Origin of the sequence: Streptomyces sp. NPDC058701, assembly GCF_042715295.1 — a bacterium.
In the GTDB taxonomy this organism is placed as follows: domain Bacteria; phylum Actinomycetota; class Actinomycetes; order Streptomycetales; family Streptomycetaceae; genus Streptomyces.
This window is the reverse complement of the sequence record NZ_JBHXSY010000005.1, coordinates 1-57,671: the sequence shown is the minus strand read 5'-3', so window position 1 is coordinate 57,671 and position 57,671 is coordinate 1. Positions and strand designations below refer to the sequence as shown.

Annotated in this window: 49 protein-coding genes and 1 pseudogene (1 of these 50 running past the window's edge); 17 read left to right on the top strand and 33 right to left on the bottom strand. The window is 71.7% G+C overall.

The genetic code is table 11. From position 1 onward, the window contains the following. Positions 1-437: the beginning of a sensor histidine kinase gene (locus ACFWW8_RS06625; RefSeq protein ID WP_386524517.1), read on the bottom strand. 679 nt of this gene lie to the left of the window's left edge; only the first 437 of its 1,116 coding nucleotides appear in the window; the start codon lies at positions 435-437; its stop codon lies beyond the left edge, outside the window. Positions 438-569: 132 nt separating this feature from the next. Here ACFWW8_RS06625 and ACFWW8_RS06620 point away from each other — a divergent pair, with 132 nt between their 5' ends. Together ACFWW8_RS06620 and ACFWW8_RS06615 are read left to right on the top strand one after the other, a co-directional pair. Then, complete coding sequence (locus ACFWW8_RS06620) at positions 570-1,301, top strand: class I SAM-dependent methyltransferase (RefSeq protein ID WP_386524515.1); 732 nt, start codon at positions 570-572, stop codon at positions 1,299-1,301. Beyond that, complete coding sequence (locus ACFWW8_RS06615; protein WP_386524512.1) at positions 1,298-1,972, top strand: DedA family protein; 675 nt, start codon at positions 1,298-1,300, stop codon at positions 1,970-1,972. Before ACFWW8_RS06620 ends, ACFWW8_RS06615 begins: the two co-directional genes overlap by 4 nt. Before the next feature lie 527 nt (positions 1,973-2,499). Here the strand turns inward: ACFWW8_RS06615 and ACFWW8_RS06610 are convergent. Beyond that, entirely contained in the window at positions 2,500-3,819 is a 1,320-nt protein-coding gene (locus tag ACFWW8_RS06610) for an ROK family protein (protein ID WP_386524510.1), read from the bottom strand. 185 nt (positions 3,820-4,004) lie between these two features. Between ACFWW8_RS06610 and ACFWW8_RS06605 the strand changes: the two genes are divergently transcribed. From ACFWW8_RS06605 to ACFWW8_RS06590, 4 genes are read left to right on the top strand one after another with little or no spacing between them, the layout of a single operon-like run. After that, positions 4,005-5,321 carry an ABC transporter substrate-binding protein gene (locus tag ACFWW8_RS06605; protein WP_386524507.1) on the top strand — a complete coding sequence of 439 codons (1,317 nt, stop codon included), beginning with the start codon at positions 4,005-4,007 and terminating at the stop codon, positions 5,319-5,321. Between the two features lie 13 nt (positions 5,322-5,334). Beyond that, complete coding sequence (locus ACFWW8_RS06600) at positions 5,335-6,330, top strand: carbohydrate ABC transporter permease (RefSeq protein WP_386524504.1); 996 nt, start codon at positions 5,335-5,337, stop codon at positions 6,328-6,330. Positions 6,331-6,361: 31 nt separating this feature from the next. Next, the gene (locus ACFWW8_RS06595) at positions 6,362-7,201 is read left to right on the top strand and encodes a carbohydrate ABC transporter permease (RefSeq protein ID WP_386525090.1); all 840 of its coding nucleotides are present in this window, start codon (positions 6,362-6,364) and stop codon (positions 7,199-7,201) included. Between the two features lie 33 nt (positions 7,202-7,234). Further along, entirely contained in the window at positions 7,235-8,590 is a 1,356-nt protein-coding gene (locus tag ACFWW8_RS06590; RefSeq protein WP_386524501.1) for a GH1 family beta-glucosidase, read from the top strand. A gap of 162 nt (positions 8,591-8,752) precedes the next feature. On the opposite strand, the pseudogene ACFWW8_RS06585 reads toward ACFWW8_RS06590, so the two are convergent. Next, a pseudogene (locus ACFWW8_RS06585) lies at positions 8,753-9,759 on the bottom strand (LacI family DNA-binding transcriptional regulator). Positions 9,760-10,107: 348 nt separating this feature from the next. On the opposite strand from ACFWW8_RS06585, the gene ACFWW8_RS06580 reads away from it, so the two are divergent. From ACFWW8_RS06580 to ACFWW8_RS06565, 4 genes are all read left to right on the top strand, one after another. Continuing rightward, positions 10,108-12,309 carry a discoidin domain-containing protein gene (locus tag ACFWW8_RS06580; RefSeq protein WP_386524498.1) on the top strand — a complete coding sequence of 734 codons (2,202 nt, stop codon included), beginning with the start codon at positions 10,108-10,110 and terminating at the stop codon, positions 12,307-12,309. A gap of 341 nt (positions 12,310-12,650) precedes the next feature. Continuing rightward, positions 12,651-14,831, top strand: coding sequence for a discoidin domain-containing protein (locus ACFWW8_RS06575; protein ID WP_386524495.1), 2,181 nt, complete (start codon positions 12,651-12,653; stop codon positions 14,829-14,831). A gap of 175 nt (positions 14,832-15,006) precedes the next feature. After that, positions 15,007-16,092, top strand: a complete 1,086-nt coding sequence (locus ACFWW8_RS06570; RefSeq protein WP_386524492.1) for a DUF1996 domain-containing protein — start codon at positions 15,007-15,009, stop codon at positions 16,090-16,092. A gap of 178 nt (positions 16,093-16,270) precedes the next feature. Beyond that, complete coding sequence (locus ACFWW8_RS06565) at positions 16,271-18,757, top strand: glycoside hydrolase family 3 C-terminal domain-containing protein (RefSeq protein ID WP_386525087.1); 2,487 nt, start codon at positions 16,271-16,273, stop codon at positions 18,755-18,757. 103 nt (positions 18,758-18,860) lie between these two features. On the opposite strand, the gene ACFWW8_RS06560 is transcribed toward ACFWW8_RS06565, so the two are convergent. From ACFWW8_RS06560 to ACFWW8_RS06530, 7 genes are all read right to left on the bottom strand, one after another. After that, positions 18,861-19,874, bottom strand: a complete 1,014-nt coding sequence (locus ACFWW8_RS06560; protein WP_386524489.1) for a TIGR03842 family LLM class F420-dependent oxidoreductase — start codon at positions 19,872-19,874, stop codon at positions 18,861-18,863. A 39-nt stretch (positions 19,875-19,913) separates the two neighbouring features. After that, a complete protein-coding gene (hydA, locus tag ACFWW8_RS06555; RefSeq protein ID WP_386524487.1) occupies positions 19,914-21,314 on the bottom strand; it encodes a dihydropyrimidinase in 1,401 nt (466 codons plus the stop codon). Positions 21,315-21,324: 10 nt separating this feature from the next. Then, on the bottom strand, positions 21,325-22,578 hold the full coding sequence (locus ACFWW8_RS06550; RefSeq protein WP_386525084.1) for an aspartate aminotransferase family protein: 1,254 nt from the start codon (positions 22,576-22,578) through the stop codon (positions 21,325-21,327). 38 nt (positions 22,579-22,616) lie between these two features. Then, positions 22,617-23,459 (bottom strand): nitrilase-related carbon-nitrogen hydrolase, encoded by an 843-nt coding sequence (locus ACFWW8_RS06545; RefSeq protein ID WP_386524484.1) that lies wholly within the window; start codon positions 23,457-23,459, stop codon positions 22,617-22,619. Between the two features lie 207 nt (positions 23,460-23,666). Further along, a complete protein-coding gene (locus tag ACFWW8_RS06540; RefSeq protein ID WP_386524482.1) occupies positions 23,667-25,244 on the bottom strand; it encodes a hypothetical protein in 1,578 nt (525 codons plus the stop codon). Positions 25,245-25,289: 45 nt separating this feature from the next. Continuing rightward, the gene (locus ACFWW8_RS06535; RefSeq protein WP_386524479.1) at positions 25,290-25,670 is read right to left on the bottom strand and encodes a PPOX class F420-dependent oxidoreductase; all 381 of its coding nucleotides are present in this window, start codon (positions 25,668-25,670) and stop codon (positions 25,290-25,292) included. Between the two features lie 130 nt (positions 25,671-25,800). Beyond that, complete coding sequence (locus ACFWW8_RS06530) at positions 25,801-26,058, bottom strand: helix-turn-helix domain-containing protein (protein ID WP_386524476.1); 258 nt, start codon at positions 26,056-26,058, stop codon at positions 25,801-25,803. 64 nt (positions 26,059-26,122) lie between these two features. On the opposite strand from ACFWW8_RS06530, the gene map reads away from it, so the two are divergent. Further along, on the top strand, positions 26,123-26,890 hold the full coding sequence (map, locus tag ACFWW8_RS06525) for a type I methionyl aminopeptidase (RefSeq protein WP_386524474.1): 768 nt from the start codon (positions 26,123-26,125) through the stop codon (positions 26,888-26,890). A gap of 60 nt (positions 26,891-26,950) precedes the next feature. On the opposite strand, the gene ggt is transcribed toward map, so the two are convergent. Next, complete coding sequence (gene ggt / locus ACFWW8_RS06520) at positions 26,951-28,756, bottom strand: gamma-glutamyltransferase (protein ID WP_386524472.1); 1,806 nt, start codon at positions 28,754-28,756, stop codon at positions 26,951-26,953. Positions 28,757-28,867: 111 nt separating this feature from the next. Between ggt and ACFWW8_RS06515 the strand changes: the two genes are divergently transcribed. Beyond that, a complete protein-coding gene (locus ACFWW8_RS06515) occupies positions 28,868-29,593 on the top strand; it encodes a hypothetical protein (RefSeq protein WP_386524469.1) in 726 nt (241 codons plus the stop codon). Here the strand turns inward: ACFWW8_RS06515 and ACFWW8_RS06510 are convergent. From ACFWW8_RS06510 to ACFWW8_RS06485, 6 genes are all read right to left on the bottom strand, one after another. Next, positions 29,553-30,857, bottom strand: a complete 1,305-nt coding sequence (locus ACFWW8_RS06510) for a cytochrome P450 (protein WP_386524467.1) — start codon at positions 30,855-30,857, stop codon at positions 29,553-29,555. The two genes, ACFWW8_RS06515 and ACFWW8_RS06510, sit on opposite strands and share 41 nt — an antisense overlap. An 83-nt stretch (positions 30,858-30,940) precedes the next feature. Further along, on the bottom strand, positions 30,941-31,459 hold the full coding sequence (locus ACFWW8_RS06505) for a hypothetical protein (RefSeq protein ID WP_386524465.1): 519 nt from the start codon (positions 31,457-31,459) through the stop codon (positions 30,941-30,943). Next, a complete protein-coding gene (locus ACFWW8_RS06500) occupies positions 31,456-32,904 on the bottom strand; it encodes an ATP-binding protein (RefSeq protein WP_386524462.1) in 1,449 nt (482 codons plus the stop codon). Before ACFWW8_RS06500 ends, ACFWW8_RS06505 begins: the two co-directional genes overlap by 4 nt. Further along, positions 32,901-33,599, bottom strand: a complete 699-nt coding sequence (locus ACFWW8_RS06495) for a response regulator (RefSeq protein WP_386524459.1) — start codon at positions 33,597-33,599, stop codon at positions 32,901-32,903. The genes ACFWW8_RS06500 and ACFWW8_RS06495 overlap by 4 nt, the downstream gene beginning before the upstream one ends. A gap of 39 nt (positions 33,600-33,638) precedes the next feature. Further along, positions 33,639-35,285, bottom strand: a complete 1,647-nt coding sequence (gene murJ, locus ACFWW8_RS06490) for a murein biosynthesis integral membrane protein MurJ (RefSeq protein ID WP_386525082.1) — start codon at positions 35,283-35,285, stop codon at positions 33,639-33,641. A 119-nt stretch (positions 35,286-35,404) separates the two neighbouring features. Next, complete coding sequence (locus tag ACFWW8_RS06485; RefSeq protein ID WP_386525080.1) at positions 35,405-36,517, bottom strand: lipid II:glycine glycyltransferase FemX; 1,113 nt, start codon at positions 36,515-36,517, stop codon at positions 35,405-35,407. Positions 36,518-36,835: 318 nt separating this feature from the next. Here ACFWW8_RS06485 and ACFWW8_RS06480 point away from each other — a divergent pair, with 318 nt between their 5' ends. Beyond that, a complete protein-coding gene (locus ACFWW8_RS06480) occupies positions 36,836-38,056 on the top strand; it encodes an Ig-like domain-containing protein (protein WP_386524457.1) in 1,221 nt (406 codons plus the stop codon). A gap of 137 nt (positions 38,057-38,193) precedes the next feature. After that, the gene (locus ACFWW8_RS06475; protein WP_386524455.1) at positions 38,194-39,789 is read left to right on the top strand and encodes a CocE/NonD family hydrolase; all 1,596 of its coding nucleotides are present in this window, start codon (positions 38,194-38,196) and stop codon (positions 39,787-39,789) included. A 38-nt stretch (positions 39,790-39,827) separates the two neighbouring features. Here ACFWW8_RS06475 and ACFWW8_RS06470 read toward each other — a convergent pair whose 3' ends face one another. From ACFWW8_RS06470 to ACFWW8_RS06415, 12 genes are all read right to left on the bottom strand, one after another. Continuing rightward, positions 39,828-40,709, bottom strand: a complete 882-nt coding sequence (locus ACFWW8_RS06470; protein WP_386524452.1) for an amino acid ABC transporter permease — start codon at positions 40,707-40,709, stop codon at positions 39,828-39,830. After that, positions 40,706-41,350: an amino acid ABC transporter permease gene (locus ACFWW8_RS06465; protein ID WP_386524451.1), complete on the bottom strand. Its 645-nt coding sequence runs from the start codon at positions 41,348-41,350 to the stop codon at positions 40,706-40,708. Before ACFWW8_RS06465 ends, ACFWW8_RS06470 begins: the two co-directional genes overlap by 4 nt. A gap of 17 nt (positions 41,351-41,367) precedes the next feature. Continuing rightward, entirely contained in the window at positions 41,368-42,273 is a 906-nt protein-coding gene (locus tag ACFWW8_RS06460) for a glutamate ABC transporter substrate-binding protein (protein WP_386524448.1), read from the bottom strand. Positions 42,274-42,284: 11 nt separating this feature from the next. Beyond that, a complete protein-coding gene (locus ACFWW8_RS06455; RefSeq protein WP_386524445.1) occupies positions 42,285-43,028 on the bottom strand; it encodes an amino acid ABC transporter ATP-binding protein in 744 nt (247 codons plus the stop codon). A 111-nt stretch (positions 43,029-43,139) separates the two neighbouring features. Beyond that, complete coding sequence (locus ACFWW8_RS06450) at positions 43,140-43,580, bottom strand: DUF6278 family protein (protein ID WP_386524442.1); 441 nt, start codon at positions 43,578-43,580, stop codon at positions 43,140-43,142. Positions 43,581-43,646: 66 nt separating this feature from the next. Beyond that, positions 43,647-44,432 (bottom strand): exodeoxyribonuclease III, encoded by a 786-nt coding sequence (locus ACFWW8_RS06445; protein ID WP_386524439.1) that lies wholly within the window; start codon positions 44,430-44,432, stop codon positions 43,647-43,649. Positions 44,433-44,462: 30 nt separating this feature from the next. Next, positions 44,463-45,095 (bottom strand): MBL fold metallo-hydrolase, encoded by a 633-nt coding sequence (locus ACFWW8_RS06440; protein WP_386524436.1) that lies wholly within the window; start codon positions 45,093-45,095, stop codon positions 44,463-44,465. A gap of 39 nt (positions 45,096-45,134) precedes the next feature. Further along, positions 45,135-45,725: a hypothetical protein gene (locus ACFWW8_RS06435; protein WP_386524433.1), complete on the bottom strand. Its 591-nt coding sequence runs from the start codon at positions 45,723-45,725 to the stop codon at positions 45,135-45,137. Further along, positions 45,722-46,885: an ROK family glucokinase gene (locus ACFWW8_RS06430; RefSeq protein ID WP_386524431.1), complete on the bottom strand. Its 1,164-nt coding sequence runs from the start codon at positions 46,883-46,885 to the stop codon at positions 45,722-45,724. Before ACFWW8_RS06430 ends, ACFWW8_RS06435 begins: the two co-directional genes overlap by 4 nt. 16 nt (positions 46,886-46,901) lie before the next feature. Next, positions 46,902-47,813 (bottom strand): ATP-binding cassette domain-containing protein, encoded by a 912-nt coding sequence (locus ACFWW8_RS06425; protein WP_386524428.1) that lies wholly within the window; start codon positions 47,811-47,813, stop codon positions 46,902-46,904. Then, positions 47,783-48,817, bottom strand: coding sequence for an ABC transporter permease (locus ACFWW8_RS06420; RefSeq protein ID WP_386524425.1), 1,035 nt, complete (start codon positions 48,815-48,817; stop codon positions 47,783-47,785). The genes ACFWW8_RS06425 and ACFWW8_RS06420 overlap by 31 nt, the downstream gene beginning before the upstream one ends. Further along, complete coding sequence (locus ACFWW8_RS06415; RefSeq protein ID WP_386525078.1) at positions 48,814-49,794, bottom strand: sugar ABC transporter substrate-binding protein; 981 nt, start codon at positions 49,792-49,794, stop codon at positions 48,814-48,816. The genes ACFWW8_RS06420 and ACFWW8_RS06415 overlap by 4 nt, the downstream gene beginning before the upstream one ends. A gap of 181 nt (positions 49,795-49,975) precedes the next feature. Between ACFWW8_RS06415 and ACFWW8_RS06410 the strand changes: the two genes are divergently transcribed. Continuing rightward, complete coding sequence (locus ACFWW8_RS06410; protein ID WP_386524422.1) at positions 49,976-50,980, top strand: Gfo/Idh/MocA family oxidoreductase; 1,005 nt, start codon at positions 49,976-49,978, stop codon at positions 50,978-50,980. A 79-nt stretch (positions 50,981-51,059) separates the two neighbouring features. Here the strand turns inward: ACFWW8_RS06410 and ACFWW8_RS06405 are convergent, their stop codons facing one another. After that, a complete protein-coding gene (locus ACFWW8_RS06405) occupies positions 51,060-51,992 on the bottom strand; it encodes a DMT family transporter (protein WP_386524420.1) in 933 nt (310 codons plus the stop codon). A 275-nt stretch (positions 51,993-52,267) separates the two neighbouring features. After that, positions 52,268-52,885 carry a dihydrofolate reductase family protein gene (locus ACFWW8_RS06400; RefSeq protein ID WP_386524417.1) on the bottom strand — a complete coding sequence of 206 codons (618 nt, stop codon included), beginning with the start codon at positions 52,883-52,885 and terminating at the stop codon, positions 52,268-52,270. Between the two features lie 223 nt (positions 52,886-53,108). Here ACFWW8_RS06400 and ACFWW8_RS06395 point away from each other — a divergent pair, with 223 nt between their 5' ends. Next, the gene (locus ACFWW8_RS06395) at positions 53,109-53,840 is read left to right on the top strand and encodes an SDR family NAD(P)-dependent oxidoreductase (RefSeq protein ID WP_386524414.1); all 732 of its coding nucleotides are present in this window, start codon (positions 53,109-53,111) and stop codon (positions 53,838-53,840) included. Between the two features lie 115 nt (positions 53,841-53,955). On the opposite strand, the gene alc is transcribed toward ACFWW8_RS06395, so the two are convergent. Then, entirely contained in the window at positions 53,956-55,083 is a 1,128-nt protein-coding gene (alc, locus tag ACFWW8_RS06390) for an allantoicase (RefSeq protein WP_386524412.1), read from the bottom strand. A gap of 2 nt (positions 55,084-55,085) precedes the next feature. Further along, entirely contained in the window at positions 55,086-56,420 is a 1,335-nt protein-coding gene (gene allB / locus ACFWW8_RS06385; protein ID WP_386525075.1) for an allantoinase AllB, read from the bottom strand. 336 nt (positions 56,421-56,756) lie between these two features. On the opposite strand from allB, the gene ACFWW8_RS06380 reads away from it, so the two are divergent. Beyond that, positions 56,757-57,563: an IclR family transcriptional regulator gene (locus ACFWW8_RS06380; protein ID WP_386524409.1), complete on the top strand. Its 807-nt coding sequence runs from the start codon at positions 56,757-56,759 to the stop codon at positions 57,561-57,563. Positions 57,564-57,671 lie beyond the last annotated feature (108 nt).

The following is a 57,671-nucleotide window of genomic DNA, read 5'->3' as shown; positions in this document are numbered from 1 at the left end:
ACGAGACGGCGCCGGTTGCCCATCCACAGTCCTCCTACGACGGCCAGGAGCAGGAACAGGCTGGAGCCGTACTGTTGTGGCCGCCACAGGGAGGCTGTCGGGTGGAGGAGCGCGTTGCCGGTCAGTGCGGCGGTGGCGCAGGTCACGGCGGCCGCCGTGTGCCGGTCCGCGGCGAGGTCGAACAGGGCGAGGAGCAGCAGGGGCAGCATGGGCCACCCCCACACTCCCGCCGCCGCCGCGGTCAGGGCGGGGGCGAGCAGCCAGTGTCCCCGGCGGAGCAGCAGGAGCACTCCGCACGCCACGGCCACTGCGCTGCCGAGGGTGAGGTAGCGGCCGCCGGCGGTCGATGCGCCGTTCTGCACGGCTGCCAGAGTCAGCAACACCACCAGGCCGTACCGGCCGCATACGGACCATTTCTGCCTCTGTTCCTGATTCACCCGCGAATCGTAGACGCGCGGGAGGTTCCCACTCCTCCGACGTTCCGCCACGATGGCCCCCTACTTTCGTAGGGGTATGCGGCCACACAAGGGCGGATTCGCAGGACAGCCGGCCTTCGTAGCGTCGAAGGCATGGACGACTGGACCACCCCCCACGACCGTGTCCTCGCGCAGCGCAACGCCGAGGGCTGGATGTTCCTCATCGAAGCGGCCCGCGACCTGCGCACCACCGGCGCCATCGCCCCCAGCGGCAAGACTCTGGCGCGCCTGCTCACCGACCCCGTGGACGAACGGGGTGCGCGGCCTGTGAACGTTCTGGAGGTCGGCGCGGGCACAGGATCGGTCACCCGCGCTCTCATCCCCCGCCTCTCGTCCGGGAGCCGCCTGGACATCGTCGAGGCCAACCCCCGCTTCGCCGCCCGGCTGCGCCACCTCGTCCATGCCCACCCCCATCTGGCCGGCGTCGGCGAACGCGTCCGCGTCCACCACACCTACTTGGAGCAACTCGGCACCGGCCACCGCTACGACGTGATCGTCTCCGGTCTCCCCTTGACCAACTTCACTCCCGCCCGGGTCGAGGCGATCATGGATCGGTACCTGGATCTACTGGAGCCCGGCGGTACGCTCACCTACTTCGTCTACCGGGGCACCCGCTACGCCCGGTCTCTGACCGCCACCCGCGCTGAAACCGTTCGCCACCGCGGCGTCGAGGAGGTCCTCGCGGACTTCCAGCGCCGCCACGCGACCGGCTGCTGGACGGTGTGGCCCAACCTGCCGCCGGCGAGGGTCTGGCGGCTGCGGCGTCCGGCAGATCCGGCCGCCCCCGCGATCACGCCGACCGCCCTCGCCGGGAGGGGCCGGTGAACACGCTGACCGGTCTGATCGGCCAGGTTCCCGCCCCGGCCGCCTACGCGATCCTGGCCGCCGCGGTGCTGGCCGAGTCCGTGCTCCTGATCGGCGCGTTCATCCCGACCCTGACCCTGCTGATGGCCTCCGGCGCGCTGGCCCGCGCGGGCGACCTGAATGTGGCCCTGGTCATCGCCACCGCCTCGTGCGCGGTCGTGGCCGGGGACGCCCTGGGCCACCGCACCGGGCATCTGCTGGGCAGCCGTTTGCGGACCGGACACCTCGGCCGCCGCATACCGGCCGCCGCATGGCAGCGCGCCGAGTCCCTCATGGACCGGCGCGGCGGTCAGGCCGTCCTCCTCTCCCGGTTCGTACCCGTCGTCCGCACCCTCGCGCCGCATGTGGCGGGCGCCACTCGCCTGCCCTACCGCCGCATCGCGCCCTACAGTCTGCTGGCCGCACCCCTGTGGGCCGGAGCCGAGACCACCGCCGGCTACGCCGCTGCCTCCTCCCTCCAGCACGCCGTCACCCTCGGCGGCCCCGCCCTCGCCGCCGGCGCCGTACTCATCGCCGGAGCCGCCCTGACCATCGCGAGGATCCGCCGCCGCACCCGAGCCCGCGCGGACGACCTCCAGAAGCAGCCGATCACCACGACCCGGGTCGCCCTGCACACCCCGGTACGCCCCTGAGGAACGCCCCGGCAGCCACGTCGAAGGACGGGGCGGACCACGCAGTTCGGGCCGGACCGCACGTGCCTCCTCGCCATGAGGCCATCGGGCGAGCGGGGCCCTGCGAAGTCCTGGACCTCTCGCCGTGGCGCGGGCCGCGCGAGGCGACATCTCTCCAAGATCCCGTCAGGAGCTCATCGCGTCACACCGCCGGACAGTCACGGGTGCGGAGGGAAAGCCGCCGGTCGGCCCTCAGCGTGTCGGAGTGGCGGCGCGGCCTGTGCCGGCACCATGCTGCAGCCCTTCCGCGAAGAGCTGCCGTGTCTGCGTGTAGCCCTGGGCGAGTTCGGCCATCGCGCCGGCCCGGCCTGCCGGGCGATCTGGCGCAGCGATGCTTCAGGGTTCTCGGGTCGATCTGGGGCAGCTGTACGTCTTCGACCACGCGGGGCGTCGGGTGTCTCCGGCCGGGGACGGGTTCGCACCGCTGGACAGGTAGTTCCCCCGCGCCCGTCGGCCCACCACGCAGGCTGCGGGGTGGGCCGGGGGGGTCAGTGTGCCGCACGCTCCTGCAGCGTGGTGCGCCAGGCCGGAAGGGGCTCCTCGCGTTCGGGTTGCGTGCGGTGGCCGCCGTGGGCGAAGAAGTCGGCGAGGGGCAGGATTCCCGCGCCGACGGTGACGGCGTCGGGGCCGAAGGTGCCGAGGTCGATGCGGACGTTGGCGGCCGGGTACGACAGGGCGTAGGAGGTGGCGTGGGACCGTACGGAGTCCAGGAAGCGGGTGCCGAGCTGCAAACCGGCCCAGCCGCCGACGAGGATGCGTTCGGGCTGGAAGAGGTTGATCAGGTCGGAGAATCCCGCGCCGAGGTACTCGGCGGTCTCCTCCAGGACGGCCAGGGCCGTCGTGTCGGCCCCGGGGGTGGTGCCGTCGGGGCCCGGTGCCGGGTAGGCGGCGGCGAGCATCGCGGTCAGAGCGGTCTCCTCGTCCGTGTCGGCCGGCGGGCGTCCGCCGGCCTCGGCCCAGCGTTCCAGGAGGGCCTCGGCCCCCGCGTACGCCTCCAGGCAGCCCTGGGCACCGCAGCGGCAGCGGCGGCCCCGGACGCGCACGGTCAGGTGGCCCCACTCGATGGCGCGGCCGGTGCGGGTGTCGTCGCTGACGACGCAGGCGCCGACGCCTGAGCCGAAGAGCACGAGGACGGCGTTACGCGCTCCGCGGCCGGCGCCGAACCACATTTCGGCTTGGCCGAGGGTCTTGGCCCCGTTGTCGATGTAGTACGGGATGGTTTCGGGCAGCAGGTGCGAGTCGCGCAGCATCCGCTCAAGGGGGACCGCGTCCCAGCCGATGGTCTGACCGTGGACGACGGCGCCGTCCGCGGTTCTGGCGACGATGCCGGGAACACCGATGCCGACGCCGAGGAGCCGCTCGGGGGCGATGCCGGCCCGGTGCAGGACCTCGGCGATGCCCTCGCGGAGGTGCCGCACGACGACGGCGACGTCGTAGCGGTCGATGCGGCGGGGCCCGGCCGCCTCCAGGGGCCGCTCGACGCGTGCGAGCTCGGTCAGGGTCAGGTCGAAGAGCTCGATGCGGATCCGGGTCTCGCCGACATCGACACCGATCATGTAGCCGCTGGTCGGGCTGACCCGGAGCAGGGTCCTGGGTCGCCCGCCGGCCGACTCCACGATCCCGGCTTCCTCCACCAGGCCGTCGCTGACCAGCTCCGCGACCACGTTGCTGATCGATCCGGAGCTCAGCCCCGTGGCGGGGCCCAGCGAGAAGCGACTCAGGGGGCCGTCGAAGTACAACCGCTGCAGAACAGCGGTTCGGTTCTCCCGCCGCAGGTCACGCACTGTCCGGCCACTACGCACGCGCACTCTGTCCCCTGTCTTCGATACCCATGGTTGCAAGATACCTGCGTGAACGCTCTTGACGAGTCCTTCGCTTGAGGTTTAACTCACATCCTAAATTAAGCCATGTGGTTTTTGGGGGCGAACCGCGGGACGTCCGCTCCCACCCCACAGCCGGCATCCCCGTTCCTTCCTGAAAGGCCCATGGAGCCATGCGCAGAATCAGAGTCGCAGCGGTCGGCGCCGTCACCCTCTCCCTCGCCCTCGGGGCGGTCGCCTGCGGCGGCGGCTCCGGCAACGGGGCCGGGTCCAACGAGCAGCCGAAGACGCTGACCTACTGGGCCTCCAACCAGGGATCGAGCCTGGAGGTCGACAAGCAGGTCCTCCAGCCGGAGCTCGACAAGTTCGAGAAGCAGACGGGCATCAAGGTCAAGCTCGAAGTCGTGCCGTGGGGCGACCTGCTCAACCGCATCCTGACCGCGACCACCTCCGGCCAGGGCCCCGACGTCCTGAACATCGGCAACACCTGGAGCGCCTCGCTGCAGGCCAGCGGCGCGCTGCTGCCGTGGGACGCCAAGAACTTCGAGAAGATCGGCGGCAAGGACAAGTTCGTGGAGTCGGCGCTGGGCTCCACCGGCGTCAAGGGCCAGGACCCGGCGGCCGTCCCGCTGTACTCCATGTCCTACGCGCTCTACTACAACAAGAAGGCGTTCGCCGACGCGGGGGTCACCAAGCCGCCGACGACCTGGGACGAGGTCATCGCCACCGGCAAGCAGCTGACCAAGGACGGCAAGGCCGGGCTGGGTGTCGAGGGCTCCAACCTTTCGAACAACATCCACCAGGTCTTCGTCCTGGGCAAGCAGCACGGCGCGGACTTCTTCACCGCCGACGGCAAGGCCGACTTCACCTCGGACGGCGCCGTCAAGGCCGTCAAGCAGTACGTCGACCTGATGGCCGACGCGCAGATCGTCGCCAAGGGCAACGCCGAGTACTCCCAGAACCAGTCGCTGAGCGACTTCGCCAAGGGCAAGACCGCCATGGTGCTGTGGCAGACCGCGTCGGCCACCTTCGCCGCGCAGGGCATGAAGGAGGACGAGTGGGGCGTGGTCCCCGCGCCCGTGCAGTCCGGTGCCCCGGGACAGGGCACCTCCATCAACTCGATGGTCGCCGGCATCAACATGGCCGTCTTCAAGAACACCAAGAACATCGACGGCGCCACGAAGTTCGTGAACTTCATGACCGGTGACGAGGAGCAGAAGATCCTCAACAAGGCCTACGGCTCCATCCCGCCGGTGAAGTCCGCGCAGGCGGACCCCGCGTTCAACACCCCCGGCCTGGCCGTCCTGCGCGACACCCTCGCCAAGAGCGCCGCCGCCCTTCCGCAGGTCCCCGAGGAGTCGCAGTTCGAGACGGTGGTGGGCACCGCGGTCAAGGAGCTCTTCGCCGACGCGGCGGCCGGCCGGCCGGTCACGCCGGAGTCGGTGAAGGCCAAGCTCGACAAGGCCCAGCAGCAGATGCCCAAGAAGTAGGCACGGATACCTCATGACCACCACCGCACCCCCTCCTACGGGCAAGCGGACGGTACGGAAGAACCACCCCGGAGCGGCGCCCCGCACCCGCCGCTCCGGGCGGCTCCGCCGCATCTCCCTGCCGTACCTGCTCCTGCTCCCCGCGCTCGTCCTCGAGCTCCTGGTCCACCTGATCCCGATGCTCATCGGCATCGTCGTCAGCTTCAAGGAGCTCACCCAGTTCTACCTCCGCGACTGGGGCACCGCGCCTTGGGCCGGCCTGGACAACTACTCCCTGACCGTCGACTTCGACGCACCGGTCGGCGAGGCACTGCTGAGCTCCTTCTTCACCACGTGCCTGTTCACCTTCTTCTCCGTGGGCCTGTGCTGGCTGATCGGCACGGCAGCCGCGATCTTCATGCAGGAGACGTTCAAGGGCCGGGGCATCCTGCGCACCATCTTCCTGGTGCCGTACGCGCTGCCCGTCTACGCCGCCGTCATCACCTGGGCCTTCATGTTCCAGCGCGACAACGGCCTGGTGAACCACGTCATCCACGACCAGCTCGGGCTCACCGACAGCCCGCCGTTCTGGCTCATCGGCGACAACGCCTTCATCACCCTGCTGATCGTCTCGGTCTGGAAGGGCTGGCCCTTCGCCTTCCTCATCATGATGGCCGGCCTGCAGAACATCCCCCGCGAGATCTACGAGGCCGCGGCCCTCGACGGGGCAGGCGTGTGGCAGCAGATCCGCCGCATCACACTGCCCTCGCTGCGCCCGGTCAACCAGGTCCTGATCCTGGTGCTGTTCCTGTGGACGTTCAACGACTTCAACACGCCGTTCGTCCTGTTCGGCAAATCGGCGCCGGCCTCGGCCGACCTCATCTCCATCCACATCTACCAGTCCTCGTTCCAGACCTGGAACTTCGGAACCGGTTCCGCGATGTCCGTCCTGCTGCTGCTGTTCCTGCTCGTGGTGACGGGCGTCTACCTCCTGTTCACCTCCCGAGGAAGGAGCGCCACCGATGCCTGAGCACAGTCACACGGTGCAGTCCCGGTCGCCCATGGCACCCCCCAAGTCGTTCCTCGTGAGCCGGCTGGTGTTCCTGACCCTCCTGACCGGGTTCGTCCTGCTGCCGGTGTACGTGATGATCTCCAGTTCGCTGAAGCCGCTGCAGGACGTGTCGGGGAAGTTCCAGTGGATCCCCTCGGGCCTGACCATCCAGCCGTACTTCGACATCTGGAAGACCGTCCCCCTCGGCCACTACTTCATGAACTCGCTGATCGTGGCCGGAGCGGCGACCGTCTTCTCCGTCGTCATCGCGATCTTCGCGGCCTACGCCGTCAGCCGCTACTCCTTCCGCGGCAAGCGCGTCTTCACCGTCACGGTGCTGTCGACGCAGATGTTCCCGGGCATCCTGTTCCTGCTGCCGCTGTTCCTCATCTACGTCAACATCGGCAATGTCACCGGGATCGCGCTCTTCGGCTCGCGCATCGGGCTGATCCTCACCTACCTGACGTTCTCGCTGCCGTTCTCGATCTGGATGCTGATCGGCTACTTCGACTCGGTCCCCAGGGATCTCGACGAGGCCGCCAAGGTCGACGGCTGCGGTCCGCTCGGCGCCCTCTTCCGCGTCATCGTGCCCGCCGCGATCCCCGGCATCGTCGCCGTCGCCGTCTACGCCTTCATGACGGCCTGGGGCGAGGTGCTGTTCGCCTCGGTCATGACCAACGACGCCACCCGCACCCTCGCCGTGGGCCTGCAGGGCTACTCGACCCAGAACGACGTGTACTGGAACCAGGTCATGGCCGCCTCGCTCGTCGTGAGCCTGCCCGTCGTCGGCGGCTTCCTCCTCCTCCAGCGCTACCTCGTCACCGGGCTGACCGCCGGCGCCGTCAAGTAGCCCCTCCTCCCATTGATCTTCGAAAGGTTCGCTGTGTCGGATCCCATTGACCTCGGCGCCTTCCCTCAGGACTTCGCCTGGGGCACGGCCACTTCCGCGTACCAGATAGAGGGAGCCGTCAAGGAGGACGGCCGCGGCCCCTCCATCTGGGACACCTTCTCCCACACCCCCGGCAAGGTCGACAACGGCGACACGGGCGACGAGGCCTGCGACCACTACCACCGCTGGCCGCAGGACATCTCCCTCATGAAGCAGTTGGGCACCAACGCCTACCGCATGTCGATCGCCTGGCCGCGTGTCGTCCCGGACGGTTCCGGGCCGGTCAACGCCCGTGGCCTCGATTTCTACGACCAGGTGATCGACGGGCTCCTGGAAGCCGGCATCACCCCCTCGGTGACGCTCTACCACTGGGACCTTCCCCAGGCCCTGCAGGACCGTGGCGGCTGGACCGTCCGCGAGACCGCCGAACACCTCGCCACCTACACCACCGCCGTCGCGGAGCGCCTGGGCGACCGCGTCACCCAGTGGGCCACCCTCAACGAACCGCTCTGTTCCGGCTGGATCGGCCACCTCGAAGGCCGCATGGCCCCCGGCCTGACCGACCTGACCGCCGCCGTCCGCGCCTCCTACCACCTCCTGCTGGGCCACGGCCTGGCCACCCAGGCCCTCCGTGCCGCAGCACCCGGCGCACGGATCGGCCTGGTCACCAACCACTCCACGGTGGTTCCCGCCACGGACCACCCCGAGGATGTCGCCGCCGCCGTCCGGATGGACGGACACACCAACCGCTGGTGGCTCGACCCCGTCTACGGACGCGGCTTCCCCACCGACATGCAGGCCCTGTACGGCGTGGAGCTGCCCGAGCGCCCGGGCGACCTGGACACCATCGCCGCGCCCCTCGACTGGCACGGTCTCAACTACTACTTCCCCGCCACCGTCGCGAACGACGCCACGGGCCCGGTCCCCTTCGCCCGCGAGGTCCGCCTCCCGGACGTACCGCGCACCGGCCTGGACTGGCAGATCGACGCCAACGGCATCGAGTCCCTGCTGCTGCGCCTCACCCACGACTACGGCGTGCAGAAGCTCTACGTCACCGAGAACGGCTCCGCGTTCCCCGACACCGTGGGCCCCGACGGCTCGGTCGACGACCCCGGGCGCACCGCCTACCTCGAACAGCACCTGGCGGCCTGTGCTCGCGCCGTCCGCCGGGGCGCACCGCTGGCCGGCTACTACGCCTGGTCGCTGCTGGACAACTTCGAGTGGGCCTACGGCTACGACAAGCGCTTCGGCCTCGTCCACGTCGACTACGCGACCCAGAAGCGCATCGTGAAGACCAGCGGCCGCCGCTACGCGGACATCCTCCGTAGCCACCGCGAGCTCCACGCGTAACCGGCGGCTCAGGGGCGCCGCTCCAGTGCCGGGGCCGGCGTGGTCGAGGGCGCCCCGGCGAGCGAGCCAGTTCCGAGCCGGTTCCACATCATCGGGGCCTGCCCGTTGCGCACGCCGGGCGTGCCGCCCGGGCAGGCTCCTTGCTCCGCCGGGCGAAACGGTTCAGGCCGAGTCGCGTACCACCAGTTCGGCGTCGAAGACGATCGAGGCGGGTTCCGTGCGTGTGCCCTGGATGTGTTCGGCCCAGAGGCGTGCCATCTCCGCGGCCATCCTCTCGACGGGCCGGCGAACCGTGGTCAAGGCGGGGCGGCACGTCGCAGCGACACTCGAGGCGTCGAAGCCGATGACGGCAACGTCCCCGGGTACCCGCTTGCCCTGTTCGCGCAGGACCTGGCAAGCGCCCTGAGCCGTCAGGTCGTTCGCGGCGAACACTGCGCCCACGTCCGGATGCTCGATCAGCAACCGGGTCATGGCCGTCGCACCGCCGTCCACCGTGAAGTTCCCCTCGGCCACCGGAATGTCACAGATCCCCACCGAGGCCAGAGCCGCACGGAACCCGTCGAGCCGGTGCTCGGCCGCCGGAATCGACCGGGGAGCGGCGATCCGCCGACGGCCGCGGGCCAGGAGGTGTTCGGCTGCCCGCCGACTTCCGTCGGCGCGGGCGAGATCGACGTAGCCGACTGCCTGCTCGGGGTCCGGACGGGCGAAGAGCACCACGGGGATCCGTGCGGCGACAAGCATCGCGGGCAGAGGATCGCCGGCCTGGATCGACACCACCAGTGCGCCGTCGGCGGCGCCCTGGCCCAGGTAGTCGACCGCCTCTTCCCTGGCGGCCTCGGACTCGGCGACCAGGATGACCGGGTGCATCGTGTGCGCCCGCGGATATCCCACGGCCCCCTGACCACCCGTCCGAAGAGGTCGGCGAAGACGCGCGAGGCGAAGGTGTCCCCGGCGCCGGGGGTGATCAGCGCAACCGTCTCCGTCCGCTGGGTCACCAGGGACCGGGCTCCCCGGTTCGGCCGGTACCCCGTCTGCTCGACCGCGCGACGGACGAGTTCTTGAATACCGGGATCCACGTTGCGGGTGCGGTTGACCCCCCGTGACACCGTTGCCCGGGACACGCCCGCCGTGCGCGCCACGTCCTCCAGCGTCGGGCTTCGTCTGCTCATACCCAGTACCCTGACGCGCCGTCTCATGACGGTGACCCGGCCCTGCAGGACGCCACGGCTGCCCCAGCCGGCCTCGCTATCACGTGCCCGGCTGCCCCCCGTACGGGAGCCCGGCCGTCCCTCCGCAGACATTCCGACCACGGAACTCTCCCGCGACGAGCCCGTGGTGACGGGCCGTGAGATGCGCCGTCGGACGAGTCGCCACGCGCGCCCCACATGTCCACCCCCTTCCACCTCGGAACTTAATGAAAGACTAAAGAAAAGACGGCAAGGACCTTGACCGGTCGATTGCGTTACGGGCAAGGTCTGGAGAGCGCTCTCCCGTTTCAGGTTCGTTAAGGAGCACCCATGCCTACTGGCATACCTGTTGACGCATCGCCACGCAGACGACGTCCCGTCGCAACCCGAAGGGGAATGGCCGGGGCGGTCGCGGCCGCCCTCTTCGGCAGCCTCCTCGCGCTGACGCCGGCGGCTCCCGCCGCCTCGGCCGAGCCGCCGCTGCTCTCCCAGGGCAAGGCGGTCACCGCCTCCAGCCAGGAGCACTACGGCACCCCGGCCACCGACGCCGTCGACGGCGACAACGGCTCCCGGTGGTCCAGCGCCGCCTCCGACGCCCAGTGGCTGCAGGTCGACCTCGGCGCCGCGACCGACCTCGGCAAGGTGGTCATGCGCTGGGAGGCCGCCTACGCCAAGGCCTACCGGATCGAGCTGTCGACCGACGGCACCAACTGGACCACGGCCTATTCCACGACCACCGGCGCCGGCGGCACCGAGACCGTGAACGTGACGGGCAGCGCCCGTTACGTCCGGATGCAGGGTGTGACCCGTGCCACCGGATACGGCTACTCCCTGTGGGAGTTCCAGGTGTTCGGTACCGGCGGCGGCACCGGCCCCGACCTGCCGGGTGGCGGCGACCTCGGCCCGAACGTACACGTCATGGACCCCTCCACCCCCGGCATCCAGGCCAAGCTCGACCGGGTCTTCCAGGAACAGGAGTCGGCGCAGTTCGGCTCCGGCCGGCACGCCTTCCTCTTCAAGCCCGGTACGTACAACAACCTCAATGCGCAGATCGGCTTCTACACCCAGATCGCCGGCCTCGGGCTGCGCCCGGGCGACACCACCATCAACGGTGACGTGACGGTCGACGCGGGCTGGTTCAACGGCAACGCCACTCAGAACTTCTGGCGCGGTGCGGAGGGTCTGACCGTCAATCCGGTCAGCGGCACCAACCGGTGGGCGGTCTCGCAGGCGTCCTCCTTCCGCCGCATGCACGTCAAGGGCGCGCTCAACCTGGCACCGAACGGCTACGGCTGGGCCAGCGGTGGCTACATCGCCGACTCCAAGATCGATGGTCAGGTCGGCAACTACTCTCAGCAGCAGTGGTACACCCGGGACAGCGCCATCGGCGGCTGGTCCAACAGCGTGTGGAACCAGACCTTCTCCGGCGTCGAGGGCGCTCCGGCCAACGGATTCCCCGAGCCCCGTTACACCACGCTCGACACCACCCCCGTCTCCCGTGAGAAGCCCTACCTCTACGTCGACGGCAGCGAGTACAAGGTGTTCGCGCCGGCCAAGCGCACCAACGTGCGCGGAACCAGCTGGGCCAACGGCGCCCCGCAGGGCGAGTCCGTCCCGCTCAGCCAGTTCTACGTGGTCAAGCCCGGCACCACCGCCGCCACGATCAACCAGGCGCTGACTCAGGGCCTGAACCTGTTGTTCACGCCCGGCGTCTACCACGTCGACCAGACCATCAACGTGAACCGCGCGAACACCATCGTGCTCGGCCTCGGCCTCGCCACGATCATCCCGGACAACGGGGTGACCGCGATGAAGGTCGCCGACGTCGACGGCGTCCGTCTCGCCGGCTTCCTGATCGATGCCGGACCGGTCAACTCGCCGACCCTGCTGGAGCTCGGACCGCAGAGCTCCTCCGCCGACCACGCCGCCAACCCCACCACCGTGCAGGACGTCTACATCCGCGTCGGCGGGGCGGGCGCCGGCAAGGCGACCACCAGCATGGTCGTGAACAGCGACGACACCATCGTCGACCACACCTGGGTGTGGCGTGCCGACCACGGCGAGGGCGTGGGCTGGGAGACCAACCGCGCCGACTACGGGGTGCGGGTGAACGGTGACGACGTCCTGGCCACGGGCCTGTTCGTCGAGCACTTCAACAAGTACGACGTGGAGTGGTTCGGCGATCGCGGAAAGACGATCTTCTACCAGAACGAGAAGGCGTACGACGCACCCAACCAGGCCGCCATCCAGAACGGCGGCACCCGCGGATACGCCGCCTACCGGGTCGACGACTCCGTCAACACCCACGAAGCCTGGGGCCTGGGCTCCTACAGCAACTACAACGTCGATCCGACGATCATCCAGGACCACGGGTTCAAGGCCCCCGTCAAGCCGGGGATCAGGTTCCACAGCCTCCTGACGGTCTCGCTCGGCGGCAACGGCCACTACGCGCACGTCATCAACGACACCGGGGCGTCCACGGTCCCGGCCGGCACCTCGACCGTTCCCTCCACGGTGGTCTCCTTCCCCTGAGTCGCCGCCCCTCCCCGCCGGCTCCGGTGACCCACCCGAGCCGGGCCGAACTCTCCGGGCCCGGTTTCCGCCCTGCCGCCACGGCCCGGGGGCACTACCGCTCGACCGGCCTCCGCTGACCCGACGGAGCCGGGCTCTGCTCCCCTGGGCCGGGTGAACCGGCCTCCCCGCCCCGGACCAGGGGGACCGGAGCACATCGACCAGCCCGGCATTCCCGGCCGGAGCGAGGCCCGAGCACCTGGCAGGGCCGTGCCCGCCGACAGAGAGCGCTGTCTCACGGGCGAGGCGCCCCCCACGGGAGAGCTGGTCAGTCCCCACCGCCGTTGACACCAGGAGCCGCAATGTTCACCCATCCCCCCTCCACCGGCACCCCACCCCGCCGCCGCACGCGCGGCGCGGCCGCCCTCGTCACCCTGGGCGCGCTCTTCGCGTCTTCGCTCACCCTGGCCACCGCCCCCACCGCGGTCGCCGCCGAAACCCTGCTCTCCCAGGGCAGGACCGCCACCGCTTCCTCGAGCGAGGGCGAGGCCTATTCCGCGTCCGCCGCGTTCGACGGGAACCTCACCGGTACCCGCTGGGCCAGCCAGTGGCGCGATGCCGAATGGATCCAGGTCGACCTCGGCGCGAGCCGCAACCTCAGCCGCGTCGTCCTCACCTGGGAGGGCGCCTTCGGCAAGAACTACGAGATCCAGGTCTCGGACGACGGAACGAACTGGCGCACCGCCAGATCCGTCACCGGAAGCGACGGCGGCACCGACGAGATCGCCCTCTCCGGCAGCGGCCGCTACGTACGGATGAACGGCCTGGTCCGCTCCGGCGGCTACGGATACTCCCTCTGGGAGTTCCAGGTCTACGGCACCACCTCGGTCGAACCCCCGGCCCAGGGCGCCGTGCGCGTCGCCGGCTCCCAGGGCAACTGGCAGCTGACCGTGGGCGGGCAGCCGTACACGGTCAAGGGCCTCACCTGGGGTCCGTCCGTCGCGGACGCCCCGAAGTACATGCCCGACGTGAAGTCCATGGGCGTCAACACCATCCGCACCTGGGGTACGGACGGCTCGACCAAGCCGCTCCTCGACACCGCCGCGGCGAACGGCATCAAGATCGTCAACGGTTTCTGGCTGCAGCCCGGAGGCGGCCCCGGCTCCGGCGGCTGCGTCAACTACGTCACCGACGCCGCGTACAAGAGCACCATGCTGACCGAGTTCGCGAAGTGGGTGGACACCTACAAGTCGCACCCGGCCACGCTCATGTGGAACGTCGGCAACGAATCCGTCCTCGGCCTGCAGAACTGCTACGGCGGCACCGAGCTGGAGGCGCAGCGCAACGCCTACACCACCTTCGTGAACGACGTCGCCAAGAAGATCCACAGCATCGACCCCGACCACCCGGTCACCTCGACCGACGCCTGGACGGGCGCCTGGCCGTACTACAAGCGCAACGCCCCGGATCTCGACCTGTACTCGATGAACGCCTACGGCGACATCTGCGGGGTGAAGCAGGACTGGGTGGACGGCGGCTACACCAAGCCCTACATCATCACCGAGACCGGACCGGCCGGCGAGTGGGAGGTGCCGAACGACGCGAACGGCATCCCCGACCAGAAGACCGACGTCCAGACCGCCGAGGGATACACCACCGCCTGGAACTGCATCACCGGTCACCAGGGCGTGGCCCTGGGCGCCACGATGTTCCACTACGGACTCGAACACGACTTCGGCGGCATCTGGTTCAACCTGCTGCCCGACGGACTCAAGCGGCTCTCGTACTACGCGGTGAAGAAGGCCTACACCGGGTCGACCGCGGGCGACAACACCCCTCCCGTCATCAGCAACATGGTCGTCGACCGGGCCTCCAGCGCGCCGGCCGGCGGCGAGTTCACCGTCCGCGCCGACATCAGTGACCCGCAGAACGACCCGCTGACGTACAAGGTCTTCCTCAGCGGCAACTACGCGAACGGCGACAAGCGCCTGGTCGAGGCGCAGTGGCGCGCGACGGGCAACGGGACCTTCGCCGTCACCGCTCCCGAGAAGCTCGGCGTCTGGAAGGTCTACATCCAGGCCGAGGACGGCCGCGGCAACGCGGGCATCGAGACCAGGTCCGTCAAGGTCGTCGCCCCGCCGGTCAGCGGCACCAACATCGCCCTGAACAAGCCCGCCACCGCCTCATCCTCGCAAGCCTCCTACGGCGACTGCCCCTGCCCCGCCGGCAACGCCACCGACGGCAACACCGGCACCCGCTGGGCCAGCGACTGGAGCGACCCCCAGTGGATCAGCGTCGACCTCGGAGCCTCCAGGGCGGTCCGCACCCTGCAACTGGTATGGGACCCGGCCTACGCCAGGTCCTACGAGGTGCAGCTCTCCGACGACGGCACCAACTGGCGCACGGTTCACACCACGACGACCGGCAACGGTGACATCGACACGATCAACCTGTCGGCCAACGCCCGCCACGTACGACTGAACCTGACCGCACGCGGCACCGCCTGGGGCTACTCCCTGCACGAGATCGGCGTCTACAGCTGACCTCGTGACGGCGCGACCCTGACGGGTTCCGCCCGCCCTTGAGGGGCTGCCGCCCCATGACTCTCCGGCCACCCGGCGGCGGCCGGAGAGCGGGTGGCGGGAAACGAGCCGCTTCCCGCCACCCGCCCACGAGCGTCAGCCCCACACCACCCCACAAGAACGGCAGGAGACTTCCATGACAGCAAGTCCCAAACGGCTTTCCGCGCTCCTCGTCGGCACCGCCCTCATCGCCGGCCTCCTGGGCGTCGGTGCGATCGCCAACGCAGCGGATCCCGCCGGCTCGGCCCCCTCTTCGTCCGCCGCGTCGCACAGCGGACACATCATGGCCGCCTCCCTCCAGGCGTCGGGCGACGACGCCGACGGGGACGGGTACATCCCGGCGGTCCCGCAGGTCACCGGTGTCACGCCGTCCGACAGGACACCGCCGCCCGCCTACCACCACGAGTTCCAGGCCGCCTGCTCGGTCACGCACACCGCGCCGGACGACCCGATCGTCTACCCGGGCCAGCCCGGAAGGTCCCACGACCACACGTTCATGGGCAATACCTCCACCAACGCGAACAGCACCACCGGTTCGCTGTACGGAGGGGCGACCGCGTGCAAGGCGCCCGCCGACGCCTCCGGGTACTGGATGCCCTCGCTCTACAAGGGCGACCAGAAGATCCTGCCCACCGGACCGCAGGTCATCTACTACAAGGCCGGCGTCACCGATTACACCAGTGTGCGTCCCTTCCCCAAGGGCCTGCGGTTCGTCGTCGGCAACCCGACGCAGAGCGCCCAGCAGTTCCGTGGCCACAAGGGCTTCGTCGAGGGCTGGGAGTGCGGTGAGAGCTTCTTCAACACCGATTTCCCGGCGAGCTGTCCGAACCGGCCCGACGTCCAGCTCAACCTCCGCTTCCAGGCTCCCAGCTGCTGGGACGGCAAGTACCTCGACACCCCCGACCACCAAAGCCACATGTCGTACACGGTCGTCAAGCCCGGCACCAACGACAACATGTGCCCGGCCTCCCATCCCGTCGCCCTGCCGATGATCGAGTTCAAGATGGCCTGGCCGGTCAACGGCGACATGTCCCAGGTCCGCCTCGCCAGCGGCCGCGGCTACAGCTTCCACTACGACTTCTTCAACGCGTGGGAGGAGCGCACCCTCAAGGCCCTCGTCGACCACTGCATCGTCGGCGGCCTGCAGTGCGACCCGCGCGGCTTCGACCTGTACCGCCCCGAACGCGGGGCGGTACTGAACTCGGAGTACCGGCTGCCCTGACCCGGTCGGCCCTCCGTAGCGGCCCGGCCCGGCCCGTCCGACGACGGGGCGGGCGGGGCCTTCGCGCTTTGTCGAGGATTCGCCCTCGAAGGGGGGCTTGACGCCGAGTCAGCACGCACCAAAGCTTGGGAGAGCGCTCTCCCACTGGTGAGGAGCGGAAGACGTGAATGGGGTGGGGATGGGCGAGGACGTGCTCGATCGACTGCTGGAGAAGCTCGATCTCGTGCAGAAGGTGCGGCTGCTGTCCGGGGACACGACGTGGCGGACGGCCGGCGAACAGACCGTCGGACTGCGTGAGATGGTGACCTCCGACGGCCCCGCAGGGGTGCGGGGAGAGGCCTGGGACGAGCGGCTCACTTCCGCACTGCTGCCCTCGGCGTCCGCGATCGGCGCGCTGTGGGACGAGGACCGGGTCGAGGAGCTGGGACGCCTGCTCGCTTCCGAAGCGGTCCGCAAGGGCGTGGACGTCGTCCTGGCCCCCACGCTCAACCTGCATCGCACTCCCCTGGGCGGCCGGCACTTCGAGTGCTTCTCGGAGGACCCCGTGCTGACGGGCCGTACGGGCGCGGCCCTGATCCGGGGCATTCAGGCGGCGGGGGTGGCGGCCACGGCCAAGCACTACGTGGCCAACGACTCCGAGACGGGGCGGATGCACGTGGACGTGCGGGCTTCCGAGCGGGTGCTGCGCGAGGTCTACCTGGCACCGTTCGAGGCCGCCGTCGAGGCGGGCGTGTGGCTGGTGATGGCCGGCTACAACGGTGTGAACGGCGCGACCATGACCGCCAATCCCCTGCTCGCCGACCCGCTCAAAGGTGAATGGGGCTTCGACGGGGTGGTGGTGTCCGACTGGGGCGCCCTGCGTTCGGCCCGGGAACCGGCCCTCGCCGCCATGGACTTGGCGATGCCGGGACCGCAGGGCCCGTGGGAGGAGTCCCTCGTCCAGGCCGTGAAGGACGGTCACGTCCCGCAGGAGGCGGTCGACGAGAAGGTGCGGCGCCTGCTCCGGCTGGCCGGACGCGTGGGGGCGCTCGGGTCGGACCGGGGCCCGCGGACCCCGGCGTTCGGTGCGGACGAGACGCGGACGCTGCTGCGCCGCACCGTGGCCGCGGGATCCGTACTGCTGAGCAACCACGAGGTGCTCCCGCTCGACCCGTCCTCCTTGTCGACGGTCGCCGTCATGGGCGTGCACGCCGGCTCCCCGCGGGTGCAGGGCGGTGGCAGCGCGGGCGTCTTCCCCCCGTACGTGGTCGCTCCCCTCGACGGGATCCGCGCCCGGCTGGAGTGCCTGGCCGAGGTCGTGCACGTACCGGGGCCGGGACTGGGCGTTCCCCCCGCGCCTCTCGGCACCCGCTGGTGCAGCGACCCGCGGTCGGGGGAGCCGGGTGTGCTGCTGCGCCTGCTGGACGAGGCGGGTCGGGAGCTCCACGCGGAGCACCGGTTGTCGGGTACCCAACTCGAGCCGCCCGTGGGTCCCTCCGCACGGACCGTGGAGATCAGCGCACTCATCCGGCCTCCGACGACGGGGGAATGGACCTTCGGCATCGCCGGCTTCGGCCGCATGAGCCTCACTCTCGGCGGCCGGACCCTACTGGACGGCGCGTTCCCGTGCACCACCGACGACCCGGCCGTCGTCCATGTGAACCCGCCCCTCCACACGGTGCGGGCGACCGTGGACACGACGGCGCCCGTCCTTCTGACGGCTCGGCGTGAACTGGTCCCGGGAGCCGGGCGCGCCACGATCGTGGCGGCGGCGCCGCCGGAGCCCGAGGCGGCGGCCGCGCTCGCGGAAGCGGTCCGGGCCGCCCGCGACGCGGACGCCGCGATCGTGGTCGTGGGCACCACCGAGCACACCGAAACCGAGGGCCACGACCGCGGCAACCTCTCCCTGGGCGGCCACCAGGACGCGCTGGTCCGCGCCGTTGCGGCCGTCAACCCGCGCACGATCGTTGTGGTCAACAGCGGCGGCCCGGTCGAGCTGCCCTGGCGCGACGAGGTGGGTGCGGTACTGCTCACCTGGTTCCCCGGTCAGGAAGCCGGAGCCGGGCTCGCCGACGTCCTGTTCGGAGACGCCGAGCCCGGTGGCCGCCTCCCCACCACCTGGGCAGCCGCCTTGGCCGACGCACCCGTCACCCATGCACAGCCCGTCGGCGGCCGGCTCGCCTACGAGGACGGCATCCACATCGGACACCGGGGCTGGCTCCTCACCGGCAAGGAACCCGCCTACTGGTTCGGCCACGGCCTCGGCTACACCAGCTGGGAGTACGAGGTGGTCCACGCCCCGGACGAGGCGGTGGAAGGCTCACCGTTCACCGTCCGCGTACAGGTGCGCAACACGGGCAGCCGGCCCGGCCGTGAGGTCGTGCAGGTGTACCTCGCCCGTCCGGAATCCACCATCGAGCGTCCCGTCCGCTGGTTCGCCGGCTACGCCGCGGTACACGCGGAACCCGGCGCTTCGGTGACCGCCGTCGTGGATGTCCCGGCGCACGCGCTGCGGTACTGGTCCGAAGCTGCGGGGGCCTGGATCACGGAGCCCGGGACCTACCGGATCATGGTGGGCCGCTCGGCCGCCGACCTGGTGTGGAGCGGGGTTCTGCCCCTTCGGGGACCGAGTGACACGAGGGTCGGACGGACGGGTGGCAGCCGACCGATCCTGTCCATCCGGTGAGCGCGTGACGGCTGCTCGCGGCGTCCGTCCGTACCCGCGAACCCGTCGCCGCCGCCCGGCGGCGGGGCCGGCCTCCCGGTCGGCCCCGTCCCCCGTGTGACAGTCAGCTCAACGACGGGATGATGGCGGAGCCGTACGCGTCGATGGTCGCCTCCCGGGCGTCGTGCATGGCGTACACGGCGAACTGGTCGACGCCGAGGGCCCGCAGGGCGCGGAGCTTCTCGATGTGGGCCTCGGCCGGGCCGAGCAGGCAGAAGCGGTCGACGATCTCGTCGGGGACGAAGTCGGCGGACGGGTTCCCGGCCCGGCCGTGGTGGCTGTAGTCGTAGCCCTGGCGGGACTTGACGTACTCCGTCAGCTCCTCCGGCACCATCGAGGAGTGCTCGCCGTACCGGGATACCAGGTCGGCCACGTGGTTGCCGACCATCCCGCCGAACCACCGGCACTGGTCGCGGGCGTGGGCCAAGGCCTGCGCCGAGTCGTCGGCCGTGACGTACGCCGGGGCCGCCACGCAGATGGTGATCGAGGCGGGGTCCCGGCCGGCCTCCACCGCGGCCTGCCGTACTGCCTTGATCATCCACTCGGTCAGGTAGAGATCCGCGAGTTGCAGGATGAACCCGTCGGCCTTCTGTCCGGCGAGCGCGAGGGCCTTGGGCCCGTACGCCGCCATCCACACAGGCAGCTTCCCGTCCCGGATCCACGGGATCCGCAGCGGCTTCCCGTCGACCTGGGCCTCACGCCCCTCCGCAAGGTCACGGATTACGTCGATGGCCTCGCCCAGCCGGGCCAGGGTGTTCGGCGCGCGGCCGGCGACCCGCATTGCCGAGTCACCACGACCGATCCCGCACACCGTCCGGTTGCCGTACATGTCGTTCAAGGTGGCGAACGTGGACGCAGTCACCTCCCACGTGCGAGTGCCCGGGTTCGTCACCATGGGGCCGATGTGCATGCGCTGGGTGTTAGCGAGGATCTGGCTGTAGATGACGAACGGCTCCTGCCACAGCACGGCGGAGTCGAAGGTCCAGCCGTAGCGGAATCCGTTGCGCTCGCCGCGCTTCATGAGGCTGATCACCTGGGAGGCTGGCGGATCGGTTTGCAGGACGAGGCCGAAGTCCATGCATGGCTCCTTGCTGCTGCGTGCGGGCGTGCGTGTGACTTACAGGTACTGACAGGTGGAGCGATGGACGAACGCCCCGTGTCCGGCCCGCCCCGTGTACTCGCGCCGGTCGATGACCACCTCGCCGCGGGAGAGCACGGTGTCGACGCGTCCGGTGATCCGCCTGCCCTCGTACGCCGAGTAGTCCACGTTCATGTGGTGCGTCTCGGCGGAGATGACCTGCTCGGCGTGCGGATCGTAGAGGACGATGTCGGCGTCGCTGCCCGGCGCGATGGTGCCCTTCTGCGGGTAGAGGCCGAACATCCGGGCCGGGCTCGCGCACGCGATCTCGATCCAGCGGCGGCGGCTGATGTGCCCGTCCAGGACGGCCTGGTGGAGGAGGTCCATGCGGTTCTCCACCCCCGGCAGCCCGTTCGGGATCTTCGAGAAGTCGCCCCGGCCCAGCTCCTTCTGGCCCCGGAAGCAGAACGGGCAGTGGTCGGTGGAGACCACCTGGAGGTCGTTGGTCCGAAGCCCCCGCCACAGCGCCGCCTGGTGCTCGCGCGGACGGAGGGGGGTGGAGCAGACGTACTTGGCACCCTGGAAGTCCGGCTCCTCCAGGTTGTCGGTGGACAGGAACAGGTACTGCGGACACGTCTCCCCGAAGACCGGGAGCCCCTTGTCGCGGGCGGCCGCCAGCTCCGCGACCGCTTCCTCCGCCGAGACGTGCACCACGTAGAGGGGGGAGCCGGCGACCCGGGCGAGCTGAATGGCCCGGTGCGTGGCCTCGGCCTCGAGGAGCACCTTGCGGACCTCGCCGTGGTGGCGGGGGTCGGTCTCGCCGCGGGCCAGGGCCTGTTCGACGAGGACGTCGATGGCGATGCCGTTCTCGGCGTGCATCATGATCAGCCCGCCGTTGGAGGCGCCGCGCTGCATGGCCCGCAGGATCTGGCCGTCGTCGCTGTAGAAGACGCCGGGGTAGGCCATGAAGAGCTTGAAGGAGGTGATGCCTTCGCCGACGAGGTGGTCCATCTCCTTCAGGGTGCCCTCGTTGACGTCCGACAGGATCATGTGGAAGGCGTAGTCGATGGCGCAGTTGCCGTCCGCCTTGGCGTACCAGGTGTCGAGGCCCTCGCGCAGGGCGCGCCCCGGGGTCTGCACGGCGAAGTCCACGATGGTGGTGGTGCCGCCCCAGGCGGCGGCCCTGGTGCCGGTCTCGAAGGTGTCCGAGGCGGCGGTGCCGCCGAAGGGGAGCTCCATGTGGGTGTGGGCGTCGACGCCGCCCGGGATGACGTACTTTCCGCTCGCGTCGATCACGCGGTCGGCCGTCCAGGCCTCGGCGGCCGCCGAGGCGTGCGCGGCCAGGGCCGCCACGCGGCCGTCCTCGATGAGGACGTCCGCGTGCAGTTCGTCGGCGGCGGTGACGACCAGGCCGCCGCGGATCAGGGTGCGGATGCTCATGGGAGTCCCCTTACTGGACGCTGCGCAAGGCCTGTTCGAGGATGTCCGCGCCCTCTTCCGCCTCGGCGACGGTGAGGGAGAGCGGCGGCGCGATGCGCAGCACGCTGGTGTTGTACCCGCCGCCCTTGCCGAGCAGCAGGCCGCGTTCACGCGCGGCCTCAAGGACCGCCGCGGCCGCTTCGGGGTCGGCCTGGTCCGTGCCGGGCTTCGTCAGCTCCAGGCCGGCCATGAGGCCCCGGCCGCGGACCTCCCGTACGGCGGGCGAGGCGGCGGCGACGGCGCGCAGCCGTTCCAGGAGCAGGCCGCCGACGCGGCGGGCGTTGCCCTGGAGGTCGTGCTCCTGGAGGTACGCGAGGTTGGCGACGCCCGCCGCCATGGTGACCGGCGAGCCGCCGAAGGTGGAGATGGAGTTGGCGTCGAGGCAGTTCATCACCTCGGCGCGGGCGACGACTCCGCCGATGGACATGCCGTTGCCGATGCCCTTGGCGAAGGTGAGGATGTCCGGCGGGCCGTGCTGGGCGTGTGCCTGCCAGCCCCAGAAGTGGTCGCCCGTACGCCCCCAGCCGGTCTGCACCTCGTCGCTGATCCAGAGGATCCCGTGCCGGTCGAGGACCTCGCGGAAGGCCCCGTACAGGCCGTCGGGCGGCGAGGTGAACCCGCCGACGCCCTGGATCGGCTCGGCGATGAGCGCGGCCACTCCCCCGCGCGCCTGGCCCAGTACGTCTTCCAGGTCGGCGACGGCGGCCGCGGTGAACTCGGCGTCCGGCAGGGCCGCGAAGGGCCCGCGGGTGCGGACTGCGCCGTGGACGTAGTACGTCTGGAGCGGCGAGAGGCTGGTCGGGGACCAGCCGCGGTTGCCGGTGAGGGAGATGGTGGAGAACGACCGGCCGTGGTAGCTGTTGCGCATCGCCAGGATCTGGTTGGAGCGGCGGTACGTGCTGGCGAGCAGCAGGGCGGTGTCGTTGGCCTCGGTGCCCGAGGTGGTGAAGAAGACCCGGGCGTCGGGGATGCCGGAGAGGGCGGTGATGCGTTCCGCCAGCTCGATCATCGGCCGGTTGAGGTAGAGGGTGGAGGAGTGGATGATCCTCCCGGCCTGCTCGGCGACGGCCTTGGTGACCTCGGGCAGGGCGTGGGCGGTCATCGTGGTGAGGATGCCGCCGAAGAAGTCGAGGTAGCGGTTGCCGTCGGCGTCCCAGACGTGGCGGCCCTCGCCGTGGGTGAGCTCGATGGGGCGGTCGTAGTAGAGCGCGAGCCAGTCGGGCATGACGGTGCGGTGGCGACTGTGCAGGGGGATCGGGTTGGTCACGGCTGTACGAGCCCTCCGTAGGCGTCGGGGCGGCGGTCGCGGTAGAACGCCCACTGGGTGCGGACCTCTTCGATGAGGCCGAAGTCGAGGTCGCGGACGAGGAGTTCCTCTTCCTTGTCGCTGGCGGGCTCGCCGACGAACTGGCCGCGCGGGTCGACGAAGTAGCTCGTGCCGTAGAAGTCGTTGTCGCCGTACTCCTCCCGGCCCACGCGGTTGATGGCGGCGACGAAGTACTCGTTGGCGACGGCGGAGGCGGGCTGTTCCAGCTGCCACAGGTACGCGGAGAGGCCGCGCGAGGTCGCGGACGGGTTGAAGACGAGCTGGGCTCCGGCCAGGCCCAGCGCGCGCCAGCCCTCGGGGAAGTGGCGGTCATAGCAGATGTAGACCCCGACCCGGCCGACGGACGTGTCGAAGACGGGCCATCCGAGGTTGCCCGGCCGGAAGTAGTACTTCTCCCAGAACCCTTTGACCTGGGGGATGTGGTGCTTGCGGTACTTGCCGAGGTAGCTGCCGTCGGCGTCGATGACGGCGGCGGTGTTGTAGTAGAAGCCCTCGGATTCCAGCTCGAAGACCGGGACCACGATCACCATGCCGGTTTCGCGGGCGAGGTCCTGCATGCGGCGGACGGTGGGACCGTCGGGGACGGCCTCCGCCCAGCGGTAGTGCTCGGGTTCCTGGACCTGACAGAAGTAGGGGGCGTTGAAGACCTCCTGGAATCCGATGATCTTCGCGCCCTGGGCCGCGGCCCGGCGGGCGTGCGCCTCGTGTTTGGCGATCATCGACTCGGTGTCTCCGGTCCAGGTGGCCTGGACCAGCGCGGCGCGGACGACTTGGGCCATGAGCTGCTCCTCGCGACGGGGAACTGACGTCGACTTCCACGGCTCTACGCACGTAGACGCAGTGCGTAGGGAGTAGAACGTAGGCCGCGGCACAGCGTGGGGCAAGAGCGCCGTGCGCGGTTGGAGTAGTCGATCAAGATACGTCGCACCGCAGTCGTTTCCGGTCACCCGGCGGCCGGTAAGGGCCGCTCGCACCGTGCGCGCCAGCTACACCGGGGCGATGCCGGCGACCCGCAGGGCGTGCGCCAGGTCCCTGCGGCGGGCCCCGGACAGCGACGCGGCGGCCCGGAGGAGACGCGGGGCGAACCACTGCGGTGCGCGCCGTGCGAGGGCGGCGGCCTCCTCGGCGGTGCGCACCCGTACGAAGGCGTCCAGCAGGGCTTCGGCCTCCCGGCCCCGGCCGGCCGCGTCGAGCGCGAGGGCCGCGTCGGCGATGTCGGCGGCGGGCCGGGCCACGCCCTGGCGCAGCAGCCGGTCGCGGTCGGCCTCGCGCCCGGCTCCGCCGAGGGCGGCCGCGAGCTCGGCGAGCCGCTCGGGCGGCAGGGAGGCGGCGGCCTCCCACAGCAGGGTGGCCCAGTCCGCGGCGAGCCCGGCGCGGCCCAGCTCGGCGGCCAGGCCGGGCAGCCGGTCGGCGGGCCAGGCGGCCGCCTCGCAGAGCAGGGCGTGCGCCTCGCCGGTACGCCCCTGGCCGCGCAGCGCGAGCAGGTCCCCGACGAGGGCCCGCGTGGACCGGCCCGGGGCGGGGGCGGCCCGGTCCGGCCCCGGCACCCGGGCGTCGGGGCCGTACGCCGCCGGAGCCGCGGACGGCGTCGGGGCGGCGGACGCGGCCGGACCCGCGGGCGGGGACACGGGGGCGGACGCCGCCGCCCGGTGCGCGGAGGCGGGCCGGCCGAACCGGGCGCCCCGCGGGGCGGGCGGCGGCTCCGGGGCCGGAGCCGCCCCGGGGTCCGAGACGTGGTGCGGGCCGGTACCGGCCTCGGCGGCGGGGGCGCCGTCGGGGTGACCCGGCGGCGGGGTGAAGGCCGAGGCGCCGTCGGGGTGGCCCGGCGGCGGGGTGAAGGCCGGGGGTCCGAAGACCGCCGCACCCGCGTACCGGGCTCCCCCGGACGTGCGCGCCCCCCGCAGCCACCGCCCCTCGGCCCGCCCGACCGGCCGGGCCGCCGCACCCGGCGCCCCGGTGGCGGGCTCGGCGGAGGCGGGCGCGGCAGCGGTCGGCGCCCCGGCCGCCGCCTCCCGCTGCCTCGGCACCCCCGTCAGCGGTTCGGCGTACGGCGCAGGGGCCGTCGGGGGCAGCGCCGCGAGCCGGTCGCGCAGGTCCTCGTACCGGGAGGCCGCGCGGGCCGCGTCGTCCCGGATCCAGGAGAGCTCCCGGCCGAGCGCGTCGGCCTCCGCCCGGTCGGCGGCGCGGCCGAACCGGGCGGTCAGCTCGCCCAACGCCCGCTCGGCGTCGGCGAGCTGACCGGACGCGGCGGCCATCAGGGTGCGCAGCTCCTCGGCCCCGCCGGGCAGCCGGTCCCAGGCCGCGACGGCGGCCGCCCGGAGCCGGCCCGCGTATACCGTCTCGCGCGCCACCGCCTCCTCGCCGCGGACGCCGGCCAGGTCCCGCAGCAGCGACTCCACCACGTCCCACGGCGGGATCGCGGCTCCGTCCACGCAGGCCCGCACACCGTCCGGATCGCGGCGCAGGAACTCCCCGTACCAGCCCGCCCCGGAATCCAGTCGCTGCGTCAGTTCCCTTATGTATTCGGCGAGTTGCCCGATCACACGTGCAGTCGCGGTCTCCATGCCCGCATTGGATCCCACCCGTGTTACGGGCGGGCTACGGGAGTCTCAAAGCTTGACGGCGATCCCGGTGTGCGGCCGCTTCCCGCGGCGCCACACCGTGGCGGGAACGTCCACCGCCCAGAACTGCCAGGTGTACTTGCGCGACATCATCTTCCGCACCCGCCGCATCCCGGCGTCGTCCAGCAGCCGGGCCTCGCCCTCCAGGACGGGGGCGCCCTCGGCGATGCGGCCGCGCACGTCACAGGGGGCGACCTTGACCCGGCCGTTGTTGCGGATCCGCTTGACCTTCCACGTGTCGGTGCGCGTCCACACGCACAGCTCGCCGCCGTCGACCACCGCCCACACGGGCGTGGCGACGGGGGTGCCGTCCTTGCGGAAGGTGGTGAGGCTGATGTAGCGGGCCCGGCCGAGCTCTTCGAGATTCATACCGCGACCTTAGGCGGCCGCCCCCCGCCCGCACCCCGGTGCGCAGAACTCGCCCGGCGGGAATCCGCGGGAATGCGGCGGGAATCAGGTGCGGATCAGGTGCGAATCCAGGGCGAGGCCCGGACCGCCGCTACACCGGCACGGGCAGCAGGGCGCTGCGACGCAGGACCTCGTCGAGGGAGAGCCCGAGGACGCCCGCGAGGGCGGCCACGGTGAAGAAGGCGGGAGTGGGGGCGCGGCCGGTCTCGATCTTGCGGAGGGTCTCGGCCGAGAGGCCGGCGCCCGCCGCGATCTCGACCATGCTGCGCGTGCCGCGGGCCTCGCGCAGCAGTGCGCCCAGGCGCTCGCCGCGCTCGCGTTCTTCGGGGGTGAGAGGGGTTCGGACCATGCCCCCATCCTACCCGCCACCCCAACGATTATCCCGTTACAGTTATACCGGTATAGTTATTGGCATGGTGAAGCTGAAGACAGACGAGTCGATCGACGAGATGCGCGCCGCCGGCCGCGTCGTGGCCCGCGCCCTGACGGCCGTGCGGGAGGCCGCGCGCGTCGGCGTCTCCCTCCTGGACCTTGACCGGGTGGCCCGCGGGGTGCTCGGGGAAGCCGGGGCGCGCTCCCCCTTCCTCGGCTACCGGCCGAGTTTCGCGCCCGTCCCCTTCCCGGCGGTGATCTGCGCCTCGGTCAACGACGCGATCGTGCACGGCATCCCCGGCGACTACCGGCTCCGCGACGGGGACCTGGTCAGCATCGACTGCGGGGCGGAGCTCGGGGGCTGGTGCGGGGACTCGGCGGTCAGCTTCACCGTCGGCCGGGCCCGCCCCGAGGACCTGCGGCTGATCGAGACCGCCGAGGCGGCCCTCGCGGCGGGCATCGCCGCCGCCGTGCCCGGCAACCGCGTCGGGGACATCGCCCATGCCGTCGGCAGCATCTGCCGCGCCGCCGGATACGGCATCCCGGACGGCTTCGGGGGTCACGGCATCGGCCGCACCATGCACGAGGACCCGGGCGTCCCCAACGAGGGCCCGCCGGGGCGCGGCACGAAGCTGCGCCCCGGCATGGTGCTCGCCATCGAGCCGATGCTGACCGCGGGCGGGGTCGACGACTACACGTGCGACGGCGACGGATGGACCCTGCGGACCGTCGACGGCAGCCGCGCCGCGCACGCGGAGCACACGGTGGCGATCACCGCCGACGGCCCGAGGATCCTCACCGCCCTCTGAGGCCGCTCCCCCACCGGGGCGACGGCCGCCCGGCCGGCCCACCGCGGCGGTCCTCCGGCGCTACGGCCTCCCGTGCGGGAGGACCACCATCGCCGAGCCGCCTCCCCGCCGGCTGGTCTCCGCCGCCGCCAGCCAGCGGCCGTCCGGCAGACGCTGGACACCGGTGGCGGCGCCGATCTCCGGGTTCTGCCGGAAGCCGTGGCCGATCGCCTCCAGTTCGGCGCGGAGCGGGCTGTTCCACAGTCCCGGCTCCAGTTCCGTGGTGGTCTGGTTGCGCTGGCTGGCGCGCGGCGCGGCGATCGCGTCCACCAGCGGCAGCCCCCGGTCGAGGTGGCCGGTCAGGGTCTGCAGGACGGTGGTGATGATGGTGGCGCCGCCCGGCGAACCCACCGCGAGCACGGGACGGCCGTCCTCCAGCACGATGGTCGGGGACATGGACGAGCGCGGCCGCTTGCCGGGGCCGGGTAGGTTCGGGTCCGGGACGCCGGGGGCGGCCGGCGCGAAGGAGAAGTCGGTCAGCTCGTTGTTGAGCAGGAAACCGCGGCCCGGGACGGTGATGGCGCTGCCGCCGGTGGACTCGATGGTCAGCGTGTAGGAGACCACGTTGCCCCAGCGGTCGGCGACCGTCAGGTGTGTGGTGTTCTCCCCCTCGTAGGTGGTCGGGGCGGCCTGCCCGCTACCGCCGCAGGCCACCGGCCTGCGCGGGTCGCCGGGGGCCAGCGGGCTGGTCAGCGCGCGGTCCGGCTTGATCAGGCAGCCGCGCGAGTCGGCGAACCGCTGCGAGAGCAGTTCGCGGGTGGGCACGTCCTCGGCGGCCGGGTCGCCGACCCAGCGGCCGCGGTCGGCGAAGGAGATCCGGGAGGCCTCGATGAAGCGGTGCAGGTACTGGCTCTCCGAGAGCTTCGAGAGGTCCGCGCGCTCCAGGATGTTCAGCGCCTCGCCGACGGTGGTCCCGCCGGAGGAGGACGGCGCCATGCTGTACACGTCCAGGCCCCGGTAGCCCACCCGGGTGGGCGCCTGCCGCTTGGTCGCGTGCGTCTTCAGGTCCTTGGCCGTCAGGTCGCCCGCGCGCACGTTCCGGGTGGCGGCCGGGTCCACCGGGGGTCGGCGCACGGCCCGGACGATGTCGTCGGCGATCGGGCCGCGGTAGAGCGCGCCGGTCCCCTTGCGGGCGAGTTCGGCGTACGTGGCGGCCAGGTCGGGGTTCTTGAAGGTGGAGCCGACCACGGGCAGGGCGCCGCCGGGCAGGAACAGCTTCGCGGTGGCCGGGAAGTCCTTGAACCGGTCCTGGTTCGACTCGGTCTGGGAGCGGAACGTGGCGTCCACGGTGAAGCCGTCGCGGGCCAGCTTCTCCGCGGGCCGCAGGAGCTGGCCGAGCGGACGGCTGCCCCAGCTGTCCAGGGCGCTCTTCCACGTGGCGGGGGTGCCGGGCACGCCGACGCCGAGGCCGCTGGTCTGGCCCTCGGCGAAGGGGATGGGGACGCCGTTCTCCTGGAACAGCCCCGCGGTGGCGCTCGCCGGCGCGGTCTCGCGGCCGTCGACGGTCTGCACCCGGCGGGACTTGGCGTCGTAGTAGACGAAGTAGCCGCCGCCCCCGATGCCGGCCGAGTACGGCTCGGTGACGCCGAGGGCGGCCGCGGTGGCGACCGCCGCGTCCACGGCGTTGCCGCCGGAGCGCAGGACGGCGATGCCCACGGCGGAGGCGTCCGCGTCGACGCTGGCGACGGCCCCGCCGTAACCGGCGGCGACCGGGACCTTGGCCGGGGTCCCCCCGGAGGCGGCGGACGGGGGGGCCGCGGCGCCCGTGGACACCAGGGCTCCGGCGAGGACGACGAGGGCTAGCTGACGAGCGGCGGGGCGGCGCATCCGTACCTCCAGTCGACGGCCTGTCAGGACGTGTCCAGGCCTGGGCTGCGCACTCTAACTTCACCGCACCCCACGCGTCAGGAACACCTGCCGCGGGCTACCATCCGCCGCATGGACGACGACGTGCGCAACATCGTGCTCGGGGTGATAGCCACCATGGTGAGCGGGGGATCCGGCTGGTTCGCCCGGACCTACCTGTGGCACCGCGCCCTGCGGCGCAAGCAGGCCTTCTTCGGGCTCCCCACCGGGTCGGACTGCCTGTTCGTGGTCAACCGCCAGATGGGCGGAACCGATTCGTCACTGCACCGCAACGACGCCTTCGCCCTGCTGGAGATCTCCGCACTGATCAAGGACTGCGGGGCGAACGTCCAGATCGTCACGCACGACGCCGCCCGCCAGGGCTTCGGCGAGCGGGCCGAGTTCTGCGTCGGCGGGCCCGTCTCCAACGCCCGTACGACGGCGCACCTCGACTCCATGCTCCCGGGCGTACGGGTCGACACCTCCACGCAAGCCGGACCCGACCGGGGCGCCCTGCACGTCGGCGGAGAGACGTACCGCTGGGAGAAGGGCCGGTCCGAGCACGTGCTGCTGGCCCGGCTGACGACCGGGCGGGGCTCACGGCCGGTGTTCCTGCTGTCGGGGCAGACGGCCAACAGCAACCAGGCGGCGGCCCGGTACCTGGCGAGGCACCACCGGCACCTCGCACGCACCCACGGGGGCGGGTCCTTCTGTCTCGTGCTGAAGGTCGTCAACTCCGACGCCTACGGCCCGGACGTGACCGAGCTCGTGGCGGACGTCACCGGTGCGGCCCGGACACCCGAAGCGGCAGCCGTGTGATCCCGTTGATGAAGTTCGACACCAACCGCCGCGGCTGACCGGTGAGTTCGGGCGCCGGCAGACCGGCGGCGCGCCACTCCTCGTGCAGGATGCGCAGTTGGAGCCGGGCGAAGTGGGCGCCCAGGCAGACGTGTGGGCCGTCGCCGAAGGAGACGTGCGGGTTGGGCGTACGGCCCGGGTCCAGCCGACCGGGGTCCGCGAAGACCCGCTCGTCGTGGTTGGCGGAGGCGTGGAAGACCACCACCTTGTCGCCGGCGGCGATCGGCCGGCCGGCGAGTTCCGTGTCGTGGACGGCGGTGCGGCGGAAGCTCAGCACCGGCGGGTGGACGCGCAGGAGTTCGTCCACGGCCCGGTCCACCGGGACCAGGCCGTCGGCGATCCGCCGGTAGGCGGCTCGGTCGCCGGCCAGCGCGAGCAGTCCGCCGGGGGCCGCGCTGCGCACGGTGTCGTTGCCCGCGACGGTCAGCAGGAAGAAGAACATCTCCAGCTCGGCCGGTTCCAGCCCGGCCAGGGCCAGGGTCGTCATCACGTCGTCGCCGGGGCTGCGGCGCTTGTCCGCGGCCAGCGCGCGGGCGTACGCGAACATCTCGCCGAGCAGGGCCGGGGACCGCGGGTCGAGCGGCCTGCCGTCGGCGCCGAGCAGGGGCGCGGGCGCGTCCTCGGGGTCCTGGTAGCCGATGACCCGCACGGTCCAGTCCAGCAGCAGGCCCCGGTCGGCGGCGGGCACGCCCAGCAGGTCGGTGAGGTTGAGCAGGGCGTACTCGTCGGTGACGGTGCGGACCAGGTCGGCGCTCCCGTCCGCGGCTCCGTCGCGGGCCGCGCGCAGCAGCGTACGGGCCCGGTCGCGGACCCGTACCGCGAAGGCGTCCACCCGGGCGGGGGTGAAGGCCCGGGAGACGAGCCGGCGCAGCCGGCCGTGGTGCCCCGCGTCCTTGCCGGGGTCCTGGTTGAGCATGGTGCGGCGCAGGAACGGCAGGTCGGCGGGGTCGGGGTCGCGGATCTGGGTGGCGCCCAGCCAGGAGGAGTACGTCCGGTGGCCGCGCAGGACCCGGACGGCGTCGGCGTGGCGGGTGACGGCCCAGAAACCGGGGCCGGCCGGCCAGCCCGCGATCTCCGGCTCCGGCTGCCAGGCCACGGGGTGGTGGTCGCGCAGCAGCCGGTAGCGGTCGTGCGGGACGCCCCCGGCGTAGATCCGGGGATCGAAGACGTCGGGGACGTCGGGGGCGTCGCCGGTCTCGGGGACGTGGGGAGCCTCGTGGTCCATGGGGCCACCGTGGCGTCGGCGGCCGCCGCCCGCAAGGGGGCGACCGGTGGGTCCGGTGCCGGGTGGGTCCGGCGGCGGTGTGCTCAGCGCCCGATGCCGCACGTCTCGCCGAAGAGGGTGGTGCCCGGGCCGCGCACGGTCACCCGTACGTCGGGGATCTCGCTCCCCGCGACGGACGCCACCGTGCAGACCAGCTGGCGCATGGCGAGGTCCGGGAGGTCCATGACCGTGAAGGGGACCTTGACCTCGATGGACTGGGGGGACGTGAAGGAGACGCTGACCGCGGCGGGCGCACCGCCGTCCCAGCCCGGCAGCCGGGTGCCGAGCCCCGCGGCCCGCTCCTCCGGACCGGGCCCGGCGAGCAGTCTCAGTACGGTGCCGACGGGGGACGGCAGCGCGGAGTCGACCTGCGGGGAGGGGACGAGCTTGTCGTCGGGCGTGACGAAGTAGACGACGCCCGCGCGGTCGGGCGAGTTCACCACCACGTTGGCGGCCGCGCCGCTCTCGACGACCCCGGTGGGCTTGATGCCGCACCCGGACAGCAGGAGCGGCGGACCGAGCAGGGCGGCGACGGCGGCCGCGGCGTTCCGGAGCCGGGTCACGCGTCGGCCTCCAGGGGCATGTCGAGGGTGAGGACGGCTCCCCCGCCGGGTCCGTTGGCGGCGTACAGGGTGCCGCCGTGCAGCCGGGCGTTCTCCAGGGTGATGGCCAGGCCGAGGCCGCTGCCCGCGGAGCGGGTGCGGGCGGCGTCGGCCTTGAAGAACCGGTCGAAGATGTGCGGCAGCACCTCGGGGGCGATGCCGGGCCCGCTGTCGGCGACCTCGATCAGCAGCCGCGCGCCCTCGCGCCCGGGGAGGGCGGCGACGGTGACGGTGACGGGGGCGCCGCCGTGCTGGAGGGCGTTGCCGACGAGGTTGGCGAGCACCACGTCGAAGCGGCGCGGGTCGAGCCGCGCGCGCACCCCGCTGGGCAATTCGGCGGTGACCCTCCCGTCGTCCCAGTGGCGGCGTTCGAGGGTCTTGGTGACGGCGACGGCGATGTCCACGTCGTCGAGGTTCAGTTCGGCGGCGCGGGCGTCGAAGCGGGAGATCTCCATCAGGTCCTCGACGAGGACGGCGAGCTTGCCGGTCTCCGCGCTGATCAGCCGCAACGCCTTGGCGGTATCGGGGTCGAGGCGCTCGGCGTCCTCGTCGAGGACCTCGGTGACGGCGAGCATTCCGGCGAGCGGGGTGCGCAGCTCGTGCGAGACGTCGGAGGCGAAGCGGCGTGCCCTGGCCTCGGCGTCCTGGAGTTCGCTCACGGACTGCTCCAGGGCACGGGCGGTCTCGTTGAACGTGCGGGCCAGCCCGGCGAGTTCGTCGGCGCCGCGGACCTCGATCCGGGTGTCGAGGCGGCCCCGGCCGAGGCGCTCGGCGGCCCGGCGCATGTGGCGCACCGGGCGCAGCACGCCGCGCGCGGCGAGCAGTGCGGGGACGACGGCGATGGCGAGGCCGGGGACGGCGCCCTGTTTCGCGGCGTCGACCATGGCGTCGACCGTCTCCCGCTCGGTGGTCAGCGGCATCACGGCGTAGACCACGAGGCCGGTGGGCTCGCGCTTCCCCTGGTGCGTGAACACGGCCGGCATGGCCACGGTGAGGTACGGGGCACCGCTGGTGTCCTCCACCCGCTGGAAGGCTCCGTGGGGGTTGGCGGAGACCACCTGCCGGCGGAGCGCGTCGGTCACCAGGGAGGAGGTCGCCGGGTTGATGTGGGAGGAGGCGCGCAGGTCTGCGTACTCGCCGAAGATCGCCCACGGGTGGGGTTTGCCGCGCTTGGCGAACTCGGAGACCAGGGCCTGGAGGGTCTCCTGATCCATGGGGATGCGCAGGTTCTTGGAGTCGAGCTGGTCGCGCAGGGTGCTGACGGCCATGTCCTGGCTCTGCGCGAGGATCGCGTTGCGCGCCTTCTGGTAGGTGAGGGCGGCCGTGCTCACCGCGCTGATCGCGGCGACCATCAGGAACGCGGCGATCAACCGGGTGCGCAGGCCGAACGGGGCGATCCGTCTCACCGTCGCACGCCCGGCACCGGGCCGAAGCGGTAGCCGAAGCCCCGCACGGTCTGGATGTAGCGGGGGGCCGCGTCCGGGTCCTCTATCTTGTGGCGCAGGCGGCGGACGCACGCGTCCACGAGCCGGGCGTCGGCGTGGTAGCTGTGGTCCCACACGTACTCCAGGAGCTGCTGCCGGGAGAAGACCTGCTCGGGCGAGGCCGACAGGTGCAGCAGGAGCTTGAGCTCGCTGGGGGCCAGGGCGACCCGCTCGCCGTTCTTGGCGACGGTCAGGCCGGCGCGGTCGACGGCCAGTTCGCCGTGGTGCTCGACCTCGGGGCGCACTCCCACGGGATCGCTGAGGCGGCGGAGGACGGCCCGGACGCGGGCCTCGATGACCTCGGTGCGGGCGGGCTTGACGATGTAGTCGTCGGCGCCGGCCTCCAGCCCGATGACGATGTCGAAGTCGTCGCCGCGCGCCGTGAGCATGATGATCGGGACCTCGCTGGTCTCGCGGATCCGGCGGCAGACCTGTACGCCGTTCATCCCCGGCAGCATCAGGTCGAGCAGGACGAGCTCGGGGCGGAAGGCCGCCATCAGGGCGAGCCCCTCCTCGCCGGTCTCGGCGGCGCCCACCTCGTGGCCGCGCCGGCGCAGGCCGAGGCCCACGCCCTCCCGTACGGACGGGTCGTCCTCGATCAGCAGTACGCGTGGCATCCGCTCAGTATCCCAAGGTGGTTCATGGCCTTCCTCCCGCTAACGGCCGGTCTTGCGCCGCAGGGAGTCCAGCAGGTCGGTGATCTCCGTCAGGCGCAGCGGCCGGGCGAGAAGGACGACGACGAGCGCCAGCGCGGCGGTTCCCGCCCCCACCGCGGCGAAGTCGCCGAACCGGTCGGCGGCGCGGGCGGCCGCGTGCGCCGCGGCGGCCGCCGGGAGGCAGGCGGTAAGGAGCCGCAGGTGGGTCCGTACGGCGCTCGCGCGGCGCGCGGTACGGGTTCCGGTGCGCGGGCCGAGCCTGCGGGCGAGGGTGCGCGCGGTGACGGCGGCCCCCGCCGCGAAGGCCACGGAGGAGGCGGCGGCCATGCCGGTGACCGCCCAGCGCGGGGGCAGCAGGAGGTACGCGGAGGCCGACAGGGCGGCGTTCAGCCCGGCGACGACCAGGTTCAGGAAGAACGGGGTCCGGGTGTCGGAGAGGGCGTAGAACCCGCGGGACAGGACGTACTGCGCGGAGAACGCGACCAGGCCGGGCGCGAAGGCGACGAGGATCCCCGCCATGACCGCGATGTCGGCGGCGCCGGTGCGACCGTACTCGAAGACGCTGCCCATCACCCAGGGGGCGAGGGCCGCGAAGAGGGCGGCGGCGGGCACGACGAGGGCGGCGCTGGAGCGCAGGGCGTACGACACGTCCCTGCGGACGGCGCCGAGGTCGCCGTCGGCGGCGGCGGTGCTCATCCGCGGCATGAGGGCGGTGACGAGGGAGACGGTGATGATGCCCTGCGGGACGATCCACAGCTGGTAGGCGTTGCTGTAGGCGGTGTAGCCGGCGCCCCCGGCCAGCCCGGCCTCCACGGCCCGCGCCCCGGTGGTGGTGGAGAGGCGGGTGACGACCCAGTAGGCGATCTGGTTGGTGAGGACGAGCATGACCAGCCAGCCGGCGTTGCGCAGCGGCCGGCCGAGGCCGCTGCCGCGCCAGTCGAAGCGGGGGCGCCAGCGGAAGCGGGCGGCGCGCAGCGACGGGACCAGGGCGAGGGCCTGGATCACGATGCCGGCGGTGGTGCCGAGGCCGAGCAGCCGCGTCTCGGCGGCGGTGAGTCCGTTCGCCGAGCCGTGGGAGACGTGCAGGAAGAGTCCGAAGACACCGATGATGACGACGTTGTTGAGGACCGGGGTCCACATCATCGCGCCGAACCGGCCACGCGCGTTCAGTACCTGACCGAGCAGGGTGAAGAGCCCGTAGAAGAGGATCTGCGGCAGGCAGTACCGGGCGAGGGCCACGGTGGTGCTCGCCTGGGCGCCGTCGTAGCCGGTGTACGCGGCGACGATCTGCGGGGCGGCGAGGACGGCGGCCGCGGTGAGCAGGACGAGGGCCGCGGTGCAGGCGGTCAGCAGCCGGTCGGTGTAGGCGGCGCCGCCGTCTCGGTGCTCCTTGGCGGCGCGCACCAGTTCGGGGACGAAGACGGCGTTCAGGGCGCCGCCGACGAGCAGCATGTAGATGATGTTCGGCACCGTGTTGGCGACGGCGTACCCGTCGCCGAGCAGGCCGGTGCCGAGGGCCGCGACGACGACGGCGGAGCGGACGAACCCGGTGGCGCGGGAGACGATCGACCCGGCCGCCATGAGCGCACCGCTGCGCAGCACCGAGGCCTTGGCGGGGTCGGCCACCTCGGGGGCGGGCGCGTCGATGGCGGCCGCGGCTGCCGCGGACGCGGGCCGTACGGCGGCGGGCTCGGGTACGGACGCGGACACCGCCGCGGACGCGGGTTCGGGCCGGGCCGCGGGGGCGGCGGCCGTGGAGCCGTTCCTCACCGGCGGGCCAGGTACGCCTGGAAGGCCTTGTGGAGCGCCGCGTTGGCGTATCCGTCCATCGGGGTCTCCCACTCGCCGAGCGTCTCGACTACCTTTCCGCCGGTGCCGAGCTTCCAGCGCAGCAGCCCGAAGGAACGTTCGTCGGGGTCAAGGGTGGAGGGTACCCCGCGCATGTCGTACTCGTCGGCCCCGAGCTCGTGGGCGTCGCACAGCATGCGCCACTGGAGGGCGTTGCTGGGGCGGACCTCGCGGCGGTGGTCGGCGGAGGCGCCGGTCTGGTACCAGACACGGCCGCCGGCCACGATCATGGTGTGGGCGGCGAGGACCTCGCCCTGGTGGACGCCCAGGTAGAGCCGCATGCGGCCGGGCTCCTCGGCGTTGAGGGCCGCGTACTGCTGCTCGTAGTAGGCGAGGGAGCGGCCGAGCCGGAACCCGTCGCGCTCCTCCGTGATCCGCAGCAGCCGGTAGAACTCGGGCAGGTGGGCCGCGGTGCCGAGGACGGTCTCCACGCCCGCCTTCTGTGCCTTGCGCACGTTGCGCCGCCACTCCTGGTTCAGGCCCGCCCACAGGTCCTCGCGGGTGCGGCCCGCGAGCGGCACCCGGAAGACGTGGCGGGGCTGGGCGTCACCGTCGTCCTCGTCGCCGCAGCGCTTCCAGCCGCGGGTGCGCAGCCGGTCGGCGAGCGCCGCGCCGACCGGGTCGACCTCGGTGGCGAGCACGTCCGATATCCGCCGGCCGGTCCCGGCGCCGGACTTGACGACGGCCGCGTCCCAGCTGCGGTACGCGGGGGTGGGGCCGATGCGGACGGCGAAGGCGCCGGCCGTCCTGAGGTGGCGCAGCAGCGGGGCGAGCCAGCGGTCCACGCGCGGGTCCGACCAGTCGGCGACGGGGCCTTCGGGGAGGTAGGCGAAGTATTTCCGCGTGCCGGGGAATTGGCGGTAGAGAACGAGTCCGGCGCCCTCGATCTCCCCGTTCGGGTAGTGCCATCCGACCCTTTCCGAGCGCCAGAGGTCCTTGACCCGGGCCCAAGAGGGGTACTGGAGGAAACTGGCCTGCCGGTTCCGGGAGAGGAACGCCCGGTATGCGTCGACGGACAGTGTGCACACCACGGGTTCGCCGTCCCGGACCGCCGCCCCCTCCGGGCGCCGCCCCTGTCGCTGGTGCTGCTGGGCCGAGTTCACGAGCAGTGCGCACACGGCAGTCGTCCTTCCTGTACGGCCGGGCGTGGATGCACAGGACTCTCACAGCCGGCCGTGACCGGAGCGCACGGCGATGGTGACCGGATGATGACCGTTCTGCTGCGGTGCACGTCACAACCGAAAAGCGGGGATTTTCCAGGGAATGCGCAACCTGGAGTCCTTGTGTTCGCTCTCTCTTTGCGAACGATGATTACTTCGGAGGGGAATTCGTTGAGCCGCACGAGCCGCATGAGCCGCACCAGCCGCACCGCCGTGTCCCGTCGCCGGGTCCGCAACGCCGCCGCCGCGGGCACCGCGCTCCTGGCCGCCACCCTGACCGCCTGCGGGGGCGGGGGCGACGCGGCCTCCGGGAGCGGCAAGGCCGAGCTGAAGCCCAAGCCGGACATGGCCGTCTCGGTGAACCTCACGGGCGATCAGGTCAAGGCCGGCGAGCCGGTCACGGTGACGCTCGCCGAGGGCAAGCTGGCCCTGGTGAAGGTCACCGACGGCAAGAACGGGGAGCTGCCCGGGAAGATATCGGACGACGGCCGCACCTGGACCTCCGAGCGCAACGCCTCGCCCGGCACCGACTACAGGGTGGAGGCGCAGAACACCGACAGCCGGAGCGCGTCCACCCAGTTCAAGACCTCCCCCGCCGACAAGGTGAACAAGGTCTCGATCAACATCCCCAAGGGCAGCACGGTCGGCGTGGCGATGCCGGTCTCGCTCGTCTTCGACAACCCGGTCGCGAACAGGGCCGAGGTAGAGAGGCAGCTGAAGGTCACCGCGTCGGACAACGCCGAGGGGTCCTGGGGCTGGTTCAAGGACTACTCCGGCAAGGACCGGGTGGACTGGCGGCCGAAGGAGTACTGGAAGCCCGGCACCGGCGTGAAGGTCGACATGAACCTGAACGGGGTGGACTCCGGGAAGGGCGGCGGGCTGTTCGCCCGCGACTACACCACCGAGTTCACGATAGGCAAGGACCGCCGGATGGAGGTCAGCCTCGACACCCGGAAGATGAAGGTGACCGAGGAGGGCCAGGTGGTCGAGACGATCCCGGTCTCGGCCGGCACTCCGGGCGGCCAGAAGGCCTCCTGGTCCGGGAAGATGGTGCTGATGTCGAAGGAGGGCACCATCCGGATGGACTCCCAGACGGTGGGTCTCGGCGACTCCTACGACAAGATGGTCGACTACTCGATGCGGCTGACCTGGTCCGGCATGTACGCGCACGCCGCCCCGTGGAACACCGGCAACTTCGGCCGCGCCAACACCAGTTCCGGCTGCGTGGGCATGAGCGACTCCGACGCCGAGGACTTCTACGCGAGGGTCCAGGTCGGCGACCCCTTCGAGGTGGTCGGCAGCGGCTCCAAGGGCAACGCGGAGATCGGCAACGGCTACGGCGAGTGGAACCTGTCGTGGGACGCCTGGAAGGCGAAGAGCGCGCTGGCCGGCGGCGCCCAGAACGGCTGACCCCCGGGCGGCACTCCCTCACTGACTCTCGTTCAATTGTTACCACCACGTAACTTACCGACGGGTTACCTCCGGTAATCCCTCCCCGTTACCGTCGGGTCACTTTCCCCACCCCCGGCGTACGCGAGGAGCGATTGATGGAACGCACCACCACCGCCGCGGCGGTTGCGGCCCTGCTGGCGGCAGCCGCCCTGGGCCTGGCCCCCCACCAGGCCCAGGCGGCCCCCGCACCCGCCACCGCCGTCACCTCGAACGCCTCGGGCGCCTCGTCGGAACTGCGGTTCCACGACATCCCCGGCTCCGGCGGCATCACCCTCAAGGGCAACGTCTTCACCCCGGCCGGCGCCGAGCAGGGCCGGACGTACCCGCTGATCGTGCTGCCCACCAGCTGGGGCCTGCCGCAGATCGAATACATCGCCCAGGCCAAGAAGCTCGCCGACTCCGGCTACGTCGTGGTCAGTTACACCTCCCGCGGCTTCTGGCTCTCCGGCGGCGAGATCGAGGTGGCCGGTCCGCCGGACGTCGCCGACGTGTCCGCCGTCATCGACTGGGCCCTCGCCCACACCCCCGCCGACGCGGACCGCATCGGCCTCGGCGGGGTCTCGTACGGCGCCGGCATCAGCCTGCTGGCCTCCGCGCACGACCCCCGGATCAAGGCCGTGGTCGCCATGAGCGGCTGGGCCGACCTCGTGGCCTCCATCTACTCCGGCCGCACGCAGCACCTCCAGGCGGCCGGGCTGCTCGGCGTCGCCGGCAACCTCACCGGCCGGCCCGGTCCCGAACTCCAGTCGATCCTGAGCGACTTCCTCGGCTCCCGGCTCGACCGCGAACAGCAGATGATCGACTGGGGCAAGAAGCGCTCGGCGGCCTTCGAGGTCGACCGGATCAACGCCAACGCCCCGGCGATCATGATGGGGAACGCCTGGGGCGACACCATCTTCCCGCCCAACCAGTACGCCGACTTCTTCGAGAAGCTGACCGGCCCCAAGCGCCTGGAGTTCCGCCCCGGGGACCACGCCACCGCCGAACTGACCGGCCTGCTCGGCCTGCCCAACGACACCTGGACCAGCGCCCACCGCTGGTTCGACCGCTACCTCAAGGGCGAGCGCAACGGCGTCGACACCGAGGCCCCGGTCCAGCTCAAGTCCCGCAGCACCGGCGGCTACGAGGGATACCCGGACTGGAAGTCGGTCGGCGCCGCGGGCACCGAGCGCATCGCGCTGTCCGACAGCGAGCACGTCTTCGCGAACGTCGACTCCGGTGCCAACGGCGGCGTCGTCCTGCTCTCCAACCTCCTCGACCAGTTCCTCAAGACCCCGCCGGTCGCCTCCATCCCCCTGCTCCCCCGCTCCTTCGCCGCCGTGTGGCAGTCGCCGCGCCACGACCGGGACCGCCGCATCCGCGGCGACGTCCGCCTCCACACCACCGTCACGCCCACCAAGGGCGACGGCACCTTCGTCGCGTACCTCTACGACGTCGGCCCGCTCGGCGTCGGCAAGCTCGTCAGCAACGCCCCGTACACCTTCCACGGCAAGACCCCGGGCCAGGCCTTCGGCGTGGACCTGGAGCTCTACTCCACCGCCTACGACGTGCCCGCCGGCCACCGGCTCGCGCTGGTCGTCGACACCGTCGACCCCCTGTACATCGAGCACAACCCCACCGGCGCGCAGCTGACCTTCTCCTCGCCGCGCACCGATCCGTCGTACCTCTCGGTGCCGCTGCGCGAGCAGTGATCCACGGCTGCTGCCGGGCGGGGTGTGGCTCTTCGGGGTTACACCGTTCCCGGCAGCATCGCCGCGGGATCGGCCGGGGCCTCGCCGGCCCCCTGGGTCTGCGGGTTGCGGCGCTGGCGGCGCGCCACCCAGGTGGCGAACCAGGACAGCAGCATGCACATGCCGATGTAGATCGGCGAGATGATCATCACGACGGGGATGAAGGGCAGGTCGTAGTCGAGGTTGGAGGCGATCAGCTTGCCCGCGTGGAGGAACTCCTCATAGGTGATCAGGTAGCCGAGGGAGGTGTCCTTCAGGGCCACGACCAGCTGGCTGATGATCGTCGGCAGCATGGCCCGGACCCCCTGGGGGGCGAGGACGTAGGACATCACCTGGGTCTTGCGCATGCCGAGCGCGTACGCCGCCTCGCGCTGCCCCCGCTCCACCGCGTTGATGCCCGTGCGGAACACCTCCGCGAGGACCGAGCCGTTGTAGAGCGTCAGCCCCGCCACCAGGGCGGGCAGCGGCTGGACCTTCAGCGCGACGAAGATGAAGAAGATCATCACCAGGACAGGCATGGCCCGGAAGAACTCCACGCACAGGGTCGCCAGCCAGCGCACCGGCCGGTGGACCGAGAGCCGCCCGGCGGCGAGCACCGCGCCCAGCAGCAGCGAGAGCACCGAGGCGTAGGCGAACGCCTTGAGCGTGTTGCCCAGGCCCCTGAGCAGCAGCTCCTGGATGCCCTCGTACGTGAAGGGGCTCCACTTGGCGGCGGTGAACTGCTCGGTGTCGAAGAGCAGGTAGAGCAGCCACCCGACCAGGAGCAGGATCAGCACCGTGGAGCCGATCCCGTAGTACAGGTGGCGGCGCCGGGCCCGGGGGCCCGGGATGTCGTAGAGGGCGGTGGACTCCAGGTCGCCGTGGAGCGCGTGCGCGGTCATCGGGCCACTCCGTAGCGCTTCTCCAGCACGTGGAAGAGCGCGCTGATGGACAGGGTGATGATCAGGTACCCCACGGCGATCCAGACGAAGGTCCAGATGATGCTGTAGCCCAGCTCGTTGAGGGTCTTGTACGTGCCCAGCAGCTCGGTGACGCTGAAGGCGCCGGCGATCGCGGAGTTCTTGGCCAGCGCGATCAGGGTGGAGCCGATGGGCGGGATGACGGAACGGAAGGCCTGCGGGAGGACGACCGTGCCCAGGGTCTGGCCGAAGGACATGCCGAGGCTGCGGGCCGCCTCACCCTGACCCTTGGGCACGGTGTTGATGCCGGAGCGCAGCACCTCGCAGATGAAGGCGGACGTGTAGCAGCCCAGGGCGAGGACGGCGAACACCTGGAAGGGCAGGACCAGGCCGAAGCGCGGCAGCCCGAGCAGGACGGCGAAGAACAGCAGGGTGAGCGGGGTGTTGCGCAGGATGGTGACCCAGACCGTGCCGAAGACCCGGAAGGAGCCGACGGGCGCGACCCGGAAGGAGGCCATCAGGAAGCCGAGGACCAGGGCGAGCAGGGAGGCGTAGACGGTCAGCTCGACCGTGCCGAGGAACCCCTCGCCGTAGAGCGCGAAGTTGTCGGTGAGTACGTTCATGGCGGTGGCCCTCTCGCTCAGCTCGCCGGGTAGCGCTCGATGGCGGGAGGCCGCGGAGCGGGCTCGCCGGACAGGCCGAGCGTGGCCTCGTAGGCCTTCTTCCAGTTGCCGTTCTTCTCCTGCGCCTCCAGGGCGTCGTCCAGGGCGAAGCGCAGCGCGTTGTCGCTGCGCGGGACGCCGATGCCGTAGGGCTCCTGGGAGAAGGGCTTGCCCACCACCTTGAGCTCGTCGGGAACCTTGGCCGCGTAGCCGAGGAGGATGGAGTCGTCCGTGGAGACCGCGTCGACCTGGTAGGTCAGCAGGTTGTCCACGCAGACGGAGTAGGTGTCGTAGGCGACGAGGACCGCCTCGGGGAACTCCTTCTGGAGCCGCTGGTAGGGGGTGGAGCCGGCGGCCGAGCAGACCTTCTTGCCCGCGAGGTCCTCGGGGCCCTCGATGTCCTTCTCGTCCTTGCGGACCAGCAGGGACTGGCCGGCCATGTAGTAGGGGCCGGCGAAGCCGACCTGCTTCTTGCGGTTGTCGTTGATCGTGTAGGTGCCGACGTAGTAGTCGATCTGGCCGTTCTGCAGGGCCGTCTCGCGGTTGGCGGAGGCGATCGTCTTGAACTCGATCGTCTTGGGGTCGAAGCCGAGGGAGGCCGACATCATCTTGGCGATCTCGATGTCGAAGCCTGAGTAGAGACCGCTCGCGGGGTCCTTCTCCCCCATGTACGGCTGGTCCTCCTTCGCGCCGACGACGAGGTGTCCGCGCTTCCTGGCCCGCTCCCAGGTGCGGGAGTCGGGCAGCCGGAAGCCGGTGTCGACGGTGTAGACGGGCAGGTCCTCGGGCTGCGGTCCCTTGACCGGGGGGCTGCCGGACTTGCCGCAGCCCGTGGAGCAGGCGAGGACGACCAGGGCGACGAGGAGGGCTCGGGTACGGATCATCACGCCGTCCCTCAGTGCTTCAGGATCTTGGAGAGGAAGTCCTTGGCCCGGTCGCTCTCGGGGGCGGTGAAGAACTCCTCCGGGGTCCGGTCCTCGACGATCCTCCCGTCGGCCATGAACACGACGCGGTTGGCGGCGGACCGGGCGAAGCCCATCTCGTGGGTGACCACGACCATGGTCATGCCCTCGCTCGCCAGCTGTTGCATGACCTCCAGCACCTCGTTGATCATCTCCGGGTCGAGCGCGGAGGTGGGTTCGTCGAAGAGCAGGGCCTTGGGGCTCATGGCCAGGGCGCGGGCGATGGCGACGCGCTGCTGCTGGCCGCCGGACAGCTGGGCGGGGTACTTGGGGGCCTGGTCAGCGAGACCGACCCGCTCCAGGAGCTCCCGCGAACGCTTGTCCGCCTCGTCCCGCTTGCGTCCGCGCACCTTCATCTGCGCGAGGGAGACGTTGGCGAGGACGGTCTTGTGCGCGAAGAGGTTGAAGGACTGGAAGACCATCCCGACCTCGGCGCGCAGCTGCGCCAGTTCCCTGCCCTCGGCCGGCAGCGGTTTGCCGTCGAGCGTGATCGTTCCCGACTCGATCGTCTCCAGCCGGTTGATCGCCCGGCACAGGGTCGATTTCCCGGAGCCGGAGGGGCCGATGACCACCACCACCTCCCCGCGGCCGACGGTGAGGTTGATGTCCTGGAGTACGTGCAACTCTCCGAAGTGCTTGTTCACGTTCCGCAGCTCGATCAACGGATCGACGGCCATGCGCTGCCCTGCCCACTTGTCGGTGTCGAGGTCAGCGCAAACTATCCAGCCCGGGAAGGGCACTTCGCCCCGACACGCCTAAAGGGGGCATAAAGCTACATCTGCGTGTGATCAGCCCTCGGAGGCCTCGGCATAGGCCTGGCTCAGCTCCGGGGAACCGGTCATCGCCCAGGACACCCCGGACTCGATCACGTTCAGCTCCCGGCCCGAGGCCAGCCGGATCACCGGCTGGCCGTTCGGCCACACGTGCCAGGCGGCTCCGGGGACCGAGCGGACGATCACCGTGCCGAGGTAGAAGCCCGCGTCGTTGCCGAGCCACGGCACCGCTTCGGGGTCCCGCCGCCAGCGCGGCATCAGCTGGTCGAGGGCCTCCAACGAACCCGTACTCCCGTCGAGTTCGAGTCCCGCAGCCCTTGCCTGGACCCGCAGCATCTCGCACTCCGAGAACAACGCGGCGATGCCCGCGGGGTCGTCCGCGAGGGCGCCGGCGAGCCCCGCACCCCGTTCCGTTTCATGTCGGTTCAGCCAGTTGTCCAGGAAAGGGATGTTCATACCGCCCAGACTCGCACCAGGATCCGCCCCTGGCCACAGGGCGCGCCTGGACCGTTCCGGTCGGGCCTACCGCTCCAGGTCCAGGTCCACGACGACCGGAGCGTGGTCGGACGCGCCCTTGCCCTTGCGCTCCTCGCGGTCCACGTAGGCGTCGGTGACGGCCTTGGTGAAGGCCTCGTTCCCGTAGACCAGGTCGATGCGCATGCCCTTGTTCTTGGGGAAGGCGAGCATCCGGTAGTCCCAGAAGGTGTACGGGCGGTCGTACTTGAGCGCGCGCGGGAAGACGTCGGAGAGCCCGGCGTCGCGCAGCGCCTGGAGGGCGGCGCGCTCGGCGGGCGTGACGTGCGTGGCGCCCTCGAAGACGGCCGGGTCGTAGACGTCCTCGTCGGTCGGGGCCACGTTGAAGTCGCCGAGCACCGCGAAGGGGCGGGGGCCGGCCGCGTCGTCCGCGACGGCCGCGGCCAGGGAGCGGAACCAGCCCAGCTTGTAGCCGTAGTGGTCGTGCTCGACCTCGCGGCCGTTGGGCACGTACACCGACCAGACGCGGACCCCGCCGCAGGTGGCGGAGATGGCGCGGGGTTCCTGGACGCCCTCGTAATCGGGCCCGCCCGGCAGCCCGGGGACCACGTCCTCCAGGCCGACCCGGGAGAGCAGGGCCACCCCGTTCCACCGGCCGGTGGCGTTGACGGCCGACTCGTAGCCCAGCTCGCGCAGCTCGGCGTGCGGGAACTGCTCCGCGGAGCACTTGGTCTCCTGGATGCACAGGACATCGGTGCCCGAGCTCTCCAGCCAGGCGAGCAGTCGCGGCAGCCGGGCGGTGATGGAGTTGACGTTGAACGTGGCGATACGCATGCCTGCCAACCTATCGCCTGGCACCGACCGTCACAGTTCGGTGCTGTCCCCCGCGGTGAGCCGGCCGTGGTCGGCGCCGCCCAGGGCGGCCAGGGCACCGTCGTAGATCGGCCGGGCGATGTCGGCGAGGTACGCGTCGTGGATGTCGACGGCCCGGCGGGGCTTGACCTCGCGGACGTAGTCGATCACCTCGGCGATCTTGTTCCACGGGGCGTGCACCGGCAGCATCAGGGTGTCCACGGGCGTGCCGGGCACGGTCAGGGCGTCACCGGGGTGGAAGAGCGAACCGTCCACGAGGAAGCCGACGTTCGTGATCCGCGGGATGTCCGGGTGGATCACGGCGTGCAGCTCGCCGTGCACCTGCACGTCGAATCCGGCCGCGGTGAAGGCGTCACCGTGGCCCACCGTGTGCACCCGGCCGGGATAGGCCGGCGCCAGCCTCCCGGCGACGCTGCGCAGGGTCCACAGCTCCGCCGCGGGGTTCGCGTCGAGGACGGCCCGCAGCCGGCCCTCCTCGAAGTGGTCGGGGTGCTCGTGCGTGACCAGCAGGGCGTCGGCGCCCCGGCCCGCGTCCGGTTCGCTGAAGGCGCCGGGGTCGATGACGAGCCTGCGCCCGTCCTTCTCCAGCTCGACGCAGGAGTGCAGCCGCTTGGTGAGCTTCATGGGGCAAGGCTAAGGGCTGTCGGCCCGGGGCGTGCGGGGTCAGGGGGTGGTGGCGGAGACCACGTAGACCCTGGCGATGCGCGGGTCGGTGGCGTCGACGGTGATGTCCCGGGTGGGGCGCGGGTCGTCCTGTTCGAGGGTGGTGCCGAGCCAGTCCGAGTGGGTCTTCCAGTTCCATCCCGCGACCTCGGTGTCGTGCGGCGAGATGGCGACGCCGGGGGTCAGCTCCCTGCGGCTGGTGCCGACGGAGGCCAGGAAGGTGTCCAGGTCGGCCGGGGTGACCGCGAACTGCGTGTACAGCCGGCTGGTGCGCCAGTTGTTCGTCTCCAGGAAGCCGACCCGCCATGCCTTGTCCGGGATCGGCACCTCGTAGATGCTGCGCTGCACCTTGGAGGGCCAGCCGGGGCGGACCTTCGACGCGGCGACCTTGGCGGCCTTGTCGCGGCCGCTCTGGCGGCTCTGCTGGGCCGAGACGGCCAGATAGCCCGCGGGGACGCCGACCAGCAGCAGGATGATGATGGCGGTGACCCAGCGGCGCCGTACGACGTGCCTGCGGTCCTCCGCGGGCGGCGGTACGGAGTCCCCGTCGGGTGCGGGAGCCTGGTGGGGCAGGGTGGGCGGCGGTGTCACTGCTGGTCCTGGCCCTCGGGGCCGGCGGCGCCGGCGCGGCGGCCGAGCTGGGCGTAGCGCTCGTACCGCTCGACGCGCCGGCGCGTGGCGCGGCGGAAGCGCCGGGCGACGAGCCGGGACAGGTCGGCGGCGCCGACCATGCCGGCCTCGGGGCCGAGCTGGGCTTTGGCGATGCGGGCCTCGGGCCGGTAGCCGCGGCCGGTCAGGTGGCGGCGGAAGGCGTCCCGGGCCGGGCCGATCAGCAGGTCGTCGGCGGCGCTGACGCCGCCGCCGATGACGAAGCAGGAGGGGTCGAGGGCGGCGGCGAGGTTGGCGATGCCGACGCCGAGCCACTGGCCGATGTCCTGGAACAGTTCGACGCACATGGCGTCGCCCTCCCGGGCCAGCTCGGTGATGAGCGGTCCGGTGATCTCCGAGACGTTGCCGCCGACCCGGGCGATGATGTTGTGCGCCACCGGCGAGTCGGCGGCGGCGAGTTCGCGGGCCTCGCGGACCAGGGCGTTTCCGGAGCTGTACTGTTCCCAGCAGCCACGGTTGCCGCAGGGGCAGCGGTGGCCGCCGGGGACGACCTGCATGTGGCCGAACTCCCCCGCGACCCCGTACCGGCCGCGCTTGACCTGGCCGCCTTCGAGGATGGCCCCGCCGATGCCGGTGCCGAGCGTGATCATGACGAGGTGGTCCTCGCCGCGGCCGGCGCCGAAGCGCCACTCGGCCCAGGCGGCGGTGTTGGCATCGTTGTCCACCATGACGGGGACCGCGAGCCGGGACTGCAACGCGTCGCGCAGCGGCTCGTCGCGCCAGGCCAGGTGGGGTGCGAACAGGACGCGGGAGCGGTCGGCGTCGACCCATCCGGCCGCGCCGATGCCCACCGCGTGCACGTCGTGCCGGTCGGAGAGGTCCAGGACCAGTTCGACGATGGTGTCCTCGACGACCTTGGCGCTCTTGGACTTGTCGGGGGTCTCCGCGCGGATCTTCTCCAGGATGATGCCGTCGGCGTCGACGACGCCCGCCATCACCTTGGTGCCGCCGATGTCGATGCCGACGGTCGGTACGCGCGGGGCCGTCAGGTGCGACCGGCGCTCACGGGTCCCGATGGTCCGCAGGACGGTGCCCCGCGCCGAGCCCCGGTGGGCGAGCGTGAAGTCCCGGTACGTGCTCATCGAGTCGTGCCGTCCCTCATGGTGCGGTGGTGCCGGACGGGGTGCCCGGGCCTGGTGGCGTGCTGCGTGGCGTGCTGTCTGACCCTGATTCTGCCACCCGCTCCAGCTCGTGGCTCAGTTCGTCGAGCTCGGAGCCGCCCGCCATCTGGCGGGTCAGCTCGTCCAGGGTGATCGAGTCCCGGGTGTGGCTGCCCGCCATGGTGCCGCGCTTGAGGAGGACGAAACGGTCCCCGACCAGGTACGCGTGGTGCGGGTTGTGGGTGATCAGGACCACGCCGAGGCCCGCGTCGCGGGCGGCGGCGACGTACTTCAGGACGACGCCGGACTGCTTGACGCCGAGCGCGGCGGTGGGCTCGTCCAGGACGAGCACCTTGGCGCCGAAGTAGACGGCGCGGGCGATGGCCACGCACTGCCGTTCGCCGCCGGACAGGGTGCCGATGGGCTGGTCCACGTCGCGCAGGTCGATGCCCATGCGCAGCAGCTCGGTGCGGGTGGTGCGGCGCATGAAGTCCACGTCGAGGCGGCGCAGCGGGCCCCGACCCCGGGTCGGCTCGGAGCCGAGGAAGAAGTTCCGCCAGACGGGCATCAGCGGGACGACGGCCAGGTCCTGGTAGACGGTGGCGATGCCGTGGTCGAGGGCCGCGCGCGGGTTGGCCAGTACGGCCTCCTCGCCCTCGATCTCGAAGGAGCCGGCGTCGTGCCGGTGCAGCCCCGCGATGATCTTGATGAGGGTGGACTTGCCGGCGCCGTTGTCGCCCAGGACGCAGGTGATCTCGCCGGCGGAGACCTCCAGGGAGACCCCCTGGAGGGCGCGGATGTTGCCGTAGTACTTGCTGACGTCGGTCAGTTTCACCAGCGCGGGTGCGGGGCCGGTCGTCGTCCCGGAATTGGTCACGGTCACTTCGCCTCCGCCCGCTTGCGGACCCATGCGTTGAGCAGCGTCGCGAGCAGCAGCATCGCGCCGAGGAAGAACTTGAACCAGTCCGGGTTCCACTGGGCGTAGACGATGCCGTTGCTGGTCATGCCGAAGATGAAGGCGCCGACGGCCGAACCGATGGCGGAGCCGTAGCCGCCGGTCATCAGACAGCCGCCGATCACCGCCGCGATGATGTACAGGAACTCGTTGCCGACGCCCTCGCCCGACTGGACCACGTCGAACGAGAAGAGGATGTGCTGGCCGGAGATCCAGGCGCAGAGCGCGACCCCCATGTAGAGCCCGATGCGGGTCTTGACCACCGGTACGCCGGTCGCGCGGGCCGCGTCGGCCCCGCCGCCCACGGCGAAGATCCAGTTCCCGGCGCGGGTCCGCAGCAGGATCCAGGTGGCCACCGCGACCAGGGCGAACCACCACAGGACGGTGACCTTGAGGGTGACCGGGCCGACGGTCCACTGCGAGGCGAAGAGTGCGCGGGCGGAGGCGAAGCCCTCCATGTCGGCGATGGACTTCGTGGAGACCGAGCCGCTGATCAGCTTGGTGAAGCCGAGGTTCAGGCCGGTCAGCATCAGGAAGGTGCCGAGCGTGATGATGAAGCTCGGCAGCTTGGTGCGGGTCAGCATGAAACCGTTGAAGAAGCCGATGGCGAGGGTGACCAGCAGCGACACCAGGACGCCGACCCAGACGTTCGCCGTCATCTGGTAGCTGAACATCGAGCTGAACAGCGCCGAGGTGGTGACCATGACGCCGGCCGACAGGTCGAACTCCCCGCCGATCATCAGCATCGCCACCGGGACGGCCATGATCCCGATCGTGGAGGCCGAGTACAGGACCGTGCTGAGGCTGGAGGCCCGCAGGAAGCTGTCGGCGGCGAAGGAGAAGAACACGAAGACCGCGGCGGCACCGACCACCGCGCCCAGCTCCGGGCGGCCGAGCAGCCTGCGCGGCAGGGAGCTCGGCGCGAGCCGTTCGTCCGCGGGGGGTGCGGCGGCGCTCATCGGCTGCCCCGCTTGATGTACTCCTCCAGCGCGGACGCCTCGGCGCCGGTGACGATCTGCGGTCCGGTGAGGACCGGGCGGCCGCCGCCGAGCACGTTCGCGTTGTAGCGGTGGAGCCAGAGCAGGTCGATCGCCTCGTAGCCCTGGAGGTAGGGCTGCTGGTCCACGGCGAAGCCGAGCGCCCCGGACTTCAGGTCGCGGGCGACGGACGCGTTGAGGTCGAAGGTGTCCACCTCGGCCTTGCTGCCCGCCGCGTCCTTCGCCTTGACGGCCGTGGGCGCGAAGGGAGCGCCGAGGGTGACGATCGCGTCCACGGACGGGTCGGCCTGGAGCTTGGCCTGGAGGGCCGCCTGGACGGAGGGCATGTTGGTGCCCTCGACGTACAGGTTCTCCATCGTGCCGCCGAAGGTCTTCTTCGCTCCGGCACAGCGCTGCTCGTGGCCCACGTTGCCCTGCTCGTGCAGGACGCAGACGGCCTTCTTGCGGCCGCGCTTCGTCAGCTCGGCGCCGACCGCCTCGCCGGCGATCTCCTCGTCCTGGCCGATGTGGGTGAGCGCCCCGTACGCGGCGGACTGGGCGGAGCCGGAGTTCACGGTGATCACCGGGATGCCGGCCTTGACGGCCTTGGCGATGACGTCCCTGAGGGCCTCGGGCTTGGCGAGGCTGACGACGATGCCGTCCACCTTCTGGTCGATCGCGTTCTGCACGAACTGTGCCTGCTGCTGGGCCTGGTCGTCGTGGGCGTAGACGAAGTTGATGTTGTCCTTCGCCGCGGCCTCCTTGGCACCCTTCTGGACGATGTCCCAGAACGTGTCGCCGTCGCCGGCGTGGGTGATCATCGCGAAGGTCCAGCGCGGGGTGGAGACGGCGGGACGGCCCGCCTCGGCGGCCCTGGCCCGCTCCTCGGCGCGCTTGCCGCCCGTACTGCTGCATCCCGCGAGGGAGGCTCCCAGTACCGCCGCGAGCACGGCGCCCACGACGCGCACCCCTGTCCGAACCCTAGCCACGTCGCCGTGCCCTTCCCTCGTCCGTGTCGTCCGTCATCATTCGGTCATTCCGGTTCCAGCCGCCCAGTATCCGCCACAGTGGACCATGCGGAATCATCGGGGCAGGCGCGGGCAGATTGACAGGTCCCCCGTACGGGGTCAGGTTGAGTGCATGCGCATCGGGCTCATCGGGACGGGCCGGATCGGCTCGTTCCACGCGGCGGCGCTGGCCCGCCGACCGGACGCGGGCTCGCTCCTGCTCGCCGACGCCGATCCCGCGCGGGCGGCGCGCCTCGCCGACCGGCTCGGGGCCACCGCCGCGCCCTCGGTCGAGCAGGTCTTCACCTGGGGCGTCGACGCGGTGGTGGTGGCCTGCGCCACCGAGGGCCACGCGGAACTGGTCGTACGGGCGGTGCGGGGCGGCCTGCCGGTGTTCTGCGAGAAGCCGGTCGCCCCCGACCTGGCCCGCAGCCTGGCGGTGGTGCGCGAGGTGACCGCGCTCGGCGGGGTCCTCCAGACGGGCTTCATGCGCCGCTTCGACTCGGGCTACCGCACGGCCCGGGAGCTGGTCCGCTCGGGCGCCCTGGGGCGGCTGCACACCGTACGGACGGTGACGGCCGACGCGGAGCCGCCGGACGCCGCGTACCTGGCCACCTCCGGCGGGCTGTACCGGGACTGCCTGGTGCACGACTTCGACATGGTCCGCTGGGTGACCGGCCGGGAGGTGACCGAGGTGTACGCGGCCGGTTCCGACGCCGGTCCGGCCCGGTTCCGCGAGACGGGTGACATCGACTCGGCGGCGGCCGTGCTCACGCTGGACGACGGGACGCTCGTCACGGCGACCGGCACCCGGTGCAACGGCGCCGGATACGACGTGCGGATGGAGCTGGCCGGGGAGCGGGACCAGGTCTCTGTCGGGCTGGACGACCGGACGCCGATCGCGTCGACCGAACCGCACGGGCCGCCCGCGGCGGCCAAGCCGTGGACCGGGTTCCTGGAGCGGTTCGCCCCGGCGTACGAAGAGGAGCTGGCCGCCTTCGTCCGGCTGGTCCGCGGTGAGGGGCCCAATCCGTGCGACGGCCGCGAGGCCCTGGCCGCGCTGCGGGTGGCGGAGGCGTGCGAGGTGTCGCGCCGCGAGCGGCGCCGGGTCCGGCTGGAGGAGCTCCCGGACCTGTGAACGGGTGGCTCCCGGCGGCGGCATGCCCGCCAGCGTACGGGCGCCGCACGCCGGCGGCGGGTCATGATCCGGCCAACGTTCACCCGGCCGCGCGGCGCCCCCAGGCGGTCCCCGCCAGGACGAGGGCGACGCCTGCGAAACCGAGCGGGCCGAGGTGCTCGCCCCCGATGGCGATGCCGGCGGCGGCCGCCCACAGGGGCTCGGTGCCGAGCAGCAGGCTGACGCGGGAGGGGGAGGTACGGCGCACGGCCCACATCTGCACGAAGAACGCGAAGAGGGTGCAAAAGACGGAGAGGAACATCAGGCCCGCCCACTCGGCGGCCCCGAAGTCCGCGGCGGCCGCCCAAGGGGTGGCCCCGGTGCCGGGGAGCGCGGCGAGCAGGGCGAAGACCAGGACCGCGCCGCCCAGCTGGACGGTGGTCAAGGAGAGCGAGTCGGCGTCCTGGACGGCCTTGACGCGGGCCATCAGCAGCACGTGCAGGGTCCGGGCGAGGGCGGCGCCCAGGATGAGCAGGTCGCCGAGGCCCGGCCCGGTGAAGCCGGCGCCCTGGGTCAGCAGCACGACGCCGGTCACGGAGACGGCGGCGGCGCCGAGGAAGGCGGGCGACGGGCGGACGCGGCGCACGGCGGCCTCCGCGAGCGGGGTGAAGATCATGGTCAGGCTGATGATCAGCCCGGCGTTGGTGGCGGAGGTGTGGACGACCCCGTACGTCTCCAGCAGGAAGATCCCGCCGAGTACGAGGCCCAGCAGCCCGGCCCCGCGCAGCTGGGCGGGGGTCAGCGCCCGCAGCCGCCGCCGTCCGGCGAGGACCAGGACGGGCAGCACGAGCGCGAAGCGCAGCACCAGTACGGCGATCACGGTGTGCGCGGTGGTGATGCCCTTGGCGGCCAGGTAGCTGCCGCCCCACACGACGGCCACGGCCAGGACGGGCAGGTCGGCGGTCCAGGCGGGGCGGGGCGCGACGTCCGGTACGGCGGGAGCGGTGGCGGGGGCTGGCGGGGCCACGGTCACGGACTGTCTCCAACGGCGGGTGGCGGGTGGAGACTTCGGCGGCTCGCACGGGTGAGCGGCCACGCTACCGGAGCCGGTGGCGGCGGGCGACCGCTTTCCGGGCCGGTCGGGGGGGCGGGGCCTCGGAGGGCGCGGCCCGGGGGCGGGACGGCCCGGGGCGGGGCGGCGGCTCGCCGTAGCCGCGCGGAACGCGTCGGCGTCGTACGGGACCGGCCGGGCGGTGTCCCCCGGCCGGGCCTCGCGGCGGCCGCCCCGGCCGCCCCGGCCGCCCCGGGTCACTCCCCCATCGTGCCGAAGACCGCGCGTCCCGTGGGGCGGTACGTGTGGATGGCCGTGCCGCTGGAGGTGGTGCGGGACCGGGTGACCTCGCAGGCCGTGGGGAGGCCGCCCGTCGGGAACAGCCGGCGGCCGGTGCCGAGGAACACCGGGTGGACGAGCAGGTTCAGCTCGTCCACGAGGTCGCGGGCCAGCAGCCACTGCGCCAGCGCTCCGCTGCCGTGGACCTGGAGCTCCCCCTCGGTCGCGTCCTTGGCCCGCACGACCTCGCTCTGCAACTGCTCCCCGTCGATGACGGTGGTGCCGGCCCAGGCCGGTTCCTTCAGGGTGGTGGAGGCCACGTACTTCGGCAGTCCGTTGAGGCGGCTCGCGATCGGGTCGGCGGGGTCGGTCCGGCGCGGCCAGTACCCGGCGAAGATCTCGTACGTGCGGCGCCCGAGCAGGAAGGCGCCGGCCCGGCCGAACACCTCGCTCATGAACTCCCCCGTGCCCTCGTCGGCGAACGGGACGAGCCAGCCGCCGTAGTCGAAGCCGCCGCTGCGGTCCTCGTCCGGCCCGCCCGGGGCCTGCATCACCCCGTCGAGGGTCAGGAAGGTGGTGAGGGTCAGCTTGCCCATGGCTCTGCGCTCCCGGCTCGGTGGTACTGATCGGTTCTCGGTGGCCGGTCACTCTCGGTGGCCGGTCACCTCTCGGTGGCCCTGCTCCGTTCAGACTTCCCGCGATCCCGGATCCGGTCGGTGCGGCGCGCGTGAACGCCACGTCCGATTCCCGCCAGCGTCCGCGCCCCGACTGCCATTTCATTGAAGACGCAACCACTTGAGGCAACCGAGGGAGAACACCGTGAACGGCAAAGTGGCACTGGTGACGGGCGGCAGCCGGGGCATAGGCGCCGCGACGGCACTGCGGCTCGCCGAGGACGGCGCGGACGTCGCTTTCACCTACCGGACCGGCGAGTCGGACGCGGCCGCGGTGCTCAAGGGCATCGAGGCCACCGGGCGCCGCGGGCTGGCCCTCCGGGCCGACGCGGGCGAGCCGGAGGCGGGCGCCGCCGCGGTGGAGCGCACCGTACGGGAGCTCGGCCGCCTCGACGTGCTCGTCAACAACGCGGGGGTCGGCGTGCTCGGACCGCTGGAGCAGCTGACGGCGGCCGAGGTGGACCGGGTCCTGGCGGTCAACGTCCGGGGCGTCTTCCTGACCACGCGGGCCGCGGCCCCGAGGCTCGGCGAGGGCGGCCGGATCCTCATCATCGGCAGCTGCCTGACCCAGCGGGTGTCCGAACCGGGCGGCACCCTCTACACGATGAGCAAGTCGGCGCTGACCGGACTGACCAGGGCGCTGGCCCGGGAGCTGGGCGGGCGCGGGATCACCGCGAACATCGTCCACCCGGGTCCGGTGGACACGGACATGAACCCGGCGGACGGACCGTACGCCGGCCCGCAGGCCGCACTGACGGCCCTCGGCCGCTTCGGCACCCCCCGGGAGGTGGCGGCCGTGGTGTCGTTCCTGGCGGGGCCGGACGCCGCGTACGTCACGGGCGCCGAGTTCTCGGTCGACGGCGGCCACGCGGCGTAGCCCGGCCCGCGGGACACCGACGCGCCGAAGGGGCGCACCGCTCGGCGGTGCGCCCCTTCGGGCCGTGTGCGCTCCGGGGGTGTCGGCCCCCGGGGCGGTCGGGGGGCGGGAGGCGTCAGCCGCCCAGCTCCTGGTGGCGCGCGGCGTGCGCGGCGGCGCCGCCCTCCGTCAGCGAGCCGAACAGGCGCAGCCGGGAGAAGCCGCCGTCCGGGAAGATGTCGATCCGGACGTGGGTGCCGACCGCCGGGGCGTCCAGCACGAAACGGTGGTTGGTGTCGGGCTGCAGGCGGGTGCGCGGCAGGAACTCCGTCCACTCGCCGTCCTCGCCGGTCTTGACGGACAGCGAGGCCCAGCCCGCCGAGTTGCCCTTGAGGTACGCGGTGTCGATCTCGACGGCGCGGATCTCGGACTCGGCGACGAGCTGGTAGCGGATCCAGTCGTTGCCGTTGTCGCGGCGGCGGGCGGTCTCCCAGCCGTCGTCCATCTTGCGGGAGCGGCCCGGGTTGATGGTGTTGGCCGGCGGCGAGTAGAAGCGGTTGGACGCGTCCTCGACGGAGCCGCCGTTCTCCAGCGCGACGACGTCGAACGTGCCCAGCGCGGCGAGCCACTTCGGGTCGGTGCGGACCTCGCCGTGGACGCGCAGGCGGGCGATGCCGCCGTCGGGGTGCTGGTTGACGCGCAGGTGCGTGAAGCGCTGCTCGACGTTCACCTCGAAGCCGTTGGCCGCGTGGCCGCCGACCGGGGTGCGCTCGACGAGGGTCGTCCACTTCACGTCGTCGGAGAGGAGCTCCTGCGCGGTCGGGGAGCCCGCGACCGAGGCGCCCTGGACCGACACGGCCTGCGGCATGTTGCCGCGGAAGTGGGCGGTGTCGACGATGATGCCGCGGATGACGCCGGGGGCGCCCAGGCGGACGAGCGCCCAGTCGTGGTCCTCGGCGGTGGGCCACGGCTGCGTGGCGGAGACGCCGCGGCGACGGCGGGTCTCCCAGCCGTCCATCACCTTGCCCTTGTGGCCGAAGTCCTCGGGGTCGAAGTGCGCGGCCTCGGAGATCAGTAGGTTCTCGCGCTGGGCGAAGAACTCGTCGTTGGCCTCGATGACACCGGCGCCCAGCTCACGGGCGGCGAGGTTCGCGTACCGGGTGAACGGGAAGTCCGCCGTACGGTAGTCCGCGTACGGGTCACCGCCTCCGTACGGGTTCGCGTTGCCGGTGAAGGAAGTCAGTCCAGTCGAACGCTGTGCCACTGTCAGTTCTGCCTTTCGAGGAGGAGGCCCGTGGGCTCGGTCGGGGTTCCGTGGTCCGCGATCCGCGTGCCGCGCAGCCAGGTGGACTTCACGACGCCGTACAGGGTCTTGCCCGCGTACGCCGTGATCCGGTTGCGGTGGTGCAGCTCCGCGGGATCCACGGTGAAGGTCTCTTCGGGTGCCAGGACGGCGAAGTCGGCGTCGCGGCCTGCTTCGATCGCGCCCTTCTGCGCCAGGCCGGCGAGGGCGGCCGGGGCGGCGGACATCCAGCGCACGACGTCCTCCAGGGAGCGGCCACGGCCGCGCGCCTCGGTCCAGATCGCCGGGAGGCCCAGCTGGAGGGAGGAGATGCCGCCCCACGCGGTGGCGAAGTCGCCGGTCTTCAGGTCCGCGGTGGAGGGCGAGTGGTCGGAGACGATGCAGTCGATGGTGCCGTCGGCGAGCGCGTCCCACAGGAGGTCCTGGTTGGCGGCCTCCCGGATGGGCGGGCAGCACTTGAACTCGGTGGCGCCGTCGGGGACTTCCTCGGCCGTCAGGGTGAGGAAGTGCGGGCAGGACTCGACGGTGATCCGGACGCCCTCGGCCTTGGCGGCGGCGATCAGCGGCAGCGCGTCGCTGGACGACAGGTGCAGCACGTGGACGCGGGCGTCCAGCCGCTTGGCCTGGTCGATCAGGTTCTGGATCGCGGTGTTCTCGGCGTCCCGGGGACGGGAGGCGAGGAAGTCCGCGTACTTCGGGCCCGGGTTCTGCGGGGCCGACTCCAGGTGGTGCGGGTCCTCGGCGTGCACGATCAGCAGGCCGCCGAAGCCGGTGATCTCGGCGAGGGAGGTGGCCAGCTGCTCCTGGTCGAGCTCGGGGAACTCCTCGACGCCGGAGGGCGACAGGAAGCACTTGAAGCCGTAGACCCCCACGTCGTGCAGCGGACGCAGGTCCTTGACGTTCGAGGGCAGGGCGCCGCCCCAGAAGCCGACGTCCACGTGCGCCTTGGTGCGGGCGACCTCCTGCTTGACGCGGAGGTTGTCCACCGTGGTGGTGGGCGGCAGGGAGTTGAGCGGCATGTCGAGGATCGTGGTGATGCCGCCGGCCGCGGCGGCGCGGGTGGCCGTCCAGAAGCCCTCCCACTCGGTGCGGCCGGGGTCGTTCACGTGGACGTGGGTGTCGACCAGGCCGGGGAGCAGGACGTCGTCGCCGAAGTCCTCCAGCCGGGCTCCGGCCGGCACCTCGGCGTCGTGTGCCAGCACCGCCGTGATCTTCCCGTCGGCGACGGCCACCGAGGCGGCGCGCGTCCCCTCGGGGGTGATGACGCGCGTCGAGCGCAGTACCAGTTCCACAGCCACGTCGGACACCGGAACCTCCCCATCTACTTCCACAGAGCGAAATTCAACGTTCTGTTGACGGAGTCTTCACGGCGATCCCTGAGCAGTCAAGAGCGCCCGGACGGACCACTGACACACCTGGACGGCGATTGGATGTTTCCACAGGATGGAATTATGATTTCGCGATACAGAATGTAGCTACCACCACCGGGAGCGGGCCGGTAACCTCCCGAGGACGTCCGCCACCAGGACAAACCGCCTCTGACCGGCGGGGAAGGCGGCTCCCCTGGCCTAGGGCCGACGCCGACCGACCGGTAGGCTGCTTGCTTGCCTGCCAGCACCGAAAGGACCGCGCCCGTGCCGACGTCCAGCGCCAGCACCACCGACGCTTCCGCGAAGCCCGCCGCCGCCAGCGGTGGCGTCCAGTCCCTTGAGCGCGCCTTCGATCTGCTCGAACGCATGGCCGACGCCGGGGGCGAAGTCGGCCTCAGCGAGCTCTCCGCCGCCAGCGGTCTGCCGCTGCCCACCATCCACCGCCTGATGCGCACCCTCGTGGCGTGCGGCTACGTGCGCCAGCAGACCAACCGGCGGTACTCCCTCGGCCCCCGCCTGATCCGCCTCGGCGAGTCCGCGTCGCGGCTGCTGGGCACCTGGGCGCGGCCCTACCTCGCCCGTCTGGTCGAGGAGACCGGCGAGACCGCGAACATGGCGCTGCTCGACGGCGACGAGATCGTGTACGTGGCCCAGGTGCCGTCCAAGCACTCCATGCGCATGTTCACCGAGGTGGGCCGCCGCGTGCTGCCGCACTCCACCGGCGTGGGCAAGGCCCTGCTGGCCTACACCCCCGCCGACGAGGTCCGCGCCCTGCTGGCACGCACCGGGATGCCGGCCGCGACCGAGAAGACCATCACCACGCCCGAGGGTTTCCTGGAGGCCCTGGAGCAGGTGCGCAAGGTGGGCTACGCGGTCGACGACAACGAGCAGGAGATAGGAGTCCGCTGCCTCGCGGTCTCGGTGCCGAACTCGCCGACCGCGGCCGCGATCTCCATCTCGGGACCGGCCGGCCGGGTGACCGAGTCGCTGACCGACTCGATCGTGCCGATCCTCCAGGGCATCGCCGCCGAGCTGTCGGTGGCCCTGTCCACGCAGAACCCGCCCGCCTGACCCACGGCGTACGGGAAAGCCCCGGCCCCCGCGACCCGGGGGGCGGGGGAGTGGCGGGGGCCCGGGGTCCGGGGGGGGGGGGTTATTACACAAGAACCCCGACCGCGG

Coding starts and splice junctions, on each gene's coding strand:
- ACFWW8_RS06440 (WP_386524436.1), bottom strand. CDS start 45,095: ATGAAGCTCACCAAGCGGCTGCACTCCTGCGTCGAGCTGGAGAAGGAC.
- ACFWW8_RS06495 (WP_386524459.1), bottom strand. CDS start 33,599: ATGCCACGCGTACTGCTGATCGAGGACGACCCGTCCGTACGGGAGGGC.
- ACFWW8_RS06550 (WP_386525084.1), bottom strand. CDS start 22,578: ATGCCCGACTGGCTCGCGCTCTACTACGACCGCCCCATCGAGCTCACC.
- ACFWW8_RS06460 (WP_386524448.1), bottom strand. CDS start 42,273: ATGATCCGTACCCGAGCCCTCCTCGTCGCCCTGGTCGTCCTCGCCTGC.
- ACFWW8_RS06400 (WP_386524417.1), bottom strand. CDS start 52,885: ATGGGCAAGCTGACCCTCACCACCTTCCTGACCCTCGACGGGGTGATG.
- ggt (WP_386524472.1), bottom strand. CDS start 28,756: ATGCGCCGCCCCGCCGCTCGTCAGCTAGCCCTCGTCGTCCTCGCCGGA.
- ACFWW8_RS06425 (WP_386524428.1), bottom strand. CDS start 47,813: ATGGGTCCGCAAGCGGGCGGAGGCGAAGTGACCGTGACCAATTCCGGG.
- ACFWW8_RS06445 (WP_386524439.1), bottom strand. CDS start 44,432: ATGCGTATCGCCACGTTCAACGTCAACTCCATCACCGCCCGGCTGCCG.
- map (WP_386524474.1), top strand. CDS start 26,123: ATGGTGAAGCTGAAGACAGACGAGTCGATCGACGAGATGCGCGCCGCC.
- ACFWW8_RS06430 (WP_386524431.1), bottom strand. CDS start 46,885: ATGAGCACGTACCGGGACTTCACGCTCGCCCACCGGGGCTCGGCGCGG.
- ACFWW8_RS06620 (WP_386524515.1), top strand. CDS start 570: ATGGACGACTGGACCACCCCCCACGACCGTGTCCTCGCGCAGCGCAAC.
- ACFWW8_RS06535 (WP_386524479.1), bottom strand. CDS start 25,670: ATGAATCTCGAAGAGCTCGGCCGGGCCCGCTACATCAGCCTCACCACC.
- ACFWW8_RS06580 (WP_386524498.1), top strand. CDS start 10,108: ATGCCTACTGGCATACCTGTTGACGCATCGCCACGCAGACGACGTCCC.
- ACFWW8_RS06530 (WP_386524476.1), bottom strand. CDS start 26,058: ATGGTCCGAACCCCTCTCACCCCCGAAGAACGCGAGCGCGGCGAGCGC.
- ACFWW8_RS06475 (WP_386524455.1), top strand. CDS start 38,194: ATGGAACGCACCACCACCGCCGCGGCGGTTGCGGCCCTGCTGGCGGCA.
- ACFWW8_RS06470 (WP_386524452.1), bottom strand. CDS start 40,709: ATGACCGCGCACGCGCTCCACGGCGACCTGGAGTCCACCGCCCTCTAC.
- ACFWW8_RS06565 (WP_386525087.1), top strand. CDS start 16,271: ATGGGCGAGGACGTGCTCGATCGACTGCTGGAGAAGCTCGATCTCGTG.
- ACFWW8_RS06420 (WP_386524425.1), bottom strand. CDS start 48,817: ATGAGCGCCGCCGCACCCCCCGCGGACGAACGGCTCGCGCCGAGCTCC.
- ACFWW8_RS06570 (WP_386524492.1), top strand. CDS start 15,007: ATGACAGCAAGTCCCAAACGGCTTTCCGCGCTCCTCGTCGGCACCGCC.
- ACFWW8_RS06480 (WP_386524457.1), top strand. CDS start 36,836: ATGAGCCGCACCAGCCGCACCGCCGTGTCCCGTCGCCGGGTCCGCAAC.
- ACFWW8_RS06410 (WP_386524422.1), top strand. CDS start 49,976: ATGCGCATCGGGCTCATCGGGACGGGCCGGATCGGCTCGTTCCACGCG.
- hydA (WP_386524487.1), bottom strand. CDS start 21,314: ATGAGCATCCGCACCCTGATCCGCGGCGGCCTGGTCGTCACCGCCGCC.
- ACFWW8_RS06515 (WP_386524469.1), top strand. CDS start 28,868: ATGGACGACGACGTGCGCAACATCGTGCTCGGGGTGATAGCCACCATG.
- ACFWW8_RS06600 (WP_386524504.1), top strand. CDS start 5,335: ATGACCACCACCGCACCCCCTCCTACGGGCAAGCGGACGGTACGGAAG.
- ACFWW8_RS06560 (WP_386524489.1), bottom strand. CDS start 19,874: ATGGACTTCGGCCTCGTCCTGCAAACCGATCCGCCAGCCTCCCAGGTG.
- ACFWW8_RS06595 (WP_386525090.1), top strand. CDS start 6,362: ATGGCACCCCCCAAGTCGTTCCTCGTGAGCCGGCTGGTGTTCCTGACC.
- ACFWW8_RS06450 (WP_386524442.1), bottom strand. CDS start 43,580: ATGAACATCCCTTTCCTGGACAACTGGCTGAACCGACATGAAACGGAA.
- ACFWW8_RS06455 (WP_386524445.1), bottom strand. CDS start 43,028: ATGGCCGTCGATCCGTTGATCGAGCTGCGGAACGTGAACAAGCACTTC.
- ACFWW8_RS06605 (WP_386524507.1), top strand. CDS start 4,005: ATGCGCAGAATCAGAGTCGCAGCGGTCGGCGCCGTCACCCTCTCCCTC.
- ACFWW8_RS06510 (WP_386524467.1), bottom strand. CDS start 30,857: ATGGACCACGAGGCTCCCCACGTCCCCGAGACCGGCGACGCCCCCGAC.
- ACFWW8_RS06545 (WP_386524484.1), bottom strand. CDS start 23,459: ATGGCCCAAGTCGTCCGCGCCGCGCTGGTCCAGGCCACCTGGACCGGA.
- ACFWW8_RS06465 (WP_386524451.1), bottom strand. CDS start 41,350: ATGAACGTACTCACCGACAACTTCGCGCTCTACGGCGAGGGGTTCCTC.
- ACFWW8_RS06575 (WP_386524495.1), top strand. CDS start 12,651: ATGTTCACCCATCCCCCCTCCACCGGCACCCCACCCCGCCGCCGCACG.
- ACFWW8_RS06540 (WP_386524482.1), bottom strand. CDS start 25,244: ATGGAGACCGCGACTGCACGTGTGATCGGGCAACTCGCCGAATACATA.